The organism is Bradyrhizobium sp. 160, assembly GCF_023073735.1.
Classification (GTDB): Bacteria; Pseudomonadota; Alphaproteobacteria; order Rhizobiales; family Xanthobacteraceae; genus Bradyrhizobium.
In genome coordinates this window covers 1-56,612 of the sequence record NZ_JADPKD010000077.1, presented here as the reverse complement: position 1 = coordinate 56,612, position 56,612 = coordinate 1, and the positions used below count along the sequence as shown (strand labels likewise).

52 protein-coding genes, 2 tRNA genes and 1 riboswitch (1 of these 55 running past the window's edge) are annotated in these 56,612 nt (G+C 64.6%); of the genes, 31 read left to right on the top strand and 23 right to left on the bottom strand.

What is annotated here, in order from left to right:
* Positions 1-1,291, top strand: partial view of an MFS transporter gene (locus IVA98_RS32315; RefSeq protein WP_247299816.1) — the 3' portion only. 398 nt of this gene lie to the left of the window's left edge; the window shows 1,291 of its 1,689 coding nt (coding positions 399-1,689); the start codon falls outside the window, past its left edge; it ends in the stop codon at positions 1,289-1,291.
* Positions 1,292-1,346: 55 nt separating this feature from the next.
* Here IVA98_RS32315 and IVA98_RS32310 read toward each other — a convergent pair whose 3' ends face one another.
* Positions 1,347-1,562 carry a cysteine rich repeat-containing protein gene (locus tag IVA98_RS32310; protein WP_247280007.1) on the bottom strand — a complete coding sequence of 72 codons (216 nt, stop codon included), beginning with the start codon at positions 1,560-1,562 and terminating at the stop codon, positions 1,347-1,349.
* Positions 1,563-1,728: 166 nt separating this feature from the next.
* Positions 1,729-2,022, bottom strand: coding sequence for a hypothetical protein (locus IVA98_RS32305; RefSeq protein ID WP_247299814.1), 294 nt, complete (start codon positions 2,020-2,022; stop codon positions 1,729-1,731).
* 269 nt (positions 2,023-2,291) lie between these two features.
* Between IVA98_RS32305 and IVA98_RS32300 the strand changes: the two genes are divergently transcribed.
* Positions 2,292-3,341 (top strand): polysaccharide deacetylase family protein, encoded by a 1,050-nt coding sequence (locus IVA98_RS32300; RefSeq protein ID WP_247299813.1) that lies wholly within the window; start codon positions 2,292-2,294, stop codon positions 3,339-3,341.
* A 244-nt stretch (positions 3,342-3,585) separates the two neighbouring features.
* On the opposite strand, the gene IVA98_RS32295 is transcribed toward IVA98_RS32300, so the two are convergent.
* The 4 genes from IVA98_RS32295 to IVA98_RS32280 form a co-directional block, all read right to left on the bottom strand.
* Positions 3,586-3,661, bottom strand: a tRNA-Thr gene (locus tag IVA98_RS32295).
* Between the two features lie 97 nt (positions 3,662-3,758).
* Positions 3,759-5,534 (bottom strand): heme biosynthesis protein HemY, encoded by a 1,776-nt coding sequence (locus tag IVA98_RS32290; protein ID WP_247299810.1) that lies wholly within the window; start codon positions 5,532-5,534, stop codon positions 3,759-3,761.
* A gap of 36 nt (positions 5,535-5,570) precedes the next feature.
* Positions 5,571-6,812, bottom strand: coding sequence for a COG4223 family protein (locus tag IVA98_RS32285; protein WP_247299809.1), 1,242 nt, complete (start codon positions 6,810-6,812; stop codon positions 5,571-5,573).
* A 72-nt stretch (positions 6,813-6,884) separates the two neighbouring features.
* Positions 6,885-7,631 (bottom strand): uroporphyrinogen-III synthase, encoded by a 747-nt coding sequence (locus tag IVA98_RS32280; RefSeq protein ID WP_247299808.1) that lies wholly within the window; start codon positions 7,629-7,631, stop codon positions 6,885-6,887.
* A gap of 151 nt (positions 7,632-7,782) precedes the next feature.
* On the opposite strand from IVA98_RS32280, the gene tsaD reads away from it, so the two are divergent.
* The 3 genes from tsaD to IVA98_RS32265 are packed head-to-tail and all read left to right on the top strand — an operon-like array spanning position 7,783 to position 10,261.
* On the top strand, positions 7,783-8,856 hold the full coding sequence (gene tsaD, locus IVA98_RS32275; RefSeq protein WP_247299805.1) for a tRNA (adenosine(37)-N6)-threonylcarbamoyltransferase complex transferase subunit TsaD: 1,074 nt from the start codon (positions 7,783-7,785) through the stop codon (positions 8,854-8,856).
* Positions 8,857-8,858: 2 nt separating this feature from the next.
* Entirely contained in the window at positions 8,859-9,839 is a 981-nt protein-coding gene (locus IVA98_RS32270; protein ID WP_247299802.1) for an NAD(P)H-dependent glycerol-3-phosphate dehydrogenase, read from the top strand.
* Between the two features lie 2 nt (positions 9,840-9,841).
* Complete coding sequence (locus tag IVA98_RS32265; protein ID WP_247299799.1) at positions 9,842-10,261, top strand: EVE domain-containing protein; 420 nt, start codon at positions 9,842-9,844, stop codon at positions 10,259-10,261.
* Between the two features lie 30 nt (positions 10,262-10,291).
* Here IVA98_RS32265 and IVA98_RS32260 read toward each other — a convergent pair whose 3' ends face one another.
* Positions 10,292-11,371, bottom strand: a complete 1,080-nt coding sequence (locus IVA98_RS32260) for an adenylate/guanylate cyclase domain-containing protein (protein ID WP_247299796.1) — start codon at positions 11,369-11,371, stop codon at positions 10,292-10,294.
* A gap of 101 nt (positions 11,372-11,472) precedes the next feature.
* Between IVA98_RS32260 and IVA98_RS32255 the strand changes: the two genes are divergently transcribed.
* On the top strand, positions 11,473-11,928 hold the full coding sequence (locus tag IVA98_RS32255) for an SRPBCC family protein (RefSeq protein ID WP_247299794.1): 456 nt from the start codon (positions 11,473-11,475) through the stop codon (positions 11,926-11,928).
* Positions 11,929-11,940: 12 nt separating this feature from the next.
* On the opposite strand, the gene IVA98_RS32250 is transcribed toward IVA98_RS32255, so the two are convergent.
* On the bottom strand, positions 11,941-13,110 hold the full coding sequence (locus IVA98_RS32250; protein ID WP_247299791.1) for a DNA topoisomerase IB: 1,170 nt from the start codon (positions 13,108-13,110) through the stop codon (positions 11,941-11,943).
* 398 nt (positions 13,111-13,508) lie between these two features.
* Between IVA98_RS32250 and acs the strand changes: the two genes are divergently transcribed.
* Together acs and IVA98_RS32240 are read left to right on the top strand one after the other, a co-directional pair.
* Positions 13,509-15,455, top strand: coding sequence for an acetate--CoA ligase (gene acs, locus IVA98_RS32245; protein ID WP_247299789.1), 1,947 nt, complete (start codon positions 13,509-13,511; stop codon positions 15,453-15,455).
* Between the two features lie 330 nt (positions 15,456-15,785).
* Positions 15,786-16,301, top strand: a complete 516-nt coding sequence (locus tag IVA98_RS32240) for a L,D-transpeptidase (protein WP_247300060.1) — start codon at positions 15,786-15,788, stop codon at positions 16,299-16,301.
* A gap of 55 nt (positions 16,302-16,356) precedes the next feature.
* Here IVA98_RS32240 and IVA98_RS32235 read toward each other — a convergent pair whose 3' ends face one another.
* Positions 16,357-16,941: a thermonuclease family protein gene (locus IVA98_RS32235; protein WP_247299778.1), complete on the bottom strand. Its 585-nt coding sequence runs from the start codon at positions 16,939-16,941 to the stop codon at positions 16,357-16,359.
* A 100-nt stretch (positions 16,942-17,041) separates the two neighbouring features.
* Between IVA98_RS32235 and IVA98_RS32230 the strand changes: the two genes are divergently transcribed.
* A complete protein-coding gene (locus IVA98_RS32230; protein WP_247299775.1) occupies positions 17,042-17,290 on the top strand; it encodes a hypothetical protein in 249 nt (82 codons plus the stop codon).
* A gap of 145 nt (positions 17,291-17,435) precedes the next feature.
* Here the strand turns inward: IVA98_RS32230 and IVA98_RS32225 are convergent, their stop codons facing one another.
* Entirely contained in the window at positions 17,436-17,633 is a 198-nt protein-coding gene (locus tag IVA98_RS32225; protein ID WP_247279992.1) for a DUF1674 domain-containing protein, read from the bottom strand.
* A 189-nt stretch (positions 17,634-17,822) separates the two neighbouring features.
* Between IVA98_RS32225 and IVA98_RS32220 the strand changes: the two genes are divergently transcribed.
* The 3 genes from IVA98_RS32220 to purH all read left to right on the top strand — a co-directional run bounded on the left by IVA98_RS32220 (position 17,823) and on the right by purH (position 22,805).
* Positions 17,823-19,169, top strand: coding sequence for an RsmB/NOP family class I SAM-dependent RNA methyltransferase (locus IVA98_RS32220; RefSeq protein ID WP_247332294.1), 1,347 nt, complete (start codon positions 17,823-17,825; stop codon positions 19,167-19,169).
* Positions 19,170-19,328: 159 nt separating this feature from the next.
* Entirely contained in the window at positions 19,329-21,047 is a 1,719-nt protein-coding gene (locus tag IVA98_RS32215; RefSeq protein WP_247300058.1) for a heparinase II/III family protein, read from the top strand.
* A 59-nt stretch (positions 21,048-21,106) separates the two neighbouring features.
* A riboswitch (ZMP/ZTP riboswitch) is annotated at positions 21,107-21,188 on the top strand.
* Between the two features lie 24 nt (positions 21,189-21,212).
* Positions 21,213-22,805, top strand: a complete 1,593-nt coding sequence (gene purH, locus IVA98_RS32210) for a bifunctional phosphoribosylaminoimidazolecarboxamide formyltransferase/IMP cyclohydrolase (RefSeq protein ID WP_247299771.1) — start codon at positions 21,213-21,215, stop codon at positions 22,803-22,805.
* Positions 22,806-22,926: 121 nt separating this feature from the next.
* Here the strand turns inward: purH and IVA98_RS32205 are convergent, their stop codons facing one another.
* Positions 22,927-24,312: an MFS transporter gene (locus tag IVA98_RS32205; protein ID WP_247299769.1), complete on the bottom strand. Its 1,386-nt coding sequence runs from the start codon at positions 24,310-24,312 to the stop codon at positions 22,927-22,929.
* 101 nt (positions 24,313-24,413) lie between these two features.
* Between IVA98_RS32205 and ggt the strand changes: the two genes are divergently transcribed.
* A complete protein-coding gene (ggt, locus tag IVA98_RS32200) occupies positions 24,414-26,165 on the top strand; it encodes a gamma-glutamyltransferase (protein WP_247299767.1) in 1,752 nt (583 codons plus the stop codon).
* A 23-nt stretch (positions 26,166-26,188) separates the two neighbouring features.
* Here the strand turns inward: ggt and IVA98_RS32195 are convergent, their stop codons facing one another.
* Positions 26,189-26,854: a glutathione S-transferase family protein gene (locus IVA98_RS32195; protein ID WP_247299765.1), complete on the bottom strand. Its 666-nt coding sequence runs from the start codon at positions 26,852-26,854 to the stop codon at positions 26,189-26,191.
* 158 nt (positions 26,855-27,012) lie between these two features.
* Between IVA98_RS32195 and IVA98_RS32190 the strand changes: the two genes are divergently transcribed.
* From IVA98_RS32190 to panE, 4 genes are all read left to right on the top strand, one after another.
* Positions 27,013-27,594 (top strand): DUF2239 family protein, encoded by a 582-nt coding sequence (locus IVA98_RS32190; protein WP_247299763.1) that lies wholly within the window; start codon positions 27,013-27,015, stop codon positions 27,592-27,594.
* Positions 27,595-27,676: 82 nt separating this feature from the next.
* Complete coding sequence (locus IVA98_RS32185) at positions 27,677-29,026, top strand: MATE family efflux transporter (RefSeq protein ID WP_247299761.1); 1,350 nt, start codon at positions 27,677-27,679, stop codon at positions 29,024-29,026.
* Between the two features lie 94 nt (positions 29,027-29,120).
* Positions 29,121-29,729: a 2-hydroxychromene-2-carboxylate isomerase gene (locus IVA98_RS32180; RefSeq protein WP_247299759.1), complete on the top strand. Its 609-nt coding sequence runs from the start codon at positions 29,121-29,123 to the stop codon at positions 29,727-29,729.
* A gap of 100 nt (positions 29,730-29,829) precedes the next feature.
* Positions 29,830-30,753, top strand: a complete 924-nt coding sequence (panE, locus tag IVA98_RS32175; RefSeq protein ID WP_247299757.1) for a 2-dehydropantoate 2-reductase — start codon at positions 29,830-29,832, stop codon at positions 30,751-30,753.
* A gap of 165 nt (positions 30,754-30,918) precedes the next feature.
* Here panE and IVA98_RS32170 read toward each other — a convergent pair whose 3' ends face one another.
* The 4 genes from IVA98_RS32170 to IVA98_RS32155 form a co-directional block, all read right to left on the bottom strand.
* Positions 30,919-31,512 carry a c-type cytochrome gene (locus IVA98_RS32170; protein ID WP_247299755.1) on the bottom strand — a complete coding sequence of 198 codons (594 nt, stop codon included), beginning with the start codon at positions 31,510-31,512 and terminating at the stop codon, positions 30,919-30,921.
* Between the two features lie 200 nt (positions 31,513-31,712).
* Positions 31,713-32,987 (bottom strand): PQQ-dependent sugar dehydrogenase, encoded by a 1,275-nt coding sequence (locus IVA98_RS32165; RefSeq protein WP_247299753.1) that lies wholly within the window; start codon positions 32,985-32,987, stop codon positions 31,713-31,715.
* A gap of 378 nt (positions 32,988-33,365) precedes the next feature.
* Positions 33,366-34,352, bottom strand: coding sequence for an NAD-dependent epimerase/dehydratase family protein (locus IVA98_RS32160; protein ID WP_247332292.1), 987 nt, complete (start codon positions 34,350-34,352; stop codon positions 33,366-33,368).
* Positions 34,353-34,428: 76 nt separating this feature from the next.
* Positions 34,429-34,503: transfer RNA gene (locus IVA98_RS32155), tRNA-Gly, on the bottom strand.
* Positions 34,504-34,775: 272 nt separating this feature from the next.
* On the opposite strand from IVA98_RS32155, the gene trxA reads away from it, so the two are divergent.
* Complete coding sequence (gene trxA / locus IVA98_RS32150; RefSeq protein ID WP_247299739.1) at positions 34,776-35,699, top strand: thioredoxin; 924 nt, start codon at positions 34,776-34,778, stop codon at positions 35,697-35,699.
* Positions 35,700-35,731: 32 nt separating this feature from the next.
* The gene (locus tag IVA98_RS32145; protein WP_247279979.1) at positions 35,732-36,409 is read left to right on the top strand and encodes an LON peptidase substrate-binding domain-containing protein; all 678 of its coding nucleotides are present in this window, start codon (positions 35,732-35,734) and stop codon (positions 36,407-36,409) included.
* A 6-nt stretch (positions 36,410-36,415) separates the two neighbouring features.
* Here the strand turns inward: IVA98_RS32145 and IVA98_RS32140 are convergent, their stop codons facing one another.
* The 3 genes from IVA98_RS32140 to IVA98_RS32130 form a co-directional block, all read right to left on the bottom strand.
* On the bottom strand, positions 36,416-38,923 hold the full coding sequence (locus IVA98_RS32140) for a bifunctional diguanylate cyclase/phosphodiesterase (RefSeq protein WP_247356400.1): 2,508 nt from the start codon (positions 38,921-38,923) through the stop codon (positions 36,416-36,418).
* Positions 38,924-39,125: 202 nt separating this feature from the next.
* The gene (locus IVA98_RS32135; RefSeq protein ID WP_524536442.1) at positions 39,126-39,716 is read right to left on the bottom strand and encodes a cytochrome b/b6 domain-containing protein; all 591 of its coding nucleotides are present in this window, start codon (positions 39,714-39,716) and stop codon (positions 39,126-39,128) included.
* Positions 39,717-39,768: 52 nt separating this feature from the next.
* The gene (locus IVA98_RS32130) at positions 39,769-40,047 is read right to left on the bottom strand and encodes a PepSY domain-containing protein (protein WP_247299734.1); all 279 of its coding nucleotides are present in this window, start codon (positions 40,045-40,047) and stop codon (positions 39,769-39,771) included.
* A gap of 336 nt (positions 40,048-40,383) precedes the next feature.
* Between IVA98_RS32130 and IVA98_RS32125 the strand changes: the two genes are divergently transcribed.
* Positions 40,384-40,581, top strand: coding sequence for a Trm112 family protein (locus tag IVA98_RS32125; protein WP_246922246.1), 198 nt, complete (start codon positions 40,384-40,386; stop codon positions 40,579-40,581).
* Between the two features lie 252 nt (positions 40,582-40,833).
* Here IVA98_RS32125 and IVA98_RS32120 read toward each other — a convergent pair whose 3' ends face one another.
* Entirely contained in the window at positions 40,834-42,054 is a 1,221-nt protein-coding gene (locus IVA98_RS32120) for a ubiquinone biosynthesis hydroxylase (RefSeq protein WP_247299732.1), read from the bottom strand.
* Positions 42,055-42,259: 205 nt separating this feature from the next.
* On the opposite strand from IVA98_RS32120, the gene tesB reads away from it, so the two are divergent.
* On the top strand, positions 42,260-43,126 hold the full coding sequence (gene tesB / locus IVA98_RS32115) for an acyl-CoA thioesterase II (protein WP_247299731.1): 867 nt from the start codon (positions 42,260-42,262) through the stop codon (positions 43,124-43,126).
* 1 nt (position 43,127) lies between these two features.
* On the opposite strand, the gene IVA98_RS32110 is transcribed toward tesB, so the two are convergent.
* Positions 43,128-44,003 carry a DUF4339 domain-containing protein gene (locus IVA98_RS32110; protein ID WP_247299729.1) on the bottom strand — a complete coding sequence of 292 codons (876 nt, stop codon included), beginning with the start codon at positions 44,001-44,003 and terminating at the stop codon, positions 43,128-43,130.
* 234 nt (positions 44,004-44,237) lie between these two features.
* On the opposite strand from IVA98_RS32110, the gene IVA98_RS32105 reads away from it, so the two are divergent.
* The 8 genes from IVA98_RS32105 to xth all read left to right on the top strand — a co-directional run bounded on the left by IVA98_RS32105 (position 44,238) and on the right by xth (position 54,226).
* Positions 44,238-44,576 (top strand): P-II family nitrogen regulator, encoded by a 339-nt coding sequence (locus IVA98_RS32105; protein ID WP_028176997.1) that lies wholly within the window; start codon positions 44,238-44,240, stop codon positions 44,574-44,576.
* A gap of 134 nt (positions 44,577-44,710) precedes the next feature.
* A complete protein-coding gene (locus tag IVA98_RS32100) occupies positions 44,711-46,012 on the top strand; it encodes an ammonium transporter (RefSeq protein ID WP_247299727.1) in 1,302 nt (433 codons plus the stop codon).
* Positions 46,013-46,319: 307 nt separating this feature from the next.
* Positions 46,320-46,658 carry a P-II family nitrogen regulator gene (locus IVA98_RS32095; protein WP_247279969.1) on the top strand — a complete coding sequence of 113 codons (339 nt, stop codon included), beginning with the start codon at positions 46,320-46,322 and terminating at the stop codon, positions 46,656-46,658.
* Between the two features lie 38 nt (positions 46,659-46,696).
* Positions 46,697-48,145 carry an ammonium transporter gene (locus IVA98_RS32090; protein WP_247299725.1) on the top strand — a complete coding sequence of 483 codons (1,449 nt, stop codon included), beginning with the start codon at positions 46,697-46,699 and terminating at the stop codon, positions 48,143-48,145.
* Between the two features lie 438 nt (positions 48,146-48,583).
* Positions 48,584-49,798, top strand: coding sequence for an aminotransferase class I/II-fold pyridoxal phosphate-dependent enzyme (locus IVA98_RS32085; RefSeq protein ID WP_247279967.1), 1,215 nt, complete (start codon positions 48,584-48,586; stop codon positions 49,796-49,798).
* 9 nt (positions 49,799-49,807) lie between these two features.
* The gene (locus IVA98_RS32080; RefSeq protein ID WP_247299723.1) at positions 49,808-52,282 is read left to right on the top strand and encodes a DNA translocase FtsK; all 2,475 of its coding nucleotides are present in this window, start codon (positions 49,808-49,810) and stop codon (positions 52,280-52,282) included.
* Between the two features lie 153 nt (positions 52,283-52,435).
* Positions 52,436-53,191, top strand: coding sequence for an outer membrane lipoprotein carrier protein LolA (locus IVA98_RS32075; protein ID WP_247300056.1), 756 nt, complete (start codon positions 52,436-52,438; stop codon positions 53,189-53,191).
* Between the two features lie 219 nt (positions 53,192-53,410).
* Positions 53,411-54,226, top strand: coding sequence for an exodeoxyribonuclease III (gene xth / locus IVA98_RS32070; RefSeq protein WP_247299720.1), 816 nt, complete (start codon positions 53,411-53,413; stop codon positions 54,224-54,226).
* 125 nt (positions 54,227-54,351) lie between these two features.
* On the opposite strand, the gene IVA98_RS32065 is transcribed toward xth, so the two are convergent.
* Complete coding sequence (locus IVA98_RS32065) at positions 54,352-54,795, bottom strand: cyclic nucleotide-binding domain-containing protein (protein ID WP_247279964.1); 444 nt, start codon at positions 54,793-54,795, stop codon at positions 54,352-54,354.
* Positions 54,796-54,851: 56 nt separating this feature from the next.
* The gene (locus IVA98_RS32060; protein ID WP_007598630.1) at positions 54,852-55,538 is read right to left on the bottom strand and encodes a response regulator transcription factor; all 687 of its coding nucleotides are present in this window, start codon (positions 55,536-55,538) and stop codon (positions 54,852-54,854) included.
* Between the two features lie 234 nt (positions 55,539-55,772).
* On the opposite strand from IVA98_RS32060, the gene IVA98_RS32055 reads away from it, so the two are divergent.
* The gene (locus IVA98_RS32055) at positions 55,773-56,309 is read left to right on the top strand and encodes a L,D-transpeptidase family protein (RefSeq protein WP_247299718.1); all 537 of its coding nucleotides are present in this window, start codon (positions 55,773-55,775) and stop codon (positions 56,307-56,309) included.
* Positions 56,310-56,315: 6 nt separating this feature from the next.
* Positions 56,316-56,450 carry a hypothetical protein gene (locus tag IVA98_RS37050; RefSeq protein WP_256466435.1) on the top strand — a complete coding sequence of 45 codons (135 nt, stop codon included), beginning with the start codon at positions 56,316-56,318 and terminating at the stop codon, positions 56,448-56,450.
* Positions 56,451-56,612 lie beyond the last annotated feature (162 nt).

Here is a 56,612-nt window from a genome sequence, read left to right as displayed (position 1 = left end):
CCCCGCCTGGCAGTCCTCGGTGAGCGAACAGGTGCCGCCCGACGCACTGCCCTCGGCCGTCGCGCTCAACGGCATCAGCTACAACATTGCGCGCAGCTTCGGTCCCGCAGTTGGCGGCGTGATCGTCGCTGCGCTCGGCGCGGTGGCGGCGTTCGCCTGCAACGCGATTCTCTATCTGCCGCTGCTGGTGGTGCTGCTGCTCTGGCGCCGCAACACCGAACCCTCGCGCCTGCCGCGAGAGAAGCTCAACCGCGCGATGGTATCGGGCTTCCGGTACATCACCAATTCACCGCCGATCAAGATCGTGCTGTTGCGCACGCTGGTGATGGGCCTGATCGGCGGGGCCGTGATGGCGCTGATGCCGCTGGTCGCGCGCGACCTCTTGCATGGCGGCGCGCAGACCTACGGCATCATGCTCGGCGCCTTCGGCATGGGGGCCGTGATCGGCGCGCTCAACATCCATGAATTGCGCAAGCGCATGAGCGGCGAAGCCGCGATCCGCGCCTGCACCATCTCGATGGCGTTTGCGATGGCCGCGCTCGGCTTGAGCACGGAGCCGGTGCTGACGGCAACCGCGCTGGTGCTGGCCGGCGCGGTCTGGATGGCCGCGATCGCGCTGTTCAATATCGGCGTGCAGCTCTCGGCGCCGCGCTGGGTCGCGGGCCGCTCGCTCGCGGCGTTCCAGGCCTCGATCTCGGGTGGTATCGCGATCGGCGCCTGGGGCTGGGGCCATCTCACCGACTATGCCGGGGTCGAGGTCGCACTCCTGGTCGCGGCCGGCCTGATGCTGATCTCGCCGCTGCTCGGCGTCTGGCTAGCGATGCCGCGCGTCGGCGCGCGCAATGAGGATGCCGAGGTGCTGGCCGATCCTGAGGTGAAGCTGTCGCTGACCGGCCGCAGCGGGCCCCTGGTGGTTGAGATCGAATACCGCGTAAGCCAAGAGAATGCCCGCGCCTTCCACAATGTGATGCAGGACGTACAGCTCTCCCGGCAGCGCAACGGCGCCTATGGCTGGTCGATCGCACGCGACATCGCCGATCCGGAATTGTGGACCGAGCGCTATCATTGTCCGACTTGGCTCGACTACTTACGCCAGCGCAACCGTTCGACTCAGTCCGAACGCGCGCTGCATCAGGAAGCCATGGCCTTCCACATCGGCCCCGAGCCGGTGCGGATCCGGCGCATGCTGGAGCGTCCGTTCGGCTCGGTGCGCTGGAAGGAGGACACGCCGGACCGCGCCAATAGCGAAGTGCTGCCGGTGGTCGCGACCGCGGCGGGGAGCAGCACGTAAGCCTCACGTTCGTCATTCCGCAGCGCGCCGTCAGGCGCGAGGCCGGAATGACAGCTTACTGCCCGTGATCCGTCAGCACCTTGTCGCAGCCTTTGCTCAGCCGGGTGCGGTTCTGCTTCAGGCAGGCGAGCACGGCGCCATCGCCATTGTTCATCACGGCGCGGCAGAAGCGACTGACATCACGCGCGCAGGCATCGTGGCCGGGCTGCTGCTGCGCGGACGCGGCCGATGCGCACAGGAGCAAAGAAATAACGAAAAGAAATCTAGCCATCGCGTAATGCCTCTTACCCGGAAGAAATGTGCGGGCGAAGCTAGTGCGATGGTCCTAAGGCCGCAACGGCTTTGTTGAGTGGCTGCAACGTGCCGCCGCATGGCCCCGGCTTGACGCCGGGGCACATCGCGAGGGGAGCTATCCGACGCAACGATCGCCGTGTTGCTTACTGCTTGTCCTGCGTGTCAGCGACCTTGCGCGACGCGCCCTTGGCGAGGTCCTTGTCCATCACCGCGCGGCAGCCGGCGCTTAAGTCAGAACGATGCTTGATCATGCACGCCGTGATCTTCGGGATATTGGGAATGTCCGCGGAGCAGAGTCGGAAGGCATCGCCAGTGCACATCTGCTGCGCTTCGGCCGAGAAGGCGAAGCCCGAGGTCGTCGAGACGGTCGACACGATGGCGGCAAAGCACAGGGCCAGGTTGGTGTCGCGGATCCTGCTGGAAAACGACTTGGTCATTTGAAGCTCCCATTGGCACCGTCGGAACGGCGCCGGTTGTTGATGGGAACTACGATGCTCCGGCCAAACCGTTTCCACCGTGATGATGGTCACGGGAGGCACAGCCTCTGTGACCTCAGTCACTTTGGCGCACTTCCACTTTGGCGCACCTCGCTGAAATTCCTGCGCGACCGGCGTCGCGTTGGTGTCACGTTAACTGTTCCTTCGCATTAATGGCTCGTCGCGCGGGAAATTCCGCCGGTTTGGTTGCGTAATTGGAAAGAATAGCGATGCGTAATGCGTTGGGCCTGATGCTGGCCAGTGTAGTTGCGGCGGTCGTGATCGCCGCCGGCGGTTGGTTTTATTATTCCGCGCGCGCCGATCAGGGCGCCCCCAAGACAGTTGCAGCCCGTGCCGCCGATCCATTGCCGGCACCGGCGAAGCTCGCCGCCAAGGATGACGTCGAGACCACCGCGGCGATCGCGGCCAAGCCGGCGGCAGCTGCCCCATCGCCCGCCCCGGCCATGCCGGTGCAGCAGAAACAAGCCTGCGCCAATCCGAATGCGCTGGGTGTTGCCCGCGTGGTCGAGATCGACACCACAGGCGGTCCCGGCTTCGGCTTCGAGCACTTCAAGCAGTTCGACTTTCTGACCGAGAAGGAGGTCGTGCTGACCTTCGACGACGGTCCGTGGCCGGTCAATACGCCCGCGGTACTCAAGGCGCTCGCGGATGAATGCACCAAGGGCCTGTTTTTCTCGGTCGGCAAGCACGCAACCTATCATCCGGAGATCCTGCGCCAGGTGCTGGCCCAGGGCCACACGGTCGGCACGCACACCTGGTCGCATGTCAACCTCAACAGCAAGAAGATGACGGAGCAGCAGGTCAAGGACGAGGTCGAGAAGGGCTTCAGCGCAGTGAGATTCGCGCTCGGCACCAATCCGGCGCCGTTCTTCCGCTTCCCGCAGCTTCAGCACAATCCGGCGATGGTGACCTATTTCGGCACCCGCAATGTCGCGATGTTCTCGACCGACATCGACTCCTTCGACTTCAGGAAGGGCGCCACGCCGGAGAAGATCGTCGAGACCGTGATGACCAGGCTGGACAAGCTCGGCAAGGGCATCATCCTGATGCACGACTTCCAGAAGCACACCGGCGAAGCCATGCCGGGGCTGCTCGCGCGGCTCAAGGCCGGCGGCTACAAGATCGTGCAGATGAAGGCCAAGACGAGCCTCCAGACGCTGCCGGAATATGACGAGGCGTTGCTGAAGGACCTGAAGGTGCCGACCTCAGGCACGAACTCCCGCCCGATATCGAGTGTGGTGCAGACGGTCTCGCAGTAGGCGATCACCCGCTCAGATAGCTTCAACTTGCGCTGTGGCCGGGCTCGTCCCGGCCATCCACGTTCTTGGGCTCTCGTCAACAGCTCGGGACATGGCGGCGAGAGCGCGGGCCGAGCAACAATGGGGTGTGCCATCAATGCGTGAAGAACCCTGCAACCCTCGACAACCCGTTCGGCACGAGGTTGTCACCCATGTCTCAGGTACGACCTGTTACCTATGTGTCCGGGCTAGACAAAAGGGGCGCTGGTGCCGCAAGAGGGATTCGAACCCCCGACCCCGTCATTACGAATGACGTGCTCTACCGACTGAGCTATTGCGGCGAACCCAGCCGGAGCCAGGACGATGCCGGCCCCGATACGCGCGCCCCTGATATCGGGCATGGCCCGAATTGGCAAGGACAAGCGTTCGAAATGGGCCTCATGCGCCCCAGCGAGACCAGAATCCGCGCCACCCGCCGGCCTGGGCCTTTGGCGTGCCGATTTGTTCCGTAAATTCGTCGCTCGGACCCTCGTCGTCGACCCCGGGATCATCCGGCGCGCGCACGATCGGGATCACGGCGGGGATGGGGGCCGGTCCGGGTTTGCCAATATCGGCACGGCTCCGGAAGACCGGCGTTGCCGCCGGCGGCGATGATTCGGCAGGCGCGGGAGCCGGATCAAGCGGCTCGGAAGGCGCGATCGTTGGCTCTTCCTTGGCAGCCTCCTTGGGGGCTTCCTCGGGAGCTTTCTCGGAACCTTCCTTGGCCTGAGGAGGGGAATTGTCCTGGGCGGCGAGGGCGGGGGCCGTCTCCAGCGGTTCCACCGGCGCCTCGCTGGCCACGGTCACTCGCTTCGGCGGGGGCGCCGCCAGCATGGCCTCCTCGAAGGCCGAGGATTCGATCGTGGTGCCCTTGTCGGAAGGCAGGCTCGCGACCGGCGTCTGCCATTGGAAGGCGTCGAGACGGCCGGTGACCGGAGAGACCGGGCGCCAGCGGTCGCTGACATAGCCGTCCGCAGTCCAGGCTGGATCGAGGCGGGCCCGCACCGCACGCAAGGTCCACGCGCGCGCACGGCCGCCATCGCCATGCTCGGTACGCTCGATCTCGGCCATCAGCAGCGCGACGCGCTGGGTCGGATCGTTGAGATACGGTGCGAGCACCTCGCGCGCGCGGGCGAACTCGGCGGCATCGATCGCAGCGCGCGCGATCGCGAGCTGGCCCTCGACATGGCCGGGCTTGTCGGCAGGCGTCTTGGCCGCGAGCGTCTCGACCCGCTGCAAGCGCTGCCGGGCGGAATCGCCGAGCTTCACATGGGCATAGGCTTCCGCAAGATCGGGATGCGGATTGGCGAGCCAGGCGGCCTCGATCAGCTTCATGGCGCGGCGCACCTGATGCGCCTCGCTCTCGAACCTTGCGGCGAGCACCGCGGCCGGCACCAGGGTCGGCGCGAGCTTGATCGCCTCCATCACGCTCTCGCGCGCGACGTCGCGATCCATGGTTTCCAATTCCAGCGCGCGGGCGGTGAGCAGGACGCCGCGCTGCCGGCGATAGGTACCCTTGTCGATCAGACCCGCGGACAGATTCGAATCGAGGATCGCGAGCGCGCCGCCCCAGTCGCCGCGCGCGCAGCGGAAGCCAAGCACGGCATGGGAGGCCCAGGTCGAGGACGGCGACAGCTTGATGGCTTCCTCCGCGATCGTCACGGCGCCGAGCGCATCGTCGGCGCGCTGCGCCTCGATGAACAGGCCCCGCAGGCCGAGCAGCCGCGTGTCCTCACGCTCGGTCATGGCGCGGAAGACGCGCTGCGCTTCGTCGCGATTGCCTTCGAGCTGCGCCGACTGCGCGTGCAAGAGCAGCGCGAGCGGATCGTCCGGCGCATGCCGTCGCGCCGCTGCCGCATGTCGACGGGCAAGCGCGGTGTCGCCATGACCGATCGCGAGCAGGCCGTGAGTGATAGCGTGGCGACCGCGGGCATGGCGCTTCTCATGACGACGGCGGCGCAGACGCCCCGGCATGCGCCACATCATGGTCAAGACGCTCCAGACCAGCACGATCGCGGCTGCGAAGATGCCGAGCCCGAGCACGAACCCGGGAAAGGTCGTCGTGGCACGGAGACCGCCCCAGGTCAGGACCAGATCGCCGGGCTGATCGGCAACCCAGGCTCCGCCGGCCGCCGCCAATGCGATCAGAATGAGAAAGAGGACGATGCGAAGCATGGCGATCCCTATACGCGCCGATCGTTGCGCGAATCTTTATTGAGCAGGCTTGGCTGGATCAGATTTGGCGAGATCCGCCATGGCATCGTCGGCGAATTTGCGGGAGGCGGCGAGCGCGGCGTCGCGAGCATCGGCCTTGTCGAGCCAGGCTTGCGCGGCAGTGCGATCAGTCTCCGGAAGCGACTTCAGCTCGCGACGCGCCTCCGCCACATCGTTGCGCAGCGCCGCCGAGGTGATGCGCGCCACGATCGCACCGCGGTCATTGCCGATGCCGTCGGTGCGTTCGATGCGGACGAGCTTCGACGCGCCCGCCTGGAGACGCTCGACGATACCGGTACCGCCGGTCTGGGTTTCCGCCGGCGGCGACAGCTTCGGCACGATATTGAGAAGCTCGCGGCTCAGCGCGACCGGCGTCGGGATGCCGGACGATGCAAAGGCGTCGAGCGGCTTCAGCATATCCGGCTTTGCCGCCAGCGATCGCGCCGCTGCCAATTGCTGTTGATAGGGATCGCCATGGCGAACGGCGACGTCGAGCAGGGCCGCCGCCACCACATGGCGCAGCGGCTTGTCGTCCATCGTCCTGGCATCGGCGATCTTCTCGCCTTGCTGCGCGAGCTCGGCCCGTTCGGTCCTGCTGGCGCGCTCGAGCTGCGCGATGCGGTCGTTGAGCGTGGCAAAATCGGGCGCGGCAGCACCTGGAGCGGATTTCACGTCGTTCAGTGCGCTCGCAGTCTTGTCGGATTGTGCGCGCAGATTGGCGATATCGCTGCGCAGACTGCTGACGGACTTCTCCAGCGCGTCGATCCGCGCCGTCATCGCCGGATCGGCGACGGGCTTGCCGGCCTTGGCTTCGACTGCGCTCACACGCCCGCTGAGCGCATCAACCGTCGCGCTCGTGACTTGCGGTGCGGCAGGCGGCGCCTGCACCGCGGGCCAGCCCAGCATCCAACCGACCGCAATCACGATTGCCGCTGCGACAGCGCCGGAGAGCGGGGCAACGACCCAGGGCGAAATCGGCTGCGATACGGGCGCGGATGCCACAGCGGCCGGCGCCTCGTCACGTTCCGGCTCAGCGTCAGCAAGTTCGGACTTTGCCGGCTCGGATTGTGCCGGCTCGGGCTCGGCGTGCTCCGGCGTCGGCTGAGCCTCGGGCTCGCCCGCCGCCTGCTGCGGCTGGGTCGAGACTTCGCTCGCCTCGAGGTCGATGGTGGGCGGGGCACGCTTGGCACGACGGCTGTCGGGGGCCAATCCTGCGTCTTCAGGCTTGTCGTCGACCATCGTGACGGTTCCTCACATCCATACCTTGCACAGATCCTTCGGATCCGATTGCGTCGGATTCGGCTCGACCTCTTACGCCAAACGGGTGCGCAAAGCACGCTCCAAGGTGTCGAATAAGGCATTTTCGTCCGGCGTCGCCGCCACCAGAACCTGCGACGCGCCGGCCTCTCGCAGCACGCCGGCAACCGTCTCGGACAGGCAGCATTGCGGTATAGCCAGCGCCGAGATTTCGACACCTTCGTCCCGCGCCGCCTCCAGGAACGCCCGCGCGCTGCGCCGGGAGTAGTGCAGCACCGCCTCGATCCCATGGGTGGCAAAGCCCTCGCAAACTTCTCGCGGCAGCAACTTGACCGGAGCCATGCGATAAGTGGTCTGCGTGACCACATTGAATCCTTCGGCGCTGAGCTCGGCGCCGAGATCACGCGACAGATCCGCACCCGCCAGATAAAGCAGCGTGCTCCTTTTCTTCAGCACCTTGTCGCGTGCACTCTGCACCACCTTGTCGCGCAAGGCCGCGGCGTCGCCACCGGCAACGATCACCTCGGCAAAGCCGGCGTCGCGTGCCGCAATAGCCGTGTGCTCGCCGACCGCAAACAGCGGCAAGTGCAACAGACCAAGGCCCGGCAATTGCGGCGCGACGCCGCGGATCGCATTGGCCGATGTAACGATGATGCCGTTATAGCTCGTCTCACTCTCGTCATGAAAGGCGACCGGCTCGAACTTGAGCACCGGCGCAAGCAGCACCACATGCCCTCGCGCGCGCAAACTCGCCGCCGTCGCCTCATTGTCGGGATGTGGTCGTGTGACGAGAATGGACATCGCTTGGTGTTCCCGAGCCATTTGACGGTGGCCATTTGCGAGGGCGGCCGCGCGTGACGATTGCGCAAGCCGTGCCCGGAATGCTACCGGACGTACCAGAACTCTGCTTTACGGATGAGCGCAAGGGCGCAAGTTGGATAACAATTCGCCAATGCTGGTATTGGGCATCGAAACCACGTGCGACGAAACCGCCGCAGCCGTGGTCGAGCGCGCGCATGACGGTAGCGGCAAGATCCTGTCCAACATCGTACGGTCGCAGGTCGAGGAGCACGCCCGCTTCGGCGGCGTGGTACCGGAGATCGCCGCCCGCGCCCATGTCGATCTGCTCGATGACATCATCGGCCGCGCCATGAGTGAGGCCGGCGTCGGCTTCGCCCAGCTGGGAGGGGTCGCGGCGGCCGCGGGTCCGGGGCTGATCGGCGGCGTCATCGTTGGGCTCACCACCGCCAAGGCGATCGCGATGGTGCACGACACCCCGCTCATCGCCGTGAACCACCTGGAGGCGCACGCGCTGACGCCACGTCTCACCGACGGGATCGAATTTCCCTATTGCCTATTTCTCGCCTCGGGCGGACATACCCAGATCGTTGCGGTCACCGGCGTCGGCAAGTATGTGCGGCTCGGCACCACAGTCGACGACGCCATTGGCGAGGCCTTTGACAAGGTCGCGAAGATGCTGGGCCTGCCTTATCCCGGCGGTCCGCAGGTCGAGCGCGCGGCGGCAAGCGGCGATGCGATCCGCTTCGCCTTTCCACGCCCGATGCAAGGGCGCCCCGACGCCAATTTCTCGCTATCCGGTTTGAAGACGGCCGTCCGCAACGAAGCAAGTCGCATCGCCGAGCTCACACTGCAGGACATCAGCGACCTCTGCGCGAGTTTTCAAGCCGCCGTGCTGGAGTCGACGGCCGACCGGTTGAGCGTCGGTCTAAGACATTTCCGCGAGCGGTTCGGCGCGCCGCGCGCGCTCGTGGCCGCCGGCGGCGTGGCCGCCAATCAGGCGATCCGCGGGGCCCTGCACGACGTCGCGCAGCAGGCCGGGACCCAGCTGATCATGCCGCCGCCCGAGCTCTGCACCGACAATGGCGCGATGATCGCCTGGGCCGGCGCCGAACGCCTCGCGCTCGGCATGACCGATACGATGGACGCGCAGCCCCGCGCACGCTGGCTGCTCGATGCCAACGCGACGGCACCGGCGGGCTACGGCAACACGCGAGCGGGATTCTAGTGATGACCGCGTTCGATTCCGTCGCCGTGGTCGGGGCAGGTGCCTGGGGCACGGCTCTCGCAATTGTGGCGGCGCGGGCAGGACGGAACGTGATGCTGTGGGCGCGCAATGCCGAACATGCGACGCGGATTGCCTCGACGCGCGACAATCCGCGGCTGCCCGGCGTGCGGATCGCTGCGGAAATCGTCGTGACGAGCGATCTGGCGCTCGCCGCGCGCGCCGACATGCTGCTGATCGCAACGCCCGCGCAGCACCTGCGCGGCGCGGTCAACCTGCTGGCTTCGCACATTGCAAGGCCGGTACCCGTCGTCGCCTGCGCCAAGGGCATCGAGCACGGCACCCACAAATTCATGACCGATGTGATCACCGAAGCTGCACCGGGCGCGCAGCCGGCGATCCTGTCAGGCCCGAGCTTCGCCGACGATGTCGCGCGCGGCCTGCCGACCGCGGTAACGCTGGCGGCGAAGGAAGAAGCGCTGGCTACCAGGCTCGTGCAGGCGCTGGGCTCGCCGACATTCCGGCCCTATCATTCCACCGACATCCGCGGCGTCGAGATCGGCGGCGCGGCCAAGAACGTGCTGGCGATCGCGGTCGGCATTGCGGTCGGACGCGAGCTTGGCGCCTCGGCCCAGGCCGCGCTCACGACCCGCGGCTTTGCCGAACTGACACGCCTCGGTCGCGCGCTTGGTGCGCGCAGCGAGACCCTCACGGGCCTGTCCGGCCTCGGTGATCTCATTCTGACCTGTTCGAGCCCGCAATCACGGAATTTCGCGCTTGGCCTCGCACTGGGCCGCGGTGAGAACCCGCCCGCAGGCAAGCTTGCCGAGGGCGAGTCCACCGCGCCGGTGCTGATCGAGCTTGCGGCTTCGCAAAACATCGAGATGCCGGTATCGGAAGCGGTCGCTTCGATCCTGAGCGGCCGGAGCACAATCGACGCCGCGATCTCGGGGCTGTTGACGCGCCCCTTCAAGGCAGAGGAATGAACATGGCTTATTGGCTGGTGAAATCCGAACCGTCGGTGTGGTCCTGGGACCAGCAGGTGGCGAAGGGCGCCAAGGGCGAGGCCTGGACCGGCGTGCGCAACTTCACCGCGCGCCAGAACCTCGTCGCCATGAAGAGGGGCGACAAGGCGTTCTTCTATCATTCCAACGAGGGCAAGGAGATCGTCGGCATCGCGGAGGTCATCAAGGAAGCCTATCCGGATCCGACCGACAAGACCGGCAAGTTCGTCTGCGTCGACATCAAGGCCGACAAGCCCCTGAAGACACCGGTGACGATGGCGGCGATCAAGGCCGAGAGGAAGCTCGCCGACATGGCGCTTGTGAAATATTCGCGCCTGTCGGTGCAGCCGGTGACGGCGGAGGAGTGGAAGCTCGTCTGCAAGATGGGTGGGATGTCGTCCTAGGTACGTAGCCCGAATAAGCGAAACTCGACCCTACGTCTCCGGCAGCGCAAACACCTCGCACGGCGCGGCGATCCCACGCAGCGAATGCGATCCGAGCGCGATCAGAGGCATGTCCGTCTCTGCAGCGAGCGCGCCCGACACCAGCACGGTCCGCCCCAACGGCTTGCATAACCCTTCGAGCCGGCTGACGAGATTGACGGCGGGGCCGATCGCCGTGAAATCGAGCCGGTTGGCAGCGCCGATATTGCCCCAGAGCATCTCGCCGAGATGGAGGGCGGCACCGAACGCGAGCGGCGGCGAGCCGTTGCCGCGGCGCTCCTCGTTGAGATAGGCCATCCCGGCTTCGGCCGCGCTCGCGGCGCGCAGAGCGGCCTCGCAGGCACGCCGCGGTGACGCTTCGACCACCGGAAAGATCGCCAGCACGCCGTCGCCGATGAATTTCAGCACCTCGCCGCCGAAGGCGTGAACGGCGCCGGCGATGCGGTCGAACCAGGCATCGAGCGCTGCGATGACATCGCCCGGCGGACTTGTCTCCGACAAACCGGTGAAGTTGCGCAAGTCGGCATAGAGCAACGCGGCCTGAATGGTGTCGCCAAGATCGCGCCGCAGCGGCGCCGCCAGCACCCGCTCCGCACTGCGCTTGCCGAGATAGGCGTCGAGCGTCGCCCGCAACGTGGCACGCGCGGCGAGCACGGCGAGCGGCGTCGCGGCAAAACGTGCAGCCTGACGCAATCGTTCGATCTCGTCCGAGGTGAACGGACGCGGCCCGATCCACCCGAGCAAAGGCCCATCGGCCCGTCCGACGATGTCTTCCTGCACCTCACCGCCCGCGATATCGCGCAGCCAGCGGCGGCCGGCATCGTTCGGCGGGTCCGGTGCCAGGCCGCCCGGCGCAAAGCCGAGCGCTTCGATCACCCGGCCGGTATCGGCGCGCCACAACCAGGTCCGCTTCGCGATCAGCGGGTGAGGCACTTCCAGGGTCAGCGCGCCCGCTGCAAGCGGCACGCCATCAGCGACCAAATGTGCGCCGAGTTCCGCAAGCAGGCGGTCCGCCCCAACACTATCTGCGGCGGCATCGACAAGCCAGGCGAGGGTCGGGGAGAGGTGCATGGCTCAATCATGACGAAAGCGCGCCGTCTTTGTCACGGGCAATCCTTGACGGGCCGCTCCGGCCCCGCCATGTCCGAGTGTGAGCCCAGGGATGATCGCCAATGACCGAACCGTTCATAGTGCGACGCGAGACCCAGATCGCCGCCCCGCGCGCGACTGTTTTCGCCTATCTGACCGACCCCGAGAAGATTTTGAGCTGGATGGGTTCCGACGCGACCACGGAGCCGCATCCCGGCGGGCTCTATCTTCTGAAGGGCGTCGGCCCGCGCGGCGGCGTCGCCCGCGGCGCTTTCCGCGAGGTCGTGCCGGTGCATCGTCTCGCCTACACGTTCGGCTGGGAGGGCGGCCAGGAAGTGCCGCCCGGCTCGAGCCTGGTCGAGATCGATCTGATTGAGCAGGACGGCGGCACGTTGCTGCGGATGACCCACAGCGGCTTGCCGACCGCAGAACAGGCCGCCGCACATGCGACGGGGTGGGCACACTATCTGGAACGGCTCACCACGGCCGCTGCGGGCGGCGATCCCGGTCCGGACCGCGGCGTTTCGAACAAAGCGTAGCCGACAGGCGGATCAGACCGCCGCGGTCGCCACCACTTGCGCCAGAAGCTGCTCGCGCCTCGCCTGCGAGCGCTGGCCCTTCATGGTCGCGGCAAAGCGTTCGAGGATGCCGTCCTCGAAGGCGGTGACGATGGTGTCGTGGACGTAGCTCTTGCGGCAGATCGCCGGCGTGTTGGAGAGCTGGTCGGCGGCGGCGCGGATTGCGTCAAGCACCTGCTTCTTGCGGCCACGCTGGCTGGTCGCCGGCGTGATCCGCGACAGCGATTCCACGACCACGGCGGACGCCATCAGCGTGCGAAAATCCTTCAGCGAGATCTTGATGCCGGCGATCTCGCGCAGAAACGCATTCACCTGCGTGGTATTGACCGCGCGCACGATGCCGTAGGCATCGCGATACTGGAACATGCGCTTGCCCGGAACGCGCTGCAAAATGCCGATGGCGCGGACTAGCTTGGCTGCGTCGCACTCCTTCCGCACCGCCTTGCCGCCCTTCGCCTTGAAGGTCATCACAAAGCAATCGTCTTCCAGCGTGACGTTGGACTTGAGCAGCGTGGTGGCGCCGCGAGTGCCGTTGAGACGGGCGTAGGATTCGTTGCCCGGACGGATCGCGGTGCGGGCGATCAGTTCGATGACGGCCGAGAGCGCGAATTCGCGCGTCGGCTCGTCGCCCGACAGGAACGCCGAGACCTTGCGCCGGATTTTGGGCAGCGCGCCGACAAGCTTCTCCAGGCGATGCGCCTTGCGGTGCTCGCGGACCTTCTCCCAATCGGCGTGATAGCGATATTGCAGCCGACCCGCGGCATCGCGTCCCACGGCCTGGAGATGCGAGCTCGGATCGGCGGAGTAGCGCACCTCCCGGTAAGCTGGCGGCACTGCCATGGCGTGCAGCCGGCGGATGGTGCGGGCGTCGCGGATATGGGCCCCGTTCGGGCGGACGAAGGAATAGCCCTTGCCGCGCTTGATGCGCCGGATGGTCAGCTCGTTTTGGTCGCTGAGCCGTAGGCCGAGTTCCCTTGCGAGCGCCTCGACGGTTGCCGCCGGCCTCGTGTCGAAGGTCTTTTTGGGGCTGGAACGCCTGAAACCAGCTGGTTTCGGCCATTGTCCAAGGGCTTTGGCGAGGGCAATGGCCGCAGGATCGGCTGAAGCGGGCCGCATCGTCCCGAGATTCTGCTGATCCATCATAGTGTTAAGCCTTGGCCCTGTGTCTTACCGTTCAATGCCGCTGTTCTGATTTTTGTTCCTGGGGTCTCTTTGGACCCGGGTTGGCCATTTAGGGTGTTCCGAACCGTATTGCGAGTCCTGAATCAGTGATAGGCGGTTGCCAAATACCTCGAGACGGCGCATGCGGCTCTGCACGCCGCTATTTCGGCGATCTGGGTAAAGAGCCGAAAGGCGCCCTTGGCCGGCTTCAGATTTGCGCCAGCCGCCATCGCGGACCTTGATCCTCCGCATGGTCGGCCGCCCGCCGAAGGTCCAGCTTGTGCTCCTTGTCGGGTCCGGTTAGCCCGACGCATAATCGTTCAGCGATCAAGTCGGCTTGCCAATCGCATGCGTTCGGCTTGCCGTATGTGGAGGGAAACATGTCCGAGAAGATCTACGACGTACCCGCAGAGTGGGCGAAGCGGGCCTGGGTCGACCAGGCCAAGTACAGGGACATGTATGCGCGCTCGATCTCGGACCCGAACGGTTTTTGGGCGGAGCAGGCCAAGCGCATCGACTGGATGAAGGCGCCGACGAAAATCGAGAACGTCTCGTTCGCGCCCGGCAACATCTCGATCAAATGGTTCGAGGACGGCGTTCTTAACGTCGCCCATAATTGCATCGACCGGCATCTGGCCAAGCGTGGCAACCAGACCGCGATCATCTGGGAAGGTGATGATCCCTCCCAATCCCGTCACATCACCTACAAGGAGCTGCACGACGAGGTCTGCCGGATGGCGAACATCCTGCGCACCCGCAACGTTGGGAAGGGCGACCGCGTCACCATCTATCTGCCGATGATCCCGGAAGCGGCCTATGCGATGCTGGCCTGCGCGCGAATCGGCGCGATCCACTCCGTGGTGTTCGCCGGCTTCTCGCCCGACAGCCTCGCCCAGCGCATCAATGACTGCCAATCCAAGGTGATAATCACCGCGGACGAAGGCCTGCGCGGCGGCAAGAAGGTGCCGCTGAAGGCCAATGTCGACGCGGCGCTCGCCAAAACCGACGGCGTCGACTGGGTCGTCGTGGTCAAACGCACCGGCGGCAAGATCGACATGAACCCGACGCGCGACCTCTGGTACCACGAGGCGGCGGCGATGGTGACGACGGAATGCCCGCTTGAGCACATGCATGCCGAGGATCCGCTGTTCATCCTCTATACCTCGGGCTCGACCGGCCAGCCCAAGGGCGTGCTGCACACCTCGGGCGGCTATCTCGTGTTCGCCTCAATGACGCATCAATACGTCTTCGACTATCACGACGGCGACATCTACTGGTGCACCGCCGACGTCGGCTGGGTCACCGGTCACAGCTACATCCTCTACGGGCCGCTCGCCAACGGCGCGACCACGCTGATGTTCGAAGGCGTGCCGAACTATCCCGATAATTCCAGGTTCTGGAACGTCATCGACAAGCACAAGGTCAACATCTTCTACACCGCGCCGACCGCGATCCGCGCGCTGATGCAGTCCGGCGACGAGCCGGTGAAGAAGACCTCGCGCGCCTCGCTTCGTCTGCTCGGTTCGGTCGGCGAGCCGATCAATCCGGAAGCCTGGGAGTGGTATCACCGTGTCGTTGGCGACGACCGCTGCCCGATCGTCGACACCTGGTGGCAGACCGAGACCGGCGGCATCCTGATCACGCCGCTGCCGGGCGCAACAAAACTCAAGCCGGGCTCGGCGACGCAACCGTTCTTCGGCGTTGTGCCGGAGATCGTCGATGCCGACGGTAGGGTGCTCGAGGGCGAGGCCACCGGCAATCTGTGCCTGACGCGATCCTGGCCGGGCCAGATGCGCACGGTCTATGGCGACCATGCCCGCTTCGAACAGACCTATTTTTCGACCTACAAGGGCAAATACTTTACCGGGGATGGCTGCCGGCGTGACGCCGACGGCTATTACTGGATCACCGGCCGCGTCGACGACGTCATCAACGTCTCCGGCCATCGCATGGGCACCGCGGAAGTCGAGAGTGCGCTGGTCGCGCACGAGAAGGTGTCGGAGGCGGCCGTGGTCGGCTTCCCGCACGACATCAAGGGCCAGGGCATCTACGCCTATGTCACGCTGATGGCCGGCGTCGAGCCGACCGACGATCTGCGCAAGGAGCTCGTGACCTGGGTGCGCAAGGAGATCGGCCCGATCGCCTCGCCCGACCAAATCCAGTTCGCCCCGAGCCTGCCCAAAACCCGCTCCGGCAAGATCATGCGCCGCATCCTGCGGAAGATCGCTGAGGACGAGCCGGGCAGCTTAGGGGACACCTCGACGCTGGCCGATCCCGCCGTGGTCGACGACCTCGTCAAGAACCGGCAGAACCGGAAACAAGCATAGGCTCAACCCATCGTCATTCCGGGGCGGTCCGCAGGACCGAACCCGGAATCTCGAGATTCCGGGTCACGCTGTCGCGCGCCCGGAATGACGCGGCTCACATCCTCACGCACTCGTCAGCATGCGCGACGCACGTCCGCCTCTTTCCCGCCGAGTGTTGTTTTCAAGTCATTTACTTTATTTCGAACATTTCCTTTGTTCCCCCCGCTGGCTGGCACTTGGCGGCCGTGCGTGGAAACCATCCGGTTAACAAGCGCGGTTAGGAATGTCTGGGCAAGCCGCAATTGCCGGGTTTGCGTGGTTTGGACGATCCTTTCGGGGCAAGGGAAAATGATATCGATGAGGATTGCGGTGGCGCTGGCCGCCACCATCGGGGTCGGGGTCTTGATGTCGACGGCGGCCGAGGCGCGGCCGGAAATGGTCGGGACGAACCTGGCCGATTATTCGCCGGGCACGATCGTGGTCAAGACCAGCGAGCGGCGGCTCTATCTCATTCTCGATAGCGGCCATGCCGTGCGCTATCCGGTTGGCGTCGGCAAGGCCGGCAAGCAATGGGCCGGCACGACCAAGATCGACGGCAAGTATCTCAATCCGGCCTGGGCACCGCCTGCCGAGGTGAAGCGCGACAAGCCGAACATTCCCGACGTCATCCCGGGCGGCTCGCCTCGCAACCCGATGGGCGTTGCGGCGATGACGCTGTCCGGCGGCGAATATGCGATCCACGGCACCAACGTGCCGGGCTCGATCGGCGGCTTCGTCTCCTATGGCTGTATCCGCATGCTCAACGACGACATCACCGATCTCTATGGCCGCGTCCCCGTGGGCACGACGGTGGTCGTCACGCACTGATCGAAGAGACCGGGAGAGGATTGCGAAAGCCGCGTCTTGCGACGCGGCTTTTTTGTTACCAGAAACGCCAGCCCCGCGCGCACCAGCCGTCGCGATGGCCGCCATTGTAACTGCGCACGTAACCGCCCGCGAGCAGCGTGGCCGCGACGTTGGCAGTCCGCCGGGTCGCGACATCAGCGAGAATGCGTCCGTATTTGTCGGGTCCGAGATTGGAAATCGTCACGTCCCCCTGACCGAGCAGATTGCGCAGCGCATCGGTGGCGGCTTCGGCCTTGTTCAGCTCATCCTGGCAGGATGCCTTCAGTTCCGGCGCATCGATGCCGCGCAGGCGAACCCGCACAACGAGATGGCCGCCGCTGCGCTGATGCACGCGCGCCAGAAACGTGTCGCCGTCGACAGTGCGGATGACCTCGACCGGCTGGCGAGCGCCAGCATCTCCCGCCTGCTGGAGGACGACTTCGGTGGTCTGGCGTTCGGGCCCATGCGGGACGGGCCAGTTCGTGCCGTGCCGGAAGGCAAGCACGACAGCCGTCACGACGCCGACCACGAACATCCAGGGCAACAGTCCGGAGAATCGGCGATGGAACGGAGAGCCGCCGAACTGCGGCCGATAGGCACTAGGGCGATTGGGCAGGCGCATCCAGCCAAGCTAGGGCTGAGTCGGGGAAACGGACAAGTGCGACGCTCCAGATGCGACAATTCCGATCGACAGACGAGCCCTGCAGGAAAGTTCCACTTTCATGGATTGTCGACTCGATGGGCGAGGCAAACGAATTCGCGGTGCGGCGGGAGCGGATCGTGTCGCCAACTTCGCGCTCGTCGGCGGCGCATTCGTCTTCTCGGTGCTGAACATCGCCGGCCCGATCGTCGCACCGCGAGGTGCTGTTACAGCTCGCGGTGGCAAGAAGACAATCGAGATTCCCTGTTTCGGTCGTGGTGACGGGATCGGCGACGACGCGCATGCGGCCAAAACATTCAAGGAAGCCTGATCGGCATCGAGCAGATGGAATCCGAGCAGAGAATAAGCAAGCCGCGCGGGCAAGTTCATCGAGATCATGTCGCCTGTCGCTCACCGAGCGCGAGCATCGCGATCTGTGATGGCCACGGCGGACATCCCGCTGGACCAGCAAGGGCTCAAAAGTCGGAAGCGATGCCCTTGCTCTCCCAATCGCCGTAGCGAGTGGGCTCTGGTCCCTTGGGTCCCTGAAGCTCCTTCGGCCGCGCTTTGGCTTCGGCTGCCGCGGCCTGCCGTCGCGCCTCGGCTTCAGCCAGCGCGCGCTGGGCTGCGGGCGGCAGCGGCTTGCGATCGGGAACGGAAGGCTGGTCACTCATCGTGCGGCTCTTCTAGCGCAGGACGGCCCGCAGCGCGACGTCCAATAACGCATCCCTGAAATGGGGCCCAAGGGCTGAAAAAGCCGGAAGCGATTCTTACATTTGGCATATTCGCGTGCCACAAACGAGCCGGTTAAGGCATGCGCCCATCGCGGCGGAACTGCCGCTCGCTCAGAACCTTGCTTCCGCATGCCATCTCAACGTTTCGCCCCTCCGTCCGAAGTGCCAGGTCTTGCGGCACGGCGGATTGCCGCCGACATCGTCGACGGCGTGCTGCACAAGCACCGCACGCTCGACGACCAACTCGACGGAAGCGGCGCTCATCCCGGACTGAAGTCGCTGGCCGACCGCGACCGCGCGCTGATGCGGCGCCTGGTCGCCACCGTGCTGCGCCGCCTCGGCACGCTTGGCCACGTGCTCTCCCGCCTGCTCGACAAGGGCATTCCCTCCGACGCACCGCGTGCGCAGAGCGCGCTCCTGATCGGCGCGGCGCAGATCCTCTGGATGGACGTGCCCGACCACGCCGCCGTCGATCTCTCCGTTCGCCTCGTGCAATCCGACCGGCGCGCCGCGCGTTATGCCGGGCTCGTCAATGCCGTGCTGCGCCGCTGCGCGCGCGAGGGCAAGGCTCTGGTCGAGGAAGTTGCCACGCAATCGCTGGACCTGCCGCCATGGCTGCTCGCGCGCTGGAGCGCGCATTATGGCGAGGCGACAGCGAGAGACATGGCGCTCGCGCTCGGCCACGAGCCGTCGCTCGATCTGACGGTGAAGTCGGATGCCGCGCAATGGGCAAGCCGCCTGCATGGCGAGACGCTGCCGACCGGGACCGTGCGGATGCTGCTGCATGGCGCGGTGACCATGCTGCCGGGCTTTGCCGAGGGACAATGGTGGGTGCAGGACGCCGCGGCCGCGCTGCCCGCTCGGCTGTTCGGTGATATCAACGGCAAGTCCATCGCCGATCTCTGCGCTGCCCCCGGCGGCAAGACCGCGCAGCTGGCACATGCCGGCGCGCATGTCACGGCCATCGACCGCTCGCCCGCCCGGGTGGCGCGGCTGCGCGAAAACCTGCGGCGATTGTCGCTCCAGGCCGAGACGGTCGTCGCTGACGCCGTTGAATGGGCCGGCCCTGCCGAAGCCTTCGACGGTATTTTAATCGATGCGCCCTGCACCTCGACCGGTACGATCCGCCGTCATCCCGACGTGGCATGGCTCCGGCAGCAATCCGACATCGCCGCCCTGACCGCGCTCCAGCAGCGGCTGCTGCGCAAATCCCTGTCGCTGCTTAAATCCGGCGGGACGCTGGTCTACTGCACCTGTTCGCTGGAACCCGAAGAGGGTGAGCAGGCCATCGCTGCGCTGCTGGCCGCAGAGCCCGCGCTTCGCCGCGTTCCAATCGAGGCGTCCGAGGTCGCAGGTCTCGACGAAATCCTCACCGCGGAAGGCGATCTGCGCACCCTGCCCAGTCATCTTCCAAACGCCGATCCCAAGCTCGGCGGGCTCGACGGATTCTACGCGGCTCGGCTCGTTAAATCCTGATTTTGCACTGGATTTTGCACCCCCGACGCTAATTCGCACCCTTTCAAGGTGGTGTCAGCCGTGCGATTTTGGGATTAATAAGGATTCGTCGGAATCCTCCTCTCCCCTTCAAGGCAAGGCGTGTCGGTCGCTCAACGCAGACGTATCTCGACGCTGGTGATGAACCGCTTCGCGCGGAACATGCTCGCGCGCGCGAGCGGCGGACCTGTGGCGGTGTCGCGGGTCTGGCCCAGCCGCACCGACCGGCTGATCATCGCGCCGCATGACCTGCGTACCGCGGATGCGACCCGCGCCGCCGAGATCTATGCCGGCCGCTTCGTCTTCGCCGGCAAGATCGTCAATTGCCATGGCCGCTCGATCTTCGATCTCGAACCGCCGTCGGAGGATTGGGAGGTCGCGCTGCTCGGCTTCGGTTGGCTGCGGCACTTACGCGCCGCCGACACCGCGCTGACGCGGGCGAATGCGCGCGCACTGGTCGAGGACTGGATCTCGAACCCTGCCAACAAGCGCCGACCGGTCGCGCGGCGCGCCGACGTGCTGGCGCGGCGCGTGATCTCGCTGCTGTCACAGGCACCCTTGGTGCTCAACGACACCGACAACAAGTTTTACCGCCGTTACTTGCGCGCCCTCGCGCGCGAGATCCGCTTGCTGCGCTACGCCATGCTCGACATTCCCGACGGGGTGCCGAAGCTCCAGGTGCTGATCGCGCTGTGCTACGCGGCGTTATGCCTCGCCAACCAGGCACGCCACATCCGCACCGCCTCGAAAAAGCTCTCCGACGAATTGCAGCGGCAGATCCTGCCCGACGGCGGACACATCTCCCGTAACCCGGGCGCCCTGATCGATCTCCTGATCGACCTGTTGCCGCTGCGACAGACCTTCGCGGCGCGTAACATCGCGCCGCCGCCGGCGCTGCTCAACGCGATCGACCGCATGATGCCGATGCTGCGCTTCTTTCGCCATGGGGACGGCAATTTCGCGCTGTTCAACGGCATGAGTGCGACGCCGTCCGACCTGCTCGCCACGCTGCTCGCCTATGACGATACCCACGGCGCACCGATGGCGAACATGCCGCATACAGGCTTCCAGCGGCTCGACGCCGGCCAGACCACGCTGATCATCGATACCGGACCCCCGCCACCGGCGGGCGTCAGCCACGACGCCCATGCCGGCTGCCTGTCGTTCGAACTGTCCTCCGGCATCAGCCGCATCGTCACCAATTGCGGAATGCCGACCACGGGCCGCGACAATTGGCGGCCGTTCGCACGGGGCACCGCAGCGCATTCGACGCTGGCCTATCACGACACCTCATCCTGCCAGTTCGTCGAGATGTCGGCGATGAAGCGCCTCCTGCACGGCGCGCCCGTCACCAGCGGCCCGGTCGAGGTCGAGAGCTATCGCGAAATTGTCCAGAACGGCACCCTGCTTACAACCTCGCATGACGGCTATTTCGCCAAATTCGGCGCGATTCATCGCCGCGTGCTGATGATCGCCAATGACGGTGCGCGGATCGACGGCGAGGACACGCTGTCGCCGCCGCAAGGCGGACGCTTCAAGGGCGCCGATGCCGATTTCGCGCTGCGCTTCCATCTGCATCCGGCAGTGAAGGCGAGCCGGTTGTCGGATGCGCGCGGCGTCATGCTGGTGCTGCCGAACCGCGACGTCTGGACCTTTGAGGCGCTCGACGACAAGGTCGATCTCGAAGACAGTGTGTTCCTGGCCGGCAATGACGGGCCGCGCCGCACCGCGCAGATCGTGATCCGGCAGGATGCGCGGCAGGCTCCCTCGATCCGCTGGAGTTTTGTGCGTTCCACTGCCTCGCCAGCGGTGACCAATGCGCGCCGTAATGCCCGTCGCGAGCCGGAACTTCCCTTGTAAACAGGCGCGATCCGGCGCTATCTAGCCGTTGAGAGCGACTCCGAAAGCTGCTATCGAGCGCTCGTTCGCGCGACTGGCGACCTTGGATGGAGCACCATCGGGAAGCGCGACACATATCCGCCGCGCGCCTGGGCATAGACACTCCCTGAACAGAGGATCTTGCTCATGACTGACCATCTCCGTCGCGCCACCCGCGCCCTACTCTCCGTTTCCGACAAGACAGGCCTGATCGAGTTCGCAAAGGCGCTTGCCGTGCACGATGTCGAACTGGTCTCGACCGGCGGCACCGCCAAGGCGATCGCCGCCGCCGGCCTCAAGGTGAAGGACGTCTCCGAGCTGACCGGCTTCCCCGAGATGATGGACGGTCGCGTCAAGACGCTGCATCCGAAGGTGCATGGCGGCCTGCTCGCGATCCGCGACAACAAGGACCATACCGACGCGATGAAGACCCACGGCATCGCGCCGATCGACCTCCTCGTCGTCAACCTCTATCCGTTCGAAGCGACCGTCGACAAACGCGCCGGTTTCGAGGATTGCATCGAGAACATCGACATCGGCGGCCCCGCCATGATCCGCGCCGCCGCGAAGAACCATGACGACGTCGCCGTCGTGGTCGAGGCAGAGGACTACAAGGCCGTGCTCGACGAGCTCGTCGCCAACAACGGCGCAACCACGCTGAAGCTGCGTCGGCGCCTTGCGGCAAAGGCCTATGCCCGCACCGCGGCCTATGACGCCGCGATCTCGAACTGGTTCAACCGGCAGCTCGAAGTCGACGCGCCGGACTTCCGCGCCTTCGGCGGCAGGCTGATCCAGTCGCTGCGCTATGGCGAGAACCCGCACCAGACCGCTGCGTTCTACGCAACCCCCGAGAAGCGCCCGGGCGTCTCGACCGCGCGGCAGCTCCAGGGCAAGGAACTCTCCTACAACAATATCAACGACACCGACGCGGCCTATGAATGCATCGGCGAGTTCGATGCAAAACGCACCGCGGCCTGCGTCATCGTCAAGCACGCCAATCCCTGCGGCGTCGCGGAAGGGCCGAACCTCGTCGAGGCCTATCGCAGGGCGCTGGCCTGCGATTCCACCTCGGCGTTCGGCGGCATCATCGCGATGAATCGTCCGCTCGATGCCGAGACCGCGCGCGAGATCACCAAGATCTTCACCGAGGTCATCATAGCGCCCGATGCCAGCGAAGAGGCGATCGCCATCATCGGCGGTAAGAAGAACCTCCGCCTGTTGCTCGCCGGCAGCCTGCCCGATCCGCGCGCGCCCGGCCTCACCGCCAAAACGGTGGCGGGCGGCCTGCTGGTGCAGAGCCGCGATAATGCCGTGGTCGACGACATGACGTTCAAGGTCGTGACCAAGCGTGCGCCTGATGATGCCGAGATGCGCGACCTGAAATTCGCGTTCCGTGTGGCAAAACACGTGAAGTCCAACACCATTATCTATGCCAAGGACCTCGCCACCGTCGGCATCGGCGCGGGCCAGATGAGCCGGGTGGATTCAGCGCGGATCGCAGCGCGCAAGGCCCAGGACGCGGCGAGTGAGCTGAAGCTCGCCGAGCCGCTCACCAAGGGCTCGGTGGTGGCGTCGGATGCGTTCTTCCCGTTCGCCGACGGCATGCTCGCCTGCATCGAAGCCGGCGCCACCGCCGTGGTGCAACCCGGCGGCTCGATGCGCGACGACGAGGTGATCAAGGCCGCCGACGAGCACGGCATCGCGATGGTCTTCACGGGGACGCGGCACTTCAGGCATTGAATTCGCTGTCATTCCGGGGCGCGCCATTTGGCGCGAGCCCGGAATCCATTTCTCCGCGCGACACGCTGCACGATAGATTCCGGGCTCGCGCTCCGCGCGCCCCGGAATGACGGCAGGAATGCTAATCCCGCACCCGCATCAACAGCCCCAATCCCGCGACGAAGAACACCACCAGCACGGCCATGCCGGCTTTCTGGCTCGCCGTCGCAGCGGTGATCATGCCGATCAACAGCGGACCGATGAAGGACGTCACCTTCCCGGTCAATGCGAACAGGCCGAAATACTGCGCGATGCGGTCCTTCGGCGCCAGACGGATCAGCAGCGTGCGCGAAGCGGCTTGCAACGGGCCGCCGGCGGCGCCGATCAGGCAGCCCAGCACCAGATAGGCACGCTCCGCCGCGCTCGAGAACAGGGCCGCACCCGGCTGCGGCGGCGCGACCTTGACGAACAACACACTGTCCTTGTCGACCAGCAGGATCGCCGCCACGGACAGCAGGAGGATCAGCAGGCTGCCGGCAATCACGCGCTTCGGCCCGAGACGATCGTCGAGCTTGCCGCCAAGCCACGCACCGAGGGCACCGGCGATCGCGAGCATGATGCCGAACGTGCCGATCTGGATCGTGTGCCAGCCGAAGGTGCCGGCGGCATAAATGCCGCCGAACGCGAACAGCGACACCAGACCGTCGGTGTAGATCATGTTGGCGAGCAGGAACGCCGCGAGCGATTTCTGCTTCGGCAGACCTTTGATCGATTGCTTCAGCTCAGACAGTCCTTCGCGCAGTGCCTCGCGCACCGGGCGCTTCGCCGGATAATCCGGCGTGAACAGGAACATCGGCGTCACGAAGATGATGAACCACAGCCCGGTCAACGGCCCGGCGGCACGGTCGCCCTGATGCGTGATCGGGTCGAGCCCGAATAGCGGCATCAAGCCGAGCAGCGTGCGGCCGGTCTCGGGATTGGCGGCGAGCAGGCCGAGCACGATGATCAGGCTGACGATGCCGCCAATGTATCCTGTCGCCCAGCCGGTGCCGGACAGCCGCCCGATCCGCTCCGGCGGCACCAGGGTCGGCATCATCGCGTTGTTGAAGAGGGTAGCGAATTCCGCGCCGACGCTGGCGAGCGCGACGGCGGTGAGCAGCGGCGGAATGATGGCGTCATCGCCGGGCTTGCCGATCCACAGCGTGCAGGACGCCAACACCAGCACCGCGCCGAAACCTGCGATCCATGGTTTCCTGCGGCCCGAAGCATCCGCGATGGCCCCGAGCACCGGCGACAGCAATGCGATCGCAAGGCCCGCGGCCGCCATCGCAAAGCCCCACAGCGATTGACCGGTGGCAGGATTTGGCGCGATGCCGGTCGCGAAATAGGGCGCGAACACGAAGGTGGTGATCAGGGTGAAATAAGGCTGCGCGGCCCAATCGAAGAAGATCCAGCTGACGACGGCGGCGCGCCGCGGATAGGTCCGCGGCACGCCGGCCATGCGCACATCCTGGGCGATCGTCGTCATCACGCAGTCCTCATCACGAACAGTTTTGCCTGTCTCGGGGCAAACCGTATAGCATTGCCGTGACGCGTGTGAACTGGCCGAAAAGCGCGACGGGAATTTTGATGATGTCGTCATATTCGACACGGCGGACATTTTTCGCCGTCATAGCCACGCTGGCGTTCGGTCTTGTCCCTCTGACGGCCCAGGATGCGCGGCGGGGCTATGTCCCGCCCGCGCGCGATATGGTGCGCGCCGCTGCTGCCGAACACGGCATGGTGGTGGCGCAGGAGAAGATATCTGCGCAGGTCGGCGCCGACATCCTGCGGCGTGGCGGCAATGCCGTCGATGCCGCGGTCGCCACCGGCTTTGCGATGGCCGTGACCTATCCGCGCGCAGGAAATATCGGCGGCGGCGGCTTCATGGTGATCCATTCCGCCGATCGCAATGAAGACATCACTATCGACTATCGCGAGACCGCGCCAGCTGCGACCACGCCGCAAGTTTTCCTCGGGCCCGACGGCAAGCCTGACCCGACGAGGTCACGGGATTCCGTGCTTGGCGTCGGCGTGCCCGGCACCGTTGCAGGTCTCGCGCTCGCATTGGAAAAATATGGCTCCGGTCAGTTCACGCTGGCGCAATTGCTCGAGCCGGCGATCGCGCTCGCTCGCGATGGCTTTGTCGTCAGCGACGACATGGCCGATACGCTGCCGGCCTGGCACCGGCGGCTGGCGCGCTGGCCTTCCTCGGCCAAGATCTTCTCGCGCCCCGACGGCACGCCACTTGGCGAAGGCGACAGGCTGGCGCAGGGCGATCTCGCCGAAACGCTATCGGCCGTGGCCGCACAGGGGCCGCGCGGCTTCTATGAGGGGCCAGTTGCGGAGAAACTCGCCAAGGCCGTGGCTGACGCCGGCGGCATCATGACACCTGCCGATCTGAAGTCCTATCAGGCGGTGATCCGCGCGCCGGTGCGCGGCACCTATCGCGGCTACGACATCGTGTCGATGCCGCTGCCATCGTCCGGCGGCGTGGTGCTGGTGGAAACGCTCAACATTCTCGAAGGCTTCCGGCTCGCCGATCTGAAGCAGGGATCGTCGGCATCGCTGCATCTCCTGATCGAAGCCATGAAGCGTGCCTATGCGGACCGCGCGCGCTATCTCGGCGATCCCGCCTTCGTCAACGCACCGATCGAGACGCTGACCGCGAAGGACTACGCTGCCAAGCTGCGCGCGGGCATCTCCGCCGAGCGCGCCACGCCTTCGAAAGAGCTCGTTTCCGCTGCTGTCTCGCCGCGCGAGGGCAGCAACACCACGCATTTCTCCGTCGTCGACGGCCGCGGCAATGCCGTCAGCAACACCTACACATTGAACTTCAGCTATGGCGTCGGCCTCGTTGCCGACGGCACCGGCGTGCTGCTCAATAACGAGCTCGACGACTTCACCGCGGCGGTCGGCGCCTCGAATGCCTACGGCCTCGTCGGCTTCGAGGCCAATCTGCCAGGGCCTGGAAAACGCCCGCTGTCCTCGATGTCACCGACCATCGTGCTCAAAGACGGCAAGCCAGTGCTGGTGACGGGCTCGCCTGGTGGCAGCCGCATCATCTCGACCGTGCTCCAGGTGATCGTGAACGTCCTCGACTACAAGATGGATGTGGCTGCCGCCGTCTCCGTACCGCGGCTGCATCACCAATGGCTGCCGGACGAGGTGCGCGTCGAGAGCGGGTTTCCTGCCGATGTTCTGCTGGAGCTGAAGGCGATGGGCCACTTCGTTGTGGAGCCGATGGGACAGACATCGGCCAATTCGATTCTGGTGACGTCGAATGGGCCGCTCGGCGCGCCCGATCCGCGCACGCGTGGGGCGGAAGCTGCGGGACAGTAACCCTGTCACTGCGCCGAGATGATTTACCGCCCGACCTGATAAGGCCCGCCCTTTTCGAGCGCGCGGTTATACGCCGGCCGCGCGTGGATGCGCTCCAGGAACGCCATCGCCTTCGGATGACCCTGCTCCAGCCCGCCGCGCGCTTGCGCTGCTTCCAGCGGAAAGCTCATCTGGATGTCGGCTGCGGTGAACTCGTTGCCGGCGAACCACTCGCTGTTGCCGAGTTCGCTTTCCCAAAAATCCATGTGCTGCTTGAGCTGCGGATTGACCAGCGCGGTGAGCGCCTGGTTCGAAACCTTGCGCACCAAAGGGCGCAGCAACGCCGGCGCGCGCTTCGGCATCAGCGTGAACAGCAGCTTGAGCAGCAGCGGCTGCATCGCCGACCCTTCCGCATAATGCAGCCAATAGGTGAAGCGCAGCCGTTCCGGCGTGTTCGGTGGCGGGATCAGTTGGCCGTTGCCATAGGTAGCGATGAGATACTCGATGATCGCGCCCGATTCGGCGATGGTGTTGCCGTTGTCTGTAATGACCGGCGATTTGCCGAGCGGATGGATGGCGCGCAGCTCCTTCGGCGCACGCATGTCCGGCTGGCGCTGATAGCGCACGATCTCGTAGGGCACGCCCAATTCCTCGAGCAGCCACAGCACGCGCTGCGAGCGGGAATTGTTGAGGTGGTGAACGGTCAGCATCGCGTGGTCCCCAGCTTGGCTTGGTCGTCGCGCCGTTGGTGCCAGCCCGGGAACACAATGTCGAGCCATCGGTGCGGATATTTTCACCCGGGTATATTGACGCCGTGAATTTACCCGGGTATTAAATCCCCAACACAGTCAATCTGGCAATGATTCCAATGCAAGCCACCTTCACAGCTTTCATGGGCCAGCGCCGGCTGGCCTCGGGAGCGGCCGGCGACGTCGCGCTCGCAGTCAAGCGGGCCGGATCGAAGCCGGACCAGCCGATCATCATTTTCGACGACCGGACTGGCCGGTCGATCGATTTCGACCTGCGCGGCGAGGATCATGAGGTGCTGGCGCGGCTCGCCGAGATCATACCGCCGCCGAGCGAAAGCACCCAACCATCGAGCGAGCCGCGCGGCCGCGGCCGGCCGAAGCTCGGTGTGGTCGCGCGCGAGGTGACGTTACTGCCGCGCCACTGGGAGTGGCTCAACGCGCAACCCGGCGGCGCCTCGGTCGCGCTGCGCAGGCTCGTCGACGAGGCCAGACGCGCCAGCGGCGACAAGGACCGCGAGCGGCAGGCGCGCGATGCGGCCTATCACTTCATGTCGACCATGGCGGGCAATCTGCCGCAGTTCGAGGAAGCCTCGCGCGCGCTGTTCGCGGATGACCGACGGCGCTTCACCAGGCTGATCGCCGACTGGCCGACTGACATCCGCGACCACATCGTCAAGCTCGCCTACAGCGACCTCGCTTAAACCGCGCAGCATTCACCCCATCAACGGCCGAGCCGCGCATCGCGCGGCAACGGCTTCGCACGCTTCGATGAAAGGCAAATTCATGTCCGCATCCGCGCCTCTCTGGACGACGTTTCTTCGCTTCCTCGCACCGCTGATGGCGAGCAACGCGCTGCAATCGCTGTTCGGCACCGTCAGCAACGTCTATCTCGGCCAGATGATCGGCATCGACGCGCTCGCCGCGGTCTCGGCGTTCTTCCCGGTGATGTTCTTCCTGTTCGCCTTCGTCATCGGCCTGAGCACCGGCGCCACCGTCTTGATCGGCCAAGCCTTTGGCGCGGGCGAGCACGGCAGGATCAAGCTCGTCGTCGGCACGACGCTCGCAATCGGTCTCTCGCTCTCGGCAACGGTTGCACTCGCTGGCGGGATCTTCAGCCGGCCATTGATGGTCATGCTGGCAACGCCCGCTGACATCCTCGACCAGGCCAGCGCCTATGCCCGCATCATGCTGCTGACCATGCCGCTCGGCTTCGTCTTCCTGCTGATGACAGCGATGATCCGCGGCGTCGGTGACACGTTGACGCCGCTCCTCGCGCTGGCGCTATCGACCGCGATCGGCCTGGCCCTGACGCCGTTGCTGATCCGCGGCGCCTTCGGCTTGCCGGCAGCGGGCATCACCAGTCCGGCATGGGCAGCCGCAATCGCCAACGCGCTGACGCTGATCGTGCTGGCCGTCCATCTGCTCCGGAGAAAGCATGCACTGGCACCGGACGCTGCACTGCTGCGTCACCTGCGGCTCAACGGCGCCGTGCTCGGAAAAATCCTCGGCATCGGACTGCCGAGCGCAATTGGCATGGTGGTGATGGCGATTGCCGAGCTGGTGCTGCTTGGGCTCGTCAACGGCTTCGGCTCAAACGCCACGGCCGCGTACGGCGCCGTCAATCAGGTGATGGGCTACACGCAATTCACGGCAATGTCGATTTCGATCGCGGTCTCGATCCTCGGTGCGCAAGCGATCGGCGGCGGCGACAGGGTGCGGTTCGAGGGCATCGTGCGCACCGGCCTCGCGTTCAATGTCGTCCTGACCGGCGGGCTGGTGGCGCTGATCTATCTGGTACCGCGCGCCGTGCTCGGCATCTTCATCACGGACGGCGCCGTGCTCGATCTGGCGAAGACTCTCCTCTACATCGCCCTGTGGAGCTCGGTTCCGTTTGGCCTCGCCACGGTGTTCTCGGGCGCCCTGCGCGGCGCCGGCATCGCCTTGACGCCGATGCTGCTCTCGATCTTCGCCATCGTCGCGATCGAGCTGCCGGCTGCAACGATACTAAGCCGCACGATTGGCCTTGAGGGCGTATGGGCCGCCTATCCGATCGTGTTCTGCGCCATGTTCGTTTTGCAGATGGGCTGTTATCTCCTGGTGTGGCGCAAGCAGGCGATCCGGCGTCTGCTCTGACGGGATCATCAAGGCATTATGACCATCATTAAACGATGGACCTGTCGCGCGGCCTGCGCCACAATGGATGAAAAGCGCCGCCAGGGAGATCGAATTGACCCGCACAGCCCCGCAATTCCTGTTCGATTTCGGCAGCCCGAATGCCTATCTCAGCCATCTGGCGATCCCGGCAATCGAGCAACGCATCGGCGTCAAGTTCGAATATGTGCCGATCCTGCTCGGCGGCATCTTCAAGGCGACCAACAACAAGTCGCCAGCCGAGACGCTCGCTGGCATCAAGAACAAGCGCGAGTTTCAGGCGGTCGAGACCGAGCGCTTCATCAAGCGCTTCAAAGTCCAGCCCTACGCCATGAATCCGTTCTTCCCCGTCAACACGTTGAACTTGATGCGCGCGGCGATCGCGGCGCAGCTCGAGGGCGTGTTCGAGACCTATGTCGAGGCCGCCTTCCACCACATGTGGCGCGAGCCGAAGAAGATGGACGATCCTGAGATCGCGGCGAAGGCGCTGGCGTCATCCGGCCTCGATGCGCAAAAGTTATTCGCCCGCGCGCAGGAACCCGAGGTGAAAGGCAGACTGATCAAGAATACCGAGGAGGCGGTGGCGCGCGGCGCGTTCGGCTCGCCGACCTTCTTCGTCGGCAACGAGATGTTCTTCGGCAAGGAGCAGCTGCGCGAGGTCGAGGAGATGGTGTCGGGAAAGTGAATGGCGCGAATGGTGAGTAGCGAATAGCGAGTGGAAAGCGAAGCTGCTATTCGCTACTCCCTATTCGCCATTCGCCAAGAATAACTACGGAGTTCTCCCCATGCGCATCCTCGTGGTCGGCGCCGGCGCCATCGGCGGCTATTTTGGTGGCAGGCTGTTGCAGGCCGGCCGCGACGTCACCTTTCTGGTCCGGCCGCGCCGCGCCAGCGAGCTCGCGAGCGCCGGCCTCGTCATCAAGAGCCCGAATGGCGATGTGACGCTGAAGGCGCCGCCGACCGTGCAAGCGGACAAGCTCGCGGAAAAATTCGACGTCGTGCTGCTGAGCTGCAAGGCGTTCGACCTCGACGACGCCATCAAGTCGTTCGCGGCCGCCGTCGGGCCGAACACCGCGATCATCCCCATGCTCAACGGCATGAAGCATCTCGACGTCCTCGACGACAAGTTCGGCAAGGAGCGCGTGCTCGGCGGCCTCTGCGCCATCGCCGCGACCCTCAACGAGCAGCGCGAGGTGGTGCAGCTCCAGCCGATGCAATCGATCAATTACGGCGAGCGCGACGGCAAGCTGTCGGACCGCGTCAAGGCGATCGACGAGGCCTTCAGGAGCGGTATCAATGGCGCCAGCGCCAGCCAGAACATCCTGCAGGACATGTGGGAGAAGTGGGTGTTCCTCTCCACGCTCGCAGCGTCCACCAGCCTGATGCGCAGCTCCGTCGGCAACATTCTCGCTGCCCCCGGCGGCAGGGACTTTCTGCTCGGCATGCTGGACGAGACCAGCGCGATTGCCGCTGCGTCGGGCTATCCGCCGGGCGGACCGTTCTTCGAGCGCGTGAAGGGCAATCTGACCACCGAGGGCTCGCCGATGACGGCATCCATGTTCCGCGACATCAAGGCCGGCCTGCCGGTCGAAGCCGATCACGTCATCGGCGATCTCATCGCGCGTGGGGATGCGGCGAAGGTTCCCGTGCCGAAGCTGCGCATCGCGTATACGCATCTGAAGGCGTATGAGAAGCAGAGGGCGGGGTAGGGACCGCCCCGACGAAGGCCGAGACCCACACTGCGTGATCTATCGCAAGCGACGCTATCAGTACCGCGCGACGATCGAAGAACGACCTGTCTTCGCCAAACCACACCTTGTGGTTATCGGTCCCGTCCTCGAGACGACGGTGGAGTTTGGGGCAACAGCCTTGCGCTACTGCAAATGCGCCAGGTAGTGCGCGACCGCTGTAATCTCTTCCTCGCTCATGTGATAGGCGACATCGGCCATCGCGGCGACGCCGCCGCCGACGCGCTGCCCGGCCTTGTAGTCGTGCAGCGCCTTCACGAGATATTCCTCGCGCTGGCCCGCGAGCCGTGCCACGGCCTTGGTGCCAGCGTAGCTGTCGGTATGGCATGAGGCGCAGCGGCGGCCGGCGGCGACCTGGGCGCCTTTCTTCGACAAGTCCGGGTCCTCGTCTTCCGGTGCCTTCGGCGGCGCCAGCTGCGAAAAATAGGCGCCGAAATTGCGAATGTCCTCGTTGCTGATCTCTTCGACGATCGGCTGCATCTGATCGTTCTTGCGCGAGCCGGCGCGGAAGAACACCAGCTGCCATTGCAGGAATTGATCGGGTTGGCCGGCGAGCGAGGGGACGTTCTCGGTCTGCGAAATGCCGTTCTCGCCGTGGCAGCCGGCGCAGGCGGCCGCCTTCTCTTTGATCGCGGCATTATCGGCGGCCTGCGCCGAAACGAACGCAAGCGCCGCGAGCGATAGCGCGCCGGTGACATACGGAAAAAACTGGCGGCGCATGATTAGGACTTCCGATCTGTCGAGTTCGTCATTGCGGGCGGGGGGCGCCGCTTGGCGGGAGCCGGAATCCATAACCCCCGCTCGTGGATATGGTTTCCGGACTTGCGCGCAAGTGGCGCGCAATCGGGAACGACATCGAAGTTGAGAGCAAACGAGGCTGCGGCAGCTCGCGACCACCGCAGCCTCTTATCGTCCGCGCGCTACTTCTTGCTGTAGCTGATGCGATAGATCGCGCCGGCCCAGTCGTCGGCCACGAGGATCGAGCCGTCCTTGGCGAGAAGGATGTCGTTGGGACGGCCGAGATAGCCCTGATCACCCTCGAGCCAGCCGGAGGCGAAGATTTCCTGCTTGGGATTCTTGCCGTCAGGCCCGACGATCACGCGCACGATGCGTGCGCCCTGGTACTTGTGCCTATTCCAGGAGCCGTGCTCGGCGATCAGGATATTGTTCTTGTACTCGGCGGGGAATTGGTCGCCGGTATAGAACTTCATGCCGAGCGGAGCGACATGCGCGCCGAGATTCAGCACCGGCGGCGTGAACTCGGAGCATTTGTGGCCCATCGCGAATTTGTCATCAGGCAAATTGCCCTGGTGGCAATAGGGATAGCCGAAATGCTCACCGATCCTGTTGATCATGTTCAGCTTGTCTGAGGGCAGATCATCGCTGATCCAATCGCGCGCGTTCTCGGTGAACCAGTATTTGCCGGTGCGCGGATCGACGTCCCCGCCGACCGAGTTGCGGACGCCGAGCGCCCAGATCTCGGCGTTGCCGGTCTTGGGATCGACGCGCCGGATCTGCGAGACGCTGGTCGGCGGGATGCCGACATTGAACGGCGGCCCGAACGGCAGGAAGAACCAGCCATCCTTGTCGACCGCGATATATTTCCAGCCATGCGCGGCATAGGACGGCATGTCGTCATAGACGACCTTGCCCTCGCCGAGATTGTCGAGCTTGGCTTCGGCGTCGTCATAGCGGATCAGCTTGTCGACGGCGATGACGTAGAGCGCGCCGTCCTTGAAGGCGAGACCGGTGGGCATGTTCAGGCCCTTGAGGACGGTCTTGACCTCCTTCTTTCCGTTGTTGTCCTTGATGGCATAGACGTTGCCGAGGCCGAACGAGCCGACGAACAGCGTGCCCTTGTCGCCCCAGGCCATCTGCCGGGCGGCCAGCACGCCGGAGGCATAGACCTCGATCTTGAAGCCCGGCGGCAGCTTGATCTTCTTGACGATGTTGGCGAGCTCGGTGTCGGAAGCGCCGGTCGGCGGACCCGATGGCGGCGCGAGGCCCTTCTGCGCCTCGGTCTCGTCGCCGAGGAACCAGTCATCCGGCGGATGGGTCCAGAACTCCTTGGTACCGGATTCGTATTTCTTCAGCGCCCGGTTCTTGTCCTGCTGTTGCGCATTGCCAGCGCTCGTCCCCGCGAGAAGGGCAACGGCTGCAAGCGCCAACACGGATCGATGGAACATCGATGTCATCGCGTCACTCCCCAAAGGCAGCCGTCAGGGCTGCAATTTATTTTGTTTTGCTAGTCGAGAGGCGAAGTTTGGAGTCTGCCGGGAGGCAGACGCAAAAAGGCTAGCACATCTGCGAGCGCTGAGAAGGGCATCGCATGCACTGCGGTTGCTCTCCGGAAAAATTGAGACGGAATGTCAATGGGGGCGAACGGCGCGATGCCAACGCTCCCGCTGCAACGCGGAATCAATAGGGCGCGTGACCATTTTCAGGCGGCGCGAGGGTGGACATCCAAAAAATGCGAAAACAACCCCATGCACAGTAGAACGGCTCTCGCCAGCCTGCGCTCGGCGACACCGGACAGACAGTTGAAGCATCGAGCAAAATAGCGATAAGCGCGCTTAGGGGGCGACGGGGTAGGGCCCGTCGTCGAACAGCGTGTCGTGATAGCCTTTCGACCCGATCTCGCGTGCCAGCGCGCTGCGAAAATCGCGGTCACCATGCAGGCTGCGCAGCACATGCGCGAAGTCGAATTCGGGCCGCCAGCCCAGCTCGCGCCGCGCGCGTTCGTTGACATAAACGCGGTCGATCGCGGGGAAGAGGCGCCAGCCCCGCGCGGCAAAGAGCTGCACACAATCCGGATAGAGCTCGCGCACGACACCGGCAGCATCGCGCGCGAGCGCCGCGAGATGGCGTTGCTCGAACGGGCTCGTGGCCGAGACGATGTAGCGCGCAAAGCCGATCTTGGGCGCGCGCTCGGCGGCGAGCAGGTGGGCGCTCACCGCGTCCGCGATGTCCAACCGGCGATAAAGCAGCTCGTTGGCCTGCGTGTTCTCGGTCGTGTAAGCCTGTCGCATCGCCGGATCGTCATCGGCTTCAGGAAAGAAGCGCGAGGTCCGCAGGATGACGACCGGCAGGGCGCGCTCGCGAAAGAACAGCTCGCAGAGGTTCTCGGCCATCAGCTTGGTCGTGCCATAGATGTTCTTCGGCACCGGCGGCAGGTCCTCGGTGACCCACACTGCGGCTTGTTCCGCCTCCAGGCGAAGCTGCGAGCCGAACGCGCTGGTGGTGCTGGTGAAGACGAAGCTCTTCACGCCGCTCGCCGCGGCCGCCTCGAGCAGGTTGAGCGTGCCGGCGACGTTGGTGTCGACGAAATCCTGCTTACTGTGGGTCGCCACATGCGGCTTGTGCAGCGTCGCAGTGTGGATCACCGCCGTGACGCCGTCCATCTGGCGCCGGACGAAGCCTGGGTCGACGATCGATCCGATGGCGTCGGTGAAGGAAGATGGCTTCAGATCGACCCCGCGCGCAGGCAATCCGCGCCCCCGCAGCGTCCGGAGAATGGCTTCACCGAGATGGCCCGCGCTGCCCGTGACCAGAATCGTCATGTGAGACCCAATGCAGTCGCCGGCGGCGTGGAAAACCACGGCCCGGCCCGGTTCGGCTGGATGCTCTGGGAAAAATTGGAGCGGGCGAAGGGGCTCGAACCCTCGACCCCGACCTTGGCAAGGTCGTGCTCTACCACTGAGCTACACCCGCATCCTGTGTCGGTCGCGTGACGCGCCGGCAACGGCTGTCGTATGCCAAAAGCGGGAGGGGAATGCAACAGCTACCGGCGGCATAGATTCGCAATCGGAGGCCCGATATGGACGCTGAATGCGACCAAATCGCCCGAAAGCGCCCCGGAACCGGCGAATCAAGGCACCTGGATTGAAATTCGGCCCATTCGGCCCAATTTAGGTGCCGACAACAAGCACACGATGTGGCGGCGTGTTAAAGAGCCGCCATTCCAGACATGACGAGGGGATCCCGTGACGATCATCGACCAGGGTAACGGAGCGGCGGGCCCGGCTGCCGCCGATCTGATCAAGGACACCACCACCCAGACCTTCGTGAAGGACGTCATCGAGGAATCGAAGCGCCAGCCGGTGCTGATCGATTTCTGGGCGGAGTGGTGCGGCCCCTGCAAGCAGCTCACCCCGATCCTGGAAAAGGCGGTCAAGGCAGCCAAGGGCAAGGTCAAGCTGGTCAAGATGAACATCGACCAGCACCCGGCGATTCCGGGGCAGATGGGCATCCAGTCGATTCCGGCCGTGATCGCCTTCGTCAACGGCCAGCCGGCCGACGGCTTCATGGGTGCGGTGCCCGAGAGCCAGCTCAACGCCTTCATCGAGCGGCTGACCAAGGGCGTCACCGCGCCGGGCGAGGTCAACGTCGCCGAGATCGTGCAGGAGGCTGAGGCCTTGCTCGCCGAGGGCGACACGGCTGCGGCCGCGCAGATCTATGCCGAGGCGCTCCAGCATGATTCGACCAACATCGCGGCGCTTGCGGGCCTTGCGAAGTGCTACGCCGTCTCCGGCGCGATGGAGCAGGCCAAGCAGACGCTGGCCATGGTGCCGGAATCCAAGCGCAACGATCCCGCTGTGAAAGCCGTGCAGACCACGATCGATCTCGCCGAGCAGGCGGAAGCGCTGGGACCGGTGGCCGAGTTGGAACAGAAAGTCGCCGCAAACCCGCTCGACCATCAGGCACGATTCGATCTCGCCACCGCGCTCAACGCGCAAGGCGACCGCGCGGCCGCCACCGAGCAGTTGCTCGAAATCATCAAGCGCGACCGCAAATGGAACGACGACGGCGCCCGCAAGCAGCTGGTGCAGTTCTTCGAGGCCTGGGGCGGCACGGATGATGCAACCGTCGAGGGCCGCAAGCGTTTGTCGACGATCCTGTTTTCGTAGGGCGTGCTGGCAACGCCAGGGGGACCGGGCAGATGCCGATCAACATCGAATATCGCGGGCCCGCCGACCTTCCGGAGGTCATTCCGGTATTTCCGCTGCCGGGTGCGCTGCTGCTGCCGCGGGGCCAGATGCCGCTCAACATCTTCGAGCCGCGCTATCTCGCGATGGTCGACGATTCCTTCCGCGACGGCCATCGCCTGATCGGCATGATCCAGCCCGATGTGGCGCACTCGCCGAAGAATTCCGACAAGCCGGCACTGTTCCGCGTCGGCTGTGTCGGCCGCATCACCCAGCTCGCTGAATCCGGGGATGGCCGCTACATCCTCGAGCTCACCGGCGTCTCGCGTTTCAAGGTGGTCGAGGAGCTCGACGTGCTGACCGCCTATCGGCAGTGCAAGGTGGATTTCTTCGCCTTCGTCGACGATTTCACGGCGCGCATGGGCGAGGACCAGGTCGACCGCGAAGCCCTGCTGGCGGTTCTGGCGGACTTCCTGAAGGCCAACAATCTCAAGGTCGACTGGGAGGGCGTCGAGAGCGCGCCCAACGAGGCGCTGGTCAACGCGCTGGCGATGATGTCGCCCTACGGACCCGCGGAAAAGCAGGCCATGCTGGAGGCGCCTGACTTGAAGACCCGCGCCGAGATCCTGATCGCGGTCACCGAGATGGATCTCGCCAAGAAGCGCACCAGCGGCGATCCGCCGCTGCAGTGAGAACACCTACGCGGCACGGATGGCCGCTTCGGCTTGTGCCTTCGGCTGGGCCAGTTCCGGAATCCTGGAGGCCTGCATTGGCGGGCTGAAATAGTAGCCCTGCGCCTCGACACAGCCCTGTTCGCGCAGAATGTCCAGCTGCTCGGCGGCTTCGACGCCTTCGGCGGTCGTCGTCTTGCCGAGGCTGACGGCGAACGCCACGACGGCACGGGCGATCCGATGCGCCTCTTCGCTTTTGCTGGACAGCTCGCTGACGAAGCTGCGGTCGATCTTGATCTTGTCGAATGGAAATTTCTGCAGAAAGCTCAGCGATGAATAGCCCGTGCCGAAATCGTCGAGGGCAATTCGCACCCCGAGCTCGCGCAGCTGCCCAAGCGCTGCGAACACCGCGTCGCTGTCATGCATGATGACGGTTTCGGTGACCTCGAGCTCGAGCCGGTGCGGCGCAATCTCCGAGGTCGCCAGGGCGCTGACAATGATGGAGACGAGCTCCTTGCTCCTGAACTGAGCGGGAGAGAGATTGATTGCGATCATCAGATGGGACGGCCACTTGGCTGCCTCAGTGCAGGCAGCTCTCAAGACCCATTCGCCCAGGGGCAGGATCAAGCCGGTTTCCTCCGCAAGCGGAATGAATTCGGCAGGCGAGACCAGACCGCGCTCGGGATGGTGCCACCGCAATAACGCCTCATAGCCGCAGGTTTGGCCGGTCTCCACACTCACAAATGGCTGGTAGTGGAGCTCGAATTCGCCCCGCGCAAGCGCTCTGCGCATATCCTTTTCCAGGTTGCGGCGCACATGCATGAGCTGGTCCAGCTCCGGCTCGAAGAAACGGAATGCACCGCGTCCGCCACTCTTTGCCGCGTACAGAGCAAGGTCTGCGCTCTTGAGGATGACGTCGGAATCAGCCCCGTCGCGGGGGCCGATGGCGATCCCAATGCTGGCGCCCACGGTGACTTGATGATCGCCAAGGTCAAAGGGTTCGCAGAGCGCAGCCTTGATCGTCTCGGCGAGCGAGGCCGCATCCACGACGGGATTTGTAACATAGTCCACGACGGCGAACTCATCGCCACCCAGTCGGGCAATCAAGGTGGTGTCTCGGCTGCATTCCCGCAAACGCGTTGCGGCCGCACGCAGCAGCGAGTCGCCGGCCGGATGTCCGAGCGTGTCATTGACCTCCTTGAAGCGATCGAGATCGATCATGAGGACCGCCAGATGGCGAACTCCACTGCGCGTGTCGGCGAAGGCCTGCTCCAAACGCGCTCTCAGCAGCACGCGATTTGGCAACTCCGTCAGCGCGTCGTGCTGCGCCATATAGGTAATCTTGGCCTCGGACCGGCGTTGCTCCGTGACATCGAGATGCGTTGCCACCCATCCGCCACCAGCCATCGGCTGTCTCGTCACGCAAATCAACCGGCCATCAGCGAATTCGTCTATCCGGCTCGAGACCGCATTGACGGGCAAAGCATCGAGCTTCGAGATCAGTTGCTCGGCGGCAATGTCGCTCGCGTCGCTTTTGAGTGTACCGCTGATGATGCGATGCCTGACGATGTCGCGGTGCGAGGTTCCCGCGCGCAGCAATTCCGGCGGCAGCCGATACAGATTGGCGTAACGCTCGTTGCAGATGACCAGCCGCTTCTCGGCATCGAACATGCAAAGGCCCTCGACCATGTGATTGATGGCCGTGTCCAGCCTCAGCTTCTGTTCCTGTAGCTCCTGCTGGGAGTCTTCGAGCTGCTGCCGTGCGTCCGAAAGCTGGCTGATGATCCCTTCGAACTTCACGGTTCTGCTTGCCAGGCGACGATCGGCCACCACGCCGATCAGGCTCATGCCCAGCACAGAGAGTGCTACACCGGCGATAGCAAGCGCGAGCACGGCCGGAGAAAGCGATAGGACACCTGTCGCACGCATTGGGTCCGGCGTAATTTGCACGGCACCCATGGCCGTGAAGTGATGCGATACGATGGCAAGGGTCAGCAGGACCGCCGCCGCGAGCGTGCCGCGGTAGTTCTGGTACCTGATCGCCACAGCCAAGGCCGCATAGCCGAGGCACATGCCGAGAGTGATCGAGACGAGCACGAGGTCCGGCGACCAGGCGACGCGACCCGGCACTTCAAGCGCCCACATGCCGAGATAATGCATGCTGGCAATGCCGCCGCCGATGATGACGCCGCCGGCCGCCGCGCGCCACCGGCCGGAATCGCCGAGCGCAACACCGAAGCCCCCCGACGTCAGCAGCATTGCCGTAGCCAGCGAGAGCGTCGTCAGCACGATTCCATAACCGGTCGGGACGCCGGGCTCATAGGCGAGCATCGCAACGAAATGGGTTGCCCAGATTCCGTATCCGATCGCAGCGCCAGCAATGGCGATCCAGATCAACCGTGATCGCGCGCGCGCAGCGATCGCGCGATGGAAGATACTGATCGCAACGATACTCGCGACGAAACAGACCAGGCCAGCCAGCAGGACCAACCGCCAATCATGCTCGACGGTAAGGCAGGAAAAAACGCGGAACATCCAATATCGCTCCATCGTCAATAGTGTCGATGGTGAACGGGCTAAACGTCGTTCGCGTTAATTTTGTGCAACTCCTGATTGCATGCTTACCGTGACGTTAATGCTTCCTGCGCAATTCGATTTTGCCGAGCATTGCGCATGCGTCACACCGCCATCGCGCCCAAGGAGAGCGAAGGAGACCTGCAAGGATCGGCAACAAGCCCTAGAGACGATTGCGGATGCGCTTGCGTCCGGTGAACATCGCGCGGATCAGGTTCTCGCGCTGGAGCGTCCCCATCAGCACCACGCCGAGCACGTGGACCACGACCAGGATGATGACCGCGTCCGATGAATAATGGTGGGTATCCTCGACCCACCAGACGCCGAAAAAGGTGACGGTCACCGACATCGCGCCCGTGATCGTCGACACCGCGAGCGAAGCCAGCAGCGCCACCAGCATCAAGGTGCCGGCAGGATTGAGTCCGATATAGCGGCCGGTGATGCCGCGGCGCAGATTCCAGAGATAGCCGGGCGCGGCGCGAAGTCTGATCCCGACCATCCGGAAGCGCGAATAACGGCCTCCTATGAAGCCCCAGACCAATCGGAAGCCAAGTAGGCCGATGACCGTATAGCCCACGATGCGGTGCAGGCCGCCATAGACGGTCGGCGTGAACCACGCGATCAGAACCGAGGTCGCGAGAAGCCAGTGCCAGAGCCGCAACGGGAGGTCCCAGACCGCGACCGCCCGCGGAGCCGTTCGATCCGCGGGGGTCCGGTTGGACACCCCGCGCGCTTGTGGCATCGCTTCTGCCATCAATTCCGCTTCACTTTGCGCAAGTCATTTGGCGCAGACTACTTCGCGCAAGTCACTTGGCAATCGTGTGCTTCAGGCTGAGATCTTCGGGGCTGTAGAACAGCTCGTAGAGCTTGCCTTCCTTGACGCCGTACACCTCGTAGCACGAGCCTTCGATCTTGGAGCGCCGCACCTCGTAGCCCAGCGCCTTGGCCTTGGCTTCGGCCTCGCTGGCCGGCTTCCATGACGCCTTGTCGAGCTTGGTGCAGTTCTTGAAACCGTCGGCCATGACCGCCGATCCCGTACCAATCCCGATCGTCAGTGCAATGGCAACAACTCGAATGACCTTCACGAACGTCTCCTCCTCTGTCGTGTGCGCTGTGTGCTCAGCGCGAAGCGCAGCCGAAGGAAGCAAAGGCGAAGGTGAAGTCAATCCGGTTCAGGGGTGACCAATCTTAGATTTGTTCTAACGGTCGCCAAAAGATCAGCGCTCTCCGCATGCAGCGCGCATTTGAAGCGGGGCTGCGGCCTTACGCCTCACGGGCCGAAATGCGCGGGGCCGCTCGTCACCGGCAACCGCAGGCGCCACCACAGCGCCCCGCCGACAGTCTCCGCTCGAACGACGACAGCCCGCGATGGGCGGATGCGAATTTCTATGGTAGAGGCAATCCGACTGCCGGAGACCATCATGAACGCGCCCACCGACCGCCCCGAAGCCAGCGTCGATCCGAAGCTGCTGGAGATTCTGGTTTGCCCGTTGACCAAGGGCCCGCTGGAGTTCGATGCTGCCAAGCAGGAGCTGATCTCGCGCAGCGCCAAGCTCGCTTACCCGATCCGCGACGGCATCCCGATCATGCTGCCGGAAGAGGCGCGCAAGATCGATTGAAGTCATGGCGCGTACCCCGGCTGGAGCGCGATGGCTTCACCACATTCTTAATTTCGTCCCCGCCTAGCGCGCAATTGCGTGCGGGGGGCCAGTATCCATAACCACAAAGAGAGGTTATGGCGCGAAGCTGGTAACTCCAGGCGTTCGCAAAATTATTGCTGCGGCGTATGGGTCCCGGATCTGCGCGCGTTCGGAGCGCGCTTGTCCGGGACGATGAGGAGAGAGTGGGGCGAGCGCTCTTGAAACCTCCGCCTACAACGCTTCGCCCTTCAACAACCTTGGCACCTCGCCGGTCAGTCCGGCGGCCTGTCGGATGAAGAGATTCTTCAGCGGCGGGGCACGGTCGACGAGGCCGAGGCCGATATCGCGCAACGAGCGCAGGAGCGTCGATTGGTTGGAGAACAGGAAGTTCAGCGAGTTGGTGGCGACGCCCATGGCCATAGTGTCGAAGCGGCGCCAGCGCTGGTAACGTTCGAGCACATCGGCGCCGCCGAGATCGATGCCGAGCCGCGCGGCATCGACCACCACCTCGGCCAGCGCGGCGACATCCTTCAGTCCCATGTTGAGGCCTTGGCCCGCGATCGGATGGATGACATGAGCGGCATCGCCGACCAGCGCCAGACGCTCGGCGATGAAGGAGCGCGCGACGAAATAGGACAGCGGGAACGCACGCGGCGTGTCGAGCGCCTTGACCTCGCCGAGATGCAGACCGAAGCGCTGCTCGAGCTCGCCGTGAAATTCCGCCTCGCTCAGCGCGATGATGCGTGCGGCTTCGCTGCGGCGCTCGGTCCACACCAGCGAGGAACGTTTGCCGGATAGCGGCAAAATCGCGAACGGACCGGCCGGCAGAAAATGCTCCTCGGCGCGGCCCTCGTGATCGCGCTCGTGCCCGACGGTGACGACGATGCCGGACTGGTCATATTCCCAGCCATGGGTAGCGATGCCGGCGCGCTCGCGCAGCTTGGATCTGGCGCCATCCGAGGCGACCAGCAGGCTCGCGGCGATCACGCTGCCGTCGCCGAGCGTCACGTCGATGCCTTCGGAACGCGCGTCGTAGGACGCGACAATGGTGGCACGCAGATCGACGCCCTCGGCCTCGGCGCGCACCACCAATGCATCGATCAGGCGGCGGTTTTCGACCATATGCGCGAAGGGCTCGCCCGGCGCGACATCGCCGGCGAAATTCAGGAACACCGGACGGGTCGCGTCCTCCAGCTTGGAATCGGTGACGACCATGTCGAGGATCGGCTGCGCCTCGCCCCTGACATCGTCCCAGGCGCCGATCGCCTCGAACAGCCGGCGGCAAGCCGCCACGATCGCAGTTGCGCGCGGATCGCGGCTTGGACGCATGCTGAGCGCGGGATCGGCGACGATGACGGGAATCTCGGGCCCGAGCCCCTGGCGCAGCGCCAGCGCCAGCGCCAGCCCTGCAAACGCGCCGCCGCCAATGACAATGCTCCCCTGTACCGACATACCCGACTTTCCCGGCCAATTCCTGGACTTGCTAGCAGACTTGAGGTGGGCGAAACAGTGCGGTGAAACAAGGGCGGAACGGTAATCGTTCCGTCACCCGGAGCGCGCGCGAGCGCGAACCCGGAATCCGGAGGTTATCAGCTCGGGATTCCAGGGCATCGCTGTCGCGATGCTCCGAAATGACGAGGCACTCGAAAGCAGCAGCATGTCCAAAGGCCTGATCGACCTCATTTCAATCCTCGACCTCGAACAGCTCGAGGTGAACCTGTTCCGCGGCAACAGCCCAAAGACGAGCTGGCAGCGGGTGTTCGGCGGGCAAGTGATCGGACAGGCGATGGTGGCGGCCTGCCGCACCGTCGAGCGCCGGCTGCCGCATTCGCTGCATTGCTATTTCATTCTGCCGGGCGACCCGCAGATCCCGATCATCTACCAGGTCGAGCGCCTGCGCGACGGCAAGAGCTACTCGACGCGCCGCGTCACCGCGATCCAGCACGGCAACGCGATCTTCTCGATCATGGTATCGTTCCACGCCGAGGAGGAGAGTGCGTTCGATCATCAGGACAAGATGCCCGACGTCCCGCCGCCGGAAAAGCTCACGGCGGAGGAGGTGGCGAAGCAGCCGATGTTCAAGGAGATGCCGGAGTTCATCCGCCGCTATTATGAATCCGATCGTCCGATCGAGTTGCGCCCGGTCGAGCTCGGCCGTTATTTCGGCCAGAAGATCGACGATGGCCGCATTCACGTCTGGATCAAGACGGCTGCGAAACTGCCCGACGATCCGGCACTACACATGTGTGCGCTCGCCTATGCCTCGGACTTTTCGCTGCTGGATGCGATCATGGCGCGCTATGGCCGCACGCTGTTCGACAAGCGCATGATGCCGGCGAGTCTCGACCACGCGATGTGGTTTCACCGCCCGTTCCGCGCCGACGATTGGCTGCTCTACGCCCAGGATTCGCCGAGCGCACAAGGCGGCCGCGGCCTGACCCGCGGCTCGATCCTCAAGCCCGACGGCACGCTGGTGGCCTCCGTCGCGCAGGAAGGCTCGGTGCGCGAGCGGAGGACGGGATAGCTTAGCGCGAGCCGCGCGGAGCGAGCTCGGTCTGCGATGCAAACCAGTTCATGATCCAGCGATACACCCACGGGATCGGGATGATGAAGCTGCACAGGATCACGGCCACAATTCCGCGCCACAGAATGTCAAGACCGCTGCCCTTGAAGACGATTTCGCGCCGCGTGCCTTCGACGCTGCGGCAGAACCAGCGCATCTGCGCCGCGGCGACCCAGGCCCAGCCGACGATGGTGATGATCGAGACCGCGAACAGCAGGCTCCAGCCGATATAGGCCCAGATCGAGCCGGTGAAGCTCAGGCCCAGCGGCTGCCCGTTGGAGGCGAGGTTCGCGACCATCCATTTGATCAGCAGCCAGTAGAGAACGATCTGGACGATGAACAGCAGGTTGCTCAAGATCTCGCTGCCGATGAAGGAGATGGCGATCGCCAGGACGATGAAGCCGAAAAACCAGGGCACCAGCGTCATCGCATTGCCGGTGAAGCTGAGGTTCGGACGCCCCGGGACCTTCACGCAGGACACGATCCATTGCGTGTACCAGACGAACACCCACGGCGCCGGCAGGACGAAGATCATTCCGATCAGCAAGACGATGCTGCGCCAGGTGAACTCGAGGATGCCGAAATCGACCGAAAGCGATTCTCCAGCTGCGCTATCATAGCGGCCAGCGTCAGCATATCCGCCGGTCGGCATCATCGGCGGCGCGCCGCTGCCGCGGACCAGGCCAGGAATTTCGGCGGCCTTCTGCCAGCCGGCCATCCCCTCGGTCCACACCAGCGTGTCTGGGCGCACGATTCCTTGGGCGATGAGGTCGCGAAATTGCCCCTCCGGAAAGGGCCCCTGCTGCTTGCCCTCGGATGCGTAGAACCAACTCGCCATGTAGCCGCCCCCCTCGAACATACTTATGTACCGGCTGGGACGCCTGGGTTCACCGCATCCATGCCAAAAATGCATTGTGAGGGATGAACGGCTGCCCTGTACAGAGGCGGCCGTTCACATGGCCAAACGTTTTTCCGCTTCAATCTGCAACTTTTTTGTGCCATTTGCCCGGAAAGATGCCAGATTGACGCAGCGCCGGGGACATACGGCGCATCCCGGGGAATAGGCCTGACCATGAAACTCGTCGTCGCGATCATCAAACCCTTCAAGCTCGATGAGGTCCGCCAGGCCCTCACGGCGATCGGCGTCCACGGCATGACCGTGACCGAGGTGAAGGGCTATGGCCGCCAGAAGGGCCACACCGAGATCTATCGCGGCGCCGAATATGTCGTGAACTTCCTGCCCAAACTGCGCATCGAGATCGCGGTCGCATCCGACGTCGCCGACAAGGCGGTCAGCGTGATCACCGCGACCGCGCGCACCGGCCAGATCGGTGACGGCAAGATCTTCGTCACGCCGATCGACCACGCGCTGCGTATCCGCACCGGCGAAACCGACAGCGACGCGCTCTAGATTCTGGTTTGACGCGTTGTCTTGAGGCGAGCCGGAATCCGCTTCGCCCGAAAACGCGCTGATATGTCTTCGTCGATCGCACCGGGCAACGAGGCCACAGCGTGCGACGTCATCACCATGCTGGGGGAAACGACATGGCGGGATTGTTGCGCCGCGCAGCTTGTTTGGCTGTGCCGATCGGACTTTTGTCGATCATTGCCTGGCCGGCGCACGCCGCGGGCTCCGATATCAACACCGCCGACACCGCCTGGATGATCGTCGCCACCGCGCTGGTGCTGATGATGACGATCCCGGGACTTGCGCTGTTCTACTCCGGCATGGTGCGGAAGAAGAACGTGCTTGCCACCATGGCGCAGAGCCTCGCCGCAGTGACGCTGATCTCGATTCTCTGGGTCGCGTTCGGCTACTCGCTGTGCTTCGTCGGCGACGGTCCGTGGATCGGCACGCTCGACCGCTGGTTCCTTGCGGGCATGACCATGGACAGCGTCAATCCGGCGGCCAAGACGATCCCGGAATCGCTGTTCATGCTCTACCAGATGACGTTTGCGATCATCACGGTGGCGCTGGTTGCGGGCTCGGTCGCCGATCGCATGCGGTTCTCCGCCTATCTCTTGTTCTCCGTCGCCTGGTTCATCTTCGTCTACATTCCGCTGGCGCATTGGGTGTGGGGCGGCGGCTTCCTCGCCAGTATGGGCGTGTTGGATTTCGCCGGCGGCCTCGTGGTGCATCTGTCGGCCGGCACCGGCGGCCTTGTCGCCGCGATGGTGATGGGGCGCCGTCACGGTTACGGCACCGAGAATCTTTCGCCGTTCGATCTCTCGCTCGCGGTGATGGGCACCGGCCTGTTGTGGGTCGGCTGGTTCGGCTTCAACGGCGGCTCGGCGGGCGCGGCCAATTCGCGCGCGGTGATGGCGATCATCGCAACGCATCTCGCCGCCTGCGCCGGCGCCCTGACCTGGGGCGCGATCGAATGGTCGACGCGACGCAAGCCCTCGGTGCTCGGCATGATCTCCGGCGCGGTCGCGGGGCTCGGCACCATCACGCCGGCCTCCGGATTCGTGGCGCCCTGGCACGGCATTGTCATCGGCATCACCGCCGGTGCGGTTTGCTACTGGGCCTGCACCTGGCTGAAGCACCGCTTCAACTATGACGATTCGCTCGACGTGTTCGGCGTCCATGGCATGGGCGGCCTGACCGGCACCCTGCTTGGCGGCGTGTTCGCAACCAGCGCCATCGGCGGCACCGCCGGCCTGATCGAGGGCCATCCGCAGCAATTGTTGATCCAGTTCTATGGCGTCGCCGTCACCTTCGTGTGGTCGGCGGGCGTGAGCTTCATCCTGCTCAAGCTGGTCGGCCTGTTCGTGCCGTTGCGCGTATCCCGTGAGCACGAACTCGAAGGCCTGGACATTTCGCAGCACGGCGAGGCCCTGCAATAAGCCTTGCGCTACGAAATTACCTTTCCGCTGCCCGAGGCATGAGCAACATTGTGTCGACAGCCTGTCCTGCCCGCCTTTTGGGCAGTCGTGACCACGTTTTGAGCGCGACGTAATAGCGCACTGCGCAGCAGCACGCGCCAAGCGCGAAAACACCCGTTTTCATAATCTATTAGGCAACGCGCCTGATCTGGCACGGCATTTGATTCTAGGGTCCCGGCTGTGCCCGCGTAGTGAACTTCTCCCTCGTGGCGAACCAGTCGAGAACGCCCGGCCATGTCCGGACCGGGCCAAAGCGGGGATAGGACCCATGAAAATTGTTATGGCGATTATCAAGCCATTCAAGCTGGAAGAAGTCCGTGACGCCCTGACCGCCATCGGCGTTCACGGTCTCACGGTGACGGAAGTCAAGGGATATGGCCGCCAGAAGGGCCATACGGAAATCTACCGCGGCGCCGAATATGCCGTGAGCTTCCTGCCCAAGATCAAGATCGAGGTCGCTATCGCCTCCGACCAGGTCGACAAGACCGTCGACGCCATCACGTCTGCCGCGAAAACCGGCCAGATCGGCGACGGCAAGATCTTCGTCATCAACCTCGACCATGCGGTGCGCATCCGCACCGGCGAGGCCGACGCCGCGGCGCTTTGATTTCGCGCTCAACCTTTATCCAATCAGGAGTGAATAAAATGACGTTTAAGCGTCCCTATGGCGCGGGATTGGCGGCTCTCGCAGTCGGCCTGTTCGCTGCGACCGCAGCCTATGCCGAGCCAACGGTCAACAAGGGAGACAACGCCTGGATGCTGACATCGACAGTGCTGGTGCTGTTGATGACGATCCCCGGCCTCGCGCTGTTCTACGGCGGCCTCGTCCGTTCCAAGAACATGCTCTCGGTTCTGATGCAGGTGTTCTACACCGTCTGCGTCGTCACCGTGATCTGGGCCGTCTACGGCTACAGCCTCACCTTCACCGGAGGTTCCGACTTCATCGGCGGCTTCTCCAAGGCCTTCATGATGGGCGTGACCACCGATACCAAGGCCGCAACCTTCTCGGTCGACGCCAACATCTCGGAGCTCATCTATGTCTGCTTCCAGATGACCTTCGCGGCGATCACGCCCGCCCTCATCGTCGGCGCCTTCGCCGAGCGCATGAAGTTCGCGGCGATCGCGCTCTTCATCCCGCTTTGGGTCACGCTGATCTACTTCCCGATCGCGCACATGGTCTGGTACTGGCCCGGCCCGGACATGATTCAGGATGCGGCCAAGGCGCTCGCTGCTGCCACTGACGCGGCAGCCAAGACCGCGGCGCAGGCCAAGCTCGACGAGATCAATGCCGACGCCGGCTGGATCTTCAAGAAGGGCGCGATCGACTTCGCGGGCGGCACCGTGGTGCACATCAACGCCGGCATCGCGGGTCTCGTCGGCGCTCTGCTGATCGGCAAGCGCGTCGGCTATGGCAAGGAGCTGATGGCTCCGCACTCGCTGACCATGTCGATGATCGGTGCCTCGCTGCTCTGGGTCGGCTGGTTCGGCTTCAACGCCGGATCCAACCTCGAGGCCAACGGCGGCGCTGCGCTCGCCATGACCAACTCCTTCGTCGCCACCGCAGCCGCCGCGCTGTCGTGGATGTTCGCGGAGTGGATCATTAAGGGTCATCCCTCGGTGCTCGGCGTCATCTCCGGCGCTGTCGCGGGCCTCGTGGCGGTCACGCCTGCGGCCGGCTACTCCGGCGTGATGGGTGCGATCGTTCTCGGCCTCGTGGTCGGCGTAGTCTGCCTGTTCTTCTGCACCGCCGTGAAGAACGCGCTGGGCTATGACGACTCACTCGACGTGTTCGGCGTGCACTGCGTCGGCGGCATCGTCGGCGCGATCGGCACCGGCATCCTCGTCAACCCCGCGCTGGGTGGTGCCGGCATCATGGACTACACCGCGATCCCGCCGAAGGTCGGCGACTACGATTTCGCGTCGCAGATGATCGCCCAGCTCTGGGGCGTCTGCACCACGCTGGTGTGGTCGGGCATCGGTTCGGCGATCCTCTACAAGGTCGTCGATGTGATCGTTGGTCTCCGCACCAATGTCGAGAGCGAACGTGAAGGCCTCGACATCACCGAGCATACCGAGCGCGCCTACAACATGTAACTCTCCTCCCAGTCGCGATCTCCTTGGGAACCGCGACCAGACCTACGGTTCGGGCACATACCCGGCAATGCCCTGACCGTTGAGGGGCTCCAGCGCAAGCTGGAGCCCCTTTCTTTTGATCTGGAGTGCCGAAGGAAAAGATTGCAATTGCGCGATTGTGGCGAAGCTCGTTTTGGCGGGGCTTGTCCGGCCATGACGTCGCCGAAACATCGACGTTCCCGGGAAGAGCACGATCAAGCACCGTCAGCGACGAGAAGCGAGGACCTCGACAAAAGCGCCATGGATCCCGCCGTCATCCCGCCTCATTATTCCCGCTCTGGACGGAGGCGGCGGCCGATGGTTAATCGCGTCTTAACCTCGCCCTATCTATGGTGAACTGAACCGCTTCCCGCCGGTGCCTTCGCGCGACCGGCTGTTCCAAGAGTGCTGGCGCCCAGAATGGCTATGACCGCTTCATCCCGTGCGCCGCAGACCGGTGGAAGCTCCGAGACCGAACGCTCGCCCTTCGTCCGGCTGAATGAGCTCTTGGCCCCGCATCAGCCGGGTAAGCCCTTGATTACGCTTGCGGTTGGGGAGCCCCAGCATCCGGTGCCTGATTTCGTCGGCCCAGTGCTGGCCAAGCACATCGCCGATTTCGGCCGGTATCCCATGAACAAGGGCACCGACCCGTTCCGCAAAGCCGCCGGCGCCTGGCTGTCGTCGCGTTTCAACCTGCCCCGGGCGCTCGACCCCGAGAGCGAGATTCTCGTCCTCAACGGCAGCCGCGAGGGGCTGTTCCTCGCCGCGATCGCGGCCGCGCGCTATGTCGGCCCGCGCCCGGGCAAGCCCGCCGTCCTGATGCCGAACCCGTTCTATCCGGTCTATGGCGCCGGCGCCCTCGCAGCAGCTTGCGAGCCGGTCTATCTCCCGACCACCGTCGACAACGGCTTCCTGCCCGATCTCGATGCCATCGATGAGGCGACGCTGGCGCGCACGGTGGCGTTCTATCTGGCCTCGCCCGCCAATCCGCAGGGCTCGGTCGCTACACCCGATTATTTCAAGCGGTTGAAGCAACTCGCCGATCGCCACGGCTTCGTCATTCTCAGCGACGAGTGCTATTCGGAAATCTACACCCGCGAGGCACCGGGCAGCGCGCTCGAATGCGCCGGCCCCGATTTCACCCGCGTGGTCGCGTTCCAGTCGCTCTCGAAGCGCTCCAACCTTCCGGGCCTGCGTGTCGGTTTTGCCGCCGGTGACAAGAAGTTCATCGGCATGTTCCTGGAGCTGCGCAACATCGCGGCGCCACAAGTGCCGGTGCCGCTCCAGCATGTCGCGACCGTTGCTTACGGCGACGAAACGCATGTCGAGGAGAACCGCAGGCTCTACCGGATCAAGTTCGATCTCGCCGACCAGATCATCGGCAATCGTTACGGCTACCGCCGGCCCGATGCCGGCTTCTGCGTCTGGCTCGACACGTCCGCGATCGGCGACGACGTGTCCGTGACGCTGAGACTCTTCAAGGAAGCAGGCGTGCGCGTGGTGCCCGGCAGCTACCTGGCGCGGCTCCAGCCCGACGGCTTCAATCCCGGGGCAGGCTACATTCGCCTCGCGCTGGTGCAGGATGGCGAGACCACGGCGCAGGCGCTGCACCGCCTGGTCGAGACTCTGGGTTAGGCGGGGCCCATGAGCATGTCGGCAATCGAACGTGTCATTCCACTGGTCGGCCATCTGCCGCCCTCGATCCGCGAGGGGTTGGCGCGGCGCCTGCGCGAGCTCACCGGCCTCGGCCTGGTCGCGCTGTCGGGCGTCGCGTCGGCGGCGCTGATGACCTGGTCAGTGCAGGATCCCAGCCTCAGCCACGCCACCTCACGGCCGATCCGCAACATCCTCGGCTATGCCGGCGCGATCGGCGCCGATCTCGCAATGCAGATCCTCGGGCTCGGCGCGATCATGCTGGTCCTGACCGTCGCGGTTTGGGGCTGGCGCATGATGACGCATCGGCCATTCGACCGCGAAGCGCTGCGGCTCGGCTCCTGGATCCTCTGCACGGTGATCGCGGCGGGCTTCGTCAGCTGCTGGCCGCATGGCGGCGCCTGGCCGCTGCCGACCGGCCTTGGCGGCGTGGTCGGCGACGCCCTGATGCGGGCACCCGCAGTGATCTTCGGGCCGGCGGGCACGATCTATCGCATCTTGCTCGGCACGATCCTGTTCGCCGCGATGACGGCGACCTTCCTGATCGCCTGCGGTCTCGGCGCACGCGAGCATGACGACGAGCTCGCGGAGATCGAAAACGAGGACAAACCGCTCGACGCAGACGAGGAGAGCGATCGCGGCTCGGTGTCGCTGGGCTGGCTGTTCCACGCCTTGATGAGCACCAAGGCGCGACTGATCTGGCTGCTCGGTGCCGCTTACCGCTCGCTGGTCTCGAGCGGGCCGAAGACCAAGGCCGTTGCGTTCAGTCGTCAGGAGCCCAATCTCGGCGGCGGCCGCGCCGCGCCCTCGATCACACCGCAGTCCGAAGACGAGGACCACGCGGACGAGTACGAAGAAGAGGAAGACGAGGAGGAAGAGGAGGAGCCCGCCGCGCGCGCGCCGCGCAAGAAGGCTGCGCCGAAGACTCCTGCCAAGAAATCCTCCGACAAGTTCGATCTTCCGTCCGTCTCCATGCTGGCCGCGCCAAAGGCCGGCGACCGCCAGCCGCTCAGCAAGGCCGAGCTTGAAACCAACTCCCGCTCCCTCGAAGGCGTGCTCCAGGATTTCGGCGTGCGCGGCGAGATCGTGAAGGCCAATCCGGGTCCCGTCGTCACACTGTACGAGCTGGAGCCGGCGCCCGGCATCAAGTCGTCGCGCGTGATCGGGCTTGCCGACGACATCGCGCGCTCGATGAGCGCGCTATCCGCCCGCGTCGCGGTCGTGCCCGGCCGTAACGCGATCGGCATCGAGCTGCCGAACGCGCACCGGGAAAAAGTTTATCTGCGCGAACTGCTGGTGGCGAAAGAGGCGACCGACACGGTTGCAAAGCTGCCGCTCTGCCTCGGCAAGACCATCGGCGGCGATCCCGTCATCATCGACCTCGCGCGCACGCCGCACATGCTGATCGCCGGTACCACCGGCTCCGGCAAATCGGTCGCCATCAACACCATGATCCTCAGCCTGGTCTATAGGCTGCGCCCCGACCAGTGCCGGCTGATCATGGTCGATCCGAAGATGCTCGAACTCTCCGTCTATGACGGCATCCCCCATCTGCTCACGCCTGTCGTGACCGACCCGAAGAAGGCGGTGGTTGCGCTGAAATGGGCCGTGCGCGAGATGGAAGAGCGCTACAAGAACATGGCCAAGCTCGGTGTGCGCAACATCGACGGCTACAACACGCGCCTGCTCGAATTGAAGGCCAAGGGCGAGGAGCCGACGCGCACGGTGCATACCGGCTTCGACAAGGAGACCGGGAAGGCGATCTACGAGGAAGAGAAGCTCTCGCTCGACCCGCTGCCCTACATCGTCATCATCGTCGACGAAATGGCCGACCTGATGATGGTCGCCGGCAAAGACATCGAAGGCGCGGTGCAGCGTCTGGCGCAGATGGCGCGCGCCGCCGGCTTGCACGTGATCCTCGCCACGCAGCGTCCGTCGGTCGACGTCATCACCGGCACCATCAAGGCGAACTTCCCGACCCGCATCGCTTTCCAGGTGACGTCCAAGATCGACAGCCGCACCATCCTCGGCGAGATGGGCGCCGAGCAGCTGCTCGGCCAGGGCGACATGCTCTACATGGCCGGCGGCGGCCGCATCAGCCGCGTGCACGGACCGTTTGCCTCCGACGAGGAGGTCGAGAAGGTGGTGCGTCACCTCAAGACGCAGGGCCAGCCCGAATATCTCGAAGCGGTCACGGCCGAAGAGCCCACCGAGGACGAGGATGGCGCGGTGTTCGACGCCACGGGCATGGGTGCCGACGGCGGCGGCGATTTATTTGCGCAGGCCGTTGCCATCGTCAAACGTGACCGCAAGGCCTCGACCAGCTACATCCAGCGCCGCCTGCAAATCGGCTATAACCGCGCTGCATCGCTGATGGAGCGCATGGAACTGGAAGGCATCGTCGGGCCCGCCAACCATGCCGGCAAGCGTGAGATCCTGGTCGAGGAAGAAGACAGCCATATGTGAGGCAAGGGGCCTCGAGACATCATTTCACGCAGAATCGATATCTGCTTTTGGCCGAAATCACGCTAAGAAGGCGCCCAGCCACGTTAGGACGACGCGTTGATCAGACATACGGACATTCGATTCGCTGCCACCATCGCTGCGCGTAGCGCGCGTGTGGCCGGCGTGCTTCTAGTGAGCGCCGCGATGGTGACCGCAGCGTCGCTGGCGCAGACTGTGCCTGTGCCGAAGCCCGCGCCGAAGGGACGTGACGGCGGCGCCGCCGCGGGCGGGCCGGCTGTCACCGGTGCGACGCAGACGCCACCGAATCCCGTCATCCCGGATCCGCGCCGCAACGTGCCGAGCAGCATCTTCCAGACCTTCGACGCCAACCAGAAGGCACAAGCCGCCAAGGTCAGCGCCTATCTGTCCTCGCTTCAGACGCTGGTCGGGAATTTCGTTCAGGTCGGCCCCGACGGCAGCAAGACGCAGGGCGATTTCTACATCCAGAAGCCGGGCAAGGTCCGCTTCGAATATGATGCGCCGAGCCCGATCGACATCGTCGCTGACGGGTCGTCGCTGGTGGTGCGTGATCGCAAGCTCGCAACCCAGGATGTCTATCCGCTGTCGCAGACACCGCTGCGTTTCCTGCTCTCCGATCGCATCGACCTGATGAGGGACACCAACGTCGTCAACGTATCGGCCGACGACGTCTTCATCAGCGTTACCATTGAGGAGAAGCAGGCGCTGGTTGGCACCAGCCGCCTCCTCTTGATGTTTGGCGCCAAGGACGGTCAGTTGAAGCAATGGACCGTCACCGATCCGCAGGGCTACGACACCACGATCGCGGTCTACAATCTGGATTCGAGCAAGAAGCTCGATCCCAACATGTTCAAGATCGATTTCACCAATTACGGCCCATCGCCAGGTTGAACGTTCTATTGCCGTAGGGTGAGCGAAGGTGCCCTTGCGCCGTGCCCACCATCTCTTTCCTCGCGGTCGGCATGGTGGGCGCGCTTCGCTCTTCGCGCTGCAGCGGACAAGTTGCTTGGCCGTGCTTCGAGACCTCGCATTTCCAAGCTCGAAAAGACGGTGAGCACGTCGCTCTGCGCCTTTGCCGATCCTGCGAGAGCTTGCTAAGACGCACGTCCCATGCGTTTTTCCCTGACAACCTGGAACATCAATTCGGTGCGGCTACGCATCGATCTGGTCGCGAAATTCCTCAAGAGCGCGCGGCCGGACGTACTGTGCCTGCAGGAGACCAAATGCATCGACGACGCCTTTCCGCTCAAGCGTTTCAAGCGGCTGGGATATGAGCACGTCGCGCTGAATGGGCAGAAGGGCTATCATGGCGTCGCCATCGTCTCGAAGATTCCGTTCGAGTCGAAAGACATCCGGACCTTCTGCGACAAGCTGGATTCCCGCCACATCTCGGTGTCGTTCGGCGGCAAGGCCAACATCGCACAGCCGCTGATCGTGCATAATTTCTACGTGCCCGCCGGCGGCGACATTCCCGATCCCGCGCTGAACGAGAAGTTCGACCACAAGCTGCGCTTCCTCGACGAGATGACAGCCTGCGAGCCGCTGCATCCGCGAGGGCAGGACCGCCACATCCTGGTCGGCGACCTCAACGTCGCTCCGCACGAGAACGACGTCTGGTCGCACAAGCAGCTTCTGAAAGTGGTTTCGCACACACCGATCGAAACCGAGAAGCTGAAGGCGGCGCTGGCAGCCGGCGAATGGATCGATGTCGCGCGCGAGCGCATCCCGATGTCGGAGAAGGTCTATACGTGGTGGAGCTATCGCTCCCCCGACTGGACCGTCGGCGATCGCGGCCGCCGGCTCGACCACATCTGGGTCTCGCGCGCGCTGAAGGATGCGGTTCAGGATTTCAAGATCCTTCGCGATGCGCGGAGCTGGGAGCGGCCGTCGGACCATGTCCCGGTGACGGTGACCCTGGAGGTTTGATCTCCCGTCATTCCGGGGCGCGACGAAGTCGCGAACCCGGAATCCATTCACCCACTATCTCTGCGGCTCGATGGATTCCGGGCTCGCGCTACGCGCGCCCCGGAATGACGAGCGGAAAGACCGAGCTACGACGTCAGCTTCGCACCGGCCATCAAAATATCGCTGGCGATCTGGCTGGAGCGGACTGCGAATTCGTCGCGCAGGCGAACCGCGGCGGCGGGGTCGCTTTCGAGCACGCGCTGGAACAGGCTGCGCGCGATGCGGATGACGGAGGCGTGCTCCAGCGCGACCGCGGTCGACGGCCGCTTCATCGGCACCACCAGCGCGAGCTCGCCGATCAGGGCGCCGGGACCGGCGATCATTTCGGCACCGGCGCCGTCATCGACCCGGAAGGCGCCGCGCTGGACTACGAAGCCGGCGTCGGCATCGTCGCCGAGATTGAACAGGACGTCGCCGCGGACGAAGTTGCGCTGCTCGGAGCCGATCGCCAGCATGCGCAACGAGGCGTCTCCCAACAGGCGCAGTGTCGGGACACGCTCGAGAAGCGCTACATCGTCGTCGATTGACATTCAGGTCCGAGGCTCAAGGGCACGCGATCTAACGATTCGCAGGCCCCTGAAGCGTATCACGGCACCAGCTTGTAGCCACCGGCTTCCGTGACCAGGATTTCCGGGTTGGCGGCGTCCTTCTCGATCTTCTGGCGAAGGCGGTAGATGTGGGTTTCCAGCGTGTGGGTGGTGACGCCGGAATTATAACCCCAGACCTCCTGGAGCAGCGTCTCGCGCGACACCGGCATCTGGCCGGCCCGGTAGAGGAAGCGGAGGATGGCGGTCTCCTTCTCGGTAAGGCGGACCTTGCGCGCGTTCGCTGCCGTCAGCATCTTCGAGCCGGGGCGGAAAGAGTAGGGGCCGACCGAGAACACCGCGTCCTCGCTGGCCTCGTGCTGGCGAAGCTGAGCGCGGATGCGGGCGAGCAGCACGGCGAAGCGGAAGGGCTTTGCCACATAATCATTGGCGCCGGATTCCAGCCCCAAAATGGTGTCGGAATCGGTGTCGTGGCCGGTCAGCATGATGATCGGGGCCTTGAAGCCGCCCTTGCGTAAGGAGCGGACCACCTCGCGACCATCGGTATCGGGCAGGCCGACATCCATCAGAACGAGATCGGGAGCATTGGCCTTTGCGGCGCTTGCGCCCTTGGCGCCGGTGTCGACGGCGGACGCTTCGAATTCTTCGTGCAGCGATAATTGCTCCACCAACGTATCGCGCAGATCGGTATCGTCATCCACGATCAGGATCTTGCGGGCATTGGCCATAGGGGATCATCCTTTTGGGTCCGGCTCGGCGCGCATCCAAGCCGCACCCAGCCGCGAGGGAAAGTTAGGGGTCGCCGTTGTTATTGTTGTTCGTGTTGAAGTAGTGGGCTGTTACCGATTCACAAGCCAGAACCACTCTAACCCAGAATAGCAGGGCGTTTTGATGAATGTCCTGTAATGAATTCGAAACCGCATGTTCACATGAAAAACAAAGCTGCGTCAGCTAGTTACACCATGAACCGAAGTGCCGGGCCGCTGTCCGCGATCCGCGTTAGGCCTGCCGCCGGCAATCCCCGCCGGGGCTGGCTGACGGCCGGAGCACTGACGATACCGGTGGCGCTCGGACGCGGCGGCATCCTCGCCAACAAGCGCGAGGGCGACGGCGGCACCCCGAAAGGCAGCTTCCGTCCCAGGCGGCTGTGGTGGCGGGGCGATCGGCACAGCCGTCCGCAGACGTTCTTGCCGGCCCGGATCATCACCGGCGAGGACGCCTGGTGCGAGGACCCCAAAGACCGTCATTACAACCAGGGTATCCGGCTCGGCGAAGGGCAGGGCGGTGACCGGCTCAAGCGGACCGACCATCTCTATGATTTCATCATCGAGATCGACCACAACACCAGGCCGCGCATCGCCGGCCGCGGCAGCGCGGTGTTCTTGCACCTCGCCCGCGACAATTTCGGCCCGACCGCAGGCTGCGTCGCCATGACGAAATCTGCGATGCTGCAATTGCTGCGACGATTGGGACCAAGAACAAAAATCATCATCGGGTGACGACGCATGCTCGATGAGGATCAGATCGGGCAGGGAGGTGGTGACCACGGGCCCGTGCATCCACCGCCGCCGATCGAGGCCCGCGATCATTTTGCAGTGGATTTCGGCGTGCTGGGCAAGGTGTCGGTGGGGTTCGCTTAGGTGCGGCCCCTTCCGCCGTCATTGCGCGAAGCGAAGCAATCAAGAATCTTTCTGCAGAGACAATCTGGATTGCTCACATGGGGGTTTGGTGTGTCAAGATTTATGATCAGCTCTTTGTTCGATTGCAGGCCAGCTCTTCGTCCCGACCGTGGGATCTTTCGG

Bases quoted from the DNA above. Each gene is read 5' to 3' on its own strand.
- IVA98_RS32310 (WP_247280007.1), bottom strand. From the start codon at position 1,562: ATGGCTAGATTTCTTTTCGTTATTTCTTTGCTCCTGTGCGCATCGGCC.
- IVA98_RS32305 (WP_247299814.1), bottom strand. From the start codon at position 2,022: ATGACCAAGTCGTTTTCCAGCAGGATCCGCGACACCAACCTGGCCCTG.
- IVA98_RS32300 (WP_247299813.1), top strand. From the start codon at position 2,292: ATGCGTAATGCGTTGGGCCTGATGCTGGCCAGTGTAGTTGCGGCGGTC.
- IVA98_RS32290 (WP_247299810.1), bottom strand. From the start codon at position 5,534: ATGCTTCGCATCGTCCTCTTTCTCATTCTGATCGCATTGGCGGCGGCC.
- IVA98_RS32285 (WP_247299809.1), bottom strand. From the start codon at position 6,812: ATGGTCGACGACAAGCCTGAAGACGCAGGATTGGCCCCCGACAGCCGT.
- IVA98_RS32280 (WP_247299808.1), bottom strand. From the start codon at position 7,631: ATGTCCATTCTCGTCACACGACCACATCCCGACAATGAGGCGACGGCG.
- tsaD (WP_247299805.1), top strand. From the start codon at position 7,783: ATGCTGGTATTGGGCATCGAAACCACGTGCGACGAAACCGCCGCAGCC.
- IVA98_RS32270 (WP_247299802.1), top strand. From the start codon at position 8,859: ATGACCGCGTTCGATTCCGTCGCCGTGGTCGGGGCAGGTGCCTGGGGC.
- IVA98_RS32265 (WP_247299799.1), top strand. From the start codon at position 9,842: ATGGCTTATTGGCTGGTGAAATCCGAACCGTCGGTGTGGTCCTGGGAC.
- IVA98_RS32260 (WP_247299796.1), bottom strand. From the start codon at position 11,371: ATGCACCTCTCCCCGACCCTCGCCTGGCTTGTCGATGCCGCCGCAGAT.
- IVA98_RS32255 (WP_247299794.1), top strand. From the start codon at position 11,473: ATGACCGAACCGTTCATAGTGCGACGCGAGACCCAGATCGCCGCCCCG.
- IVA98_RS32250 (WP_247299791.1), bottom strand. From the start codon at position 13,110: ATGATGGATCAGCAGAATCTCGGGACGATGCGGCCCGCTTCAGCCGAT.
- acs (WP_247299789.1), top strand. From the start codon at position 13,509: ATGTCCGAGAAGATCTACGACGTACCCGCAGAGTGGGCGAAGCGGGCC.
- IVA98_RS32235 (WP_247299778.1), bottom strand. From the start codon at position 16,941: ATGCGCCTGCCCAATCGCCCTAGTGCCTATCGGCCGCAGTTCGGCGGC.
- IVA98_RS32230 (WP_247299775.1), top strand. From the start codon at position 17,042: ATGGATTGTCGACTCGATGGGCGAGGCAAACGAATTCGCGGTGCGGCG.
- IVA98_RS32225 (WP_247279992.1), bottom strand. From the start codon at position 17,633: ATGAGTGACCAGCCTTCCGTTCCCGATCGCAAGCCGCTGCCGCCCGCA.
- IVA98_RS32220 (WP_247332294.1), top strand. From the start codon at position 17,823: ATGCCATCTCAACGTTTCGCCCCTCCGTCCGAAGTGCCAGGTCTTGCG.
- IVA98_RS32215 (WP_247300058.1), top strand. From the start codon at position 19,329: ATGAACCGCTTCGCGCGGAACATGCTCGCGCGCGCGAGCGGCGGACCT.
- purH (WP_247299771.1), top strand. From the start codon at position 21,213: ATGACTGACCATCTCCGTCGCGCCACCCGCGCCCTACTCTCCGTTTCC.
- IVA98_RS32205 (WP_247299769.1), bottom strand. From the start codon at position 24,312: ATGACGACGATCGCCCAGGATGTGCGCATGGCCGGCGTGCCGCGGACC.
- ggt (WP_247299767.1), top strand. From the start codon at position 24,414: ATGATGTCGTCATATTCGACACGGCGGACATTTTTCGCCGTCATAGCC.
- IVA98_RS32195 (WP_247299765.1), bottom strand. From the start codon at position 26,854: ATGCTGACCGTTCACCACCTCAACAATTCCCGCTCGCAGCGCGTGCTG.
- IVA98_RS32190 (WP_247299763.1), top strand. From the start codon at position 27,013: ATGCAAGCCACCTTCACAGCTTTCATGGGCCAGCGCCGGCTGGCCTCG.
- IVA98_RS32185 (WP_247299761.1), top strand. From the start codon at position 27,677: ATGTCCGCATCCGCGCCTCTCTGGACGACGTTTCTTCGCTTCCTCGCA.
- panE (WP_247299757.1), top strand. From the start codon at position 29,830: ATGCGCATCCTCGTGGTCGGCGCCGGCGCCATCGGCGGCTATTTTGGT.
- IVA98_RS32170 (WP_247299755.1), bottom strand. From the start codon at position 31,512: ATGCGCCGCCAGTTTTTTCCGTATGTCACCGGCGCGCTATCGCTCGCG.
- IVA98_RS32165 (WP_247299753.1), bottom strand. From the start codon at position 32,987: ATGACATCGATGTTCCATCGATCCGTGTTGGCGCTTGCAGCCGTTGCC.
- IVA98_RS32160 (WP_247332292.1), bottom strand. From the start codon at position 34,352: ATGACGATTCTGGTCACGGGCAGCGCGGGCCATCTCGGTGAAGCCATT.
- IVA98_RS32145 (WP_247279979.1), top strand. From the start codon at position 35,732: ATGCCGATCAACATCGAATATCGCGGGCCCGCCGACCTTCCGGAGGTC.
- IVA98_RS32140 (WP_247356400.1), bottom strand. From the start codon at position 38,923: ATGTTCCGCGTTTTTTCCTGCCTTACCGTCGAGCATGATTGGCGGTTG.
- IVA98_RS32135 (WP_524536442.1), bottom strand. From the start codon at position 39,716: ATGGCAGAAGCGATGCCACAAGCGCGCGGGGTGTCCAACCGGACCCCC.
- IVA98_RS32125 (WP_246922246.1), top strand. From the start codon at position 40,384: ATGAACGCGCCCACCGACCGCCCCGAAGCCAGCGTCGATCCGAAGCTG.
- IVA98_RS32120 (WP_247299732.1), bottom strand. From the start codon at position 42,054: ATGTCGGTACAGGGGAGCATTGTCATTGGCGGCGGCGCGTTTGCAGGG.
- tesB (WP_247299731.1), top strand. From the start codon at position 42,260: ATGTCCAAAGGCCTGATCGACCTCATTTCAATCCTCGACCTCGAACAG.
- IVA98_RS32110 (WP_247299729.1), bottom strand. From the start codon at position 44,003: ATGGCGAGTTGGTTCTACGCATCCGAGGGCAAGCAGCAGGGGCCCTTT.
- IVA98_RS32105 (WP_028176997.1), top strand. From the start codon at position 44,238: ATGAAACTCGTCGTCGCGATCATCAAACCCTTCAAGCTCGATGAGGTC.
- IVA98_RS32100 (WP_247299727.1), top strand. From the start codon at position 44,711: ATGGCGGGATTGTTGCGCCGCGCAGCTTGTTTGGCTGTGCCGATCGGA.
- IVA98_RS32095 (WP_247279969.1), top strand. From the start codon at position 46,320: ATGAAAATTGTTATGGCGATTATCAAGCCATTCAAGCTGGAAGAAGTC.
- IVA98_RS32090 (WP_247299725.1), top strand. From the start codon at position 46,697: ATGACGTTTAAGCGTCCCTATGGCGCGGGATTGGCGGCTCTCGCAGTC.
- IVA98_RS32085 (WP_247279967.1), top strand. From the start codon at position 48,584: ATGGCTATGACCGCTTCATCCCGTGCGCCGCAGACCGGTGGAAGCTCC.
- IVA98_RS32080 (WP_247299723.1), top strand. From the start codon at position 49,808: ATGAGCATGTCGGCAATCGAACGTGTCATTCCACTGGTCGGCCATCTG.
- xth (WP_247299720.1), top strand. From the start codon at position 53,411: ATGCGTTTTTCCCTGACAACCTGGAACATCAATTCGGTGCGGCTACGC.
- IVA98_RS32065 (WP_247279964.1), bottom strand. From the start codon at position 54,795: ATGTCAATCGACGACGATGTAGCGCTTCTCGAGCGTGTCCCGACACTG.
- IVA98_RS32060 (WP_007598630.1), bottom strand. From the start codon at position 55,538: ATGGCCAATGCCCGCAAGATCCTGATCGTGGATGACGATACCGATCTG.
- IVA98_RS32055 (WP_247299718.1), top strand. From the start codon at position 55,773: ATGAACCGAAGTGCCGGGCCGCTGTCCGCGATCCGCGTTAGGCCTGCC.
- IVA98_RS37050 (WP_256466435.1), top strand. From the start codon at position 56,316: ATGCTCGATGAGGATCAGATCGGGCAGGGAGGTGGTGACCACGGGCCC.